49 protein-coding genes and 2 pseudogenes are annotated in these 43386 nt (G+C 32.1%); 8 read left to right on the plus strand and 43 right to left on the minus strand.

What is annotated here, in order from left to right:
- From C3E90_RS12040 to C3E90_RS12120, 17 genes and pseudogenes are all read right to left on the minus strand, one after another.
- Positions 1-696, minus strand: a pseudogene (locus tag C3E90_RS12040) (VirB4-like conjugal transfer ATPase, CD1110 family); the annotation flags it as partial.
- A complete protein-coding gene (locus tag C3E90_RS12045) occupies positions 599-1027 on the minus strand; it encodes a PrgI family protein (protein ID WP_236915920.1) in 429 nt (142 codons plus the stop codon). The gene C3E90_RS12045 and the pseudogene C3E90_RS12040, both read right to left, overlap by 98 nt.
- Positions 1028-1058: 31 nt before the next feature.
- Positions 1059-1463, minus strand: a complete 405-nt coding sequence (locus C3E90_RS12050) for a hypothetical protein (protein ID WP_236915921.1) — start codon at positions 1461-1463, stop codon at positions 1059-1061.
- A 20-nt stretch (positions 1464-1483) separates the two neighbouring features.
- On the minus strand, positions 1484-2353 hold the full coding sequence (locus C3E90_RS12055; RefSeq protein ID WP_236915922.1) for a VirB6/TrbL-like conjugal transfer protein, CD1112 family: 870 nt from the start codon (positions 2351-2353) through the stop codon (positions 1484-1486).
- A gap of 18 nt (positions 2354-2371) precedes the next feature.
- Positions 2372-2587: a Maff2 family mobile element protein gene (locus tag C3E90_RS12060; protein ID WP_236915923.1), complete on the minus strand. Its 216-nt coding sequence runs from the start codon at positions 2585-2587 to the stop codon at positions 2372-2374.
- Between the two features lies 1 nt (position 2588).
- Positions 2589-2909: a single-stranded DNA-binding protein gene (locus tag C3E90_RS12065; RefSeq protein ID WP_236915924.1), complete on the minus strand. Its 321-nt coding sequence runs from the start codon at positions 2907-2909 to the stop codon at positions 2589-2591.
- 146 nt (positions 2910-3055) lie between these two features.
- Positions 3056-4639, minus strand: a pseudogene (locus tag C3E90_RS12070) (VirD4-like conjugal transfer protein, CD1115 family); the annotation flags it as partial.
- A gap of 233 nt (positions 4640-4872) precedes the next feature.
- Complete coding sequence (locus tag C3E90_RS12075; RefSeq protein ID WP_236915926.1) at positions 4873-5409, minus strand: hypothetical protein; 537 nt, start codon at positions 5407-5409, stop codon at positions 4873-4875.
- Between the two features lie 17 nt (positions 5410-5426).
- On the minus strand, positions 5427-6149 hold the full coding sequence (locus tag C3E90_RS12080; RefSeq protein WP_236915927.1) for a BRO family protein: 723 nt from the start codon (positions 6147-6149) through the stop codon (positions 5427-5429).
- Entirely contained in the window at positions 6142-7008 is an 867-nt protein-coding gene (locus C3E90_RS12085; RefSeq protein WP_236915928.1) for an ATP-binding protein, read from the minus strand. The genes C3E90_RS12080 and C3E90_RS12085 overlap by 8 nt, the downstream gene beginning before the upstream one ends.
- 14 nt (positions 7009-7022) lie before the next feature.
- The gene (locus C3E90_RS12090) at positions 7023-7814 is read right to left on the minus strand and encodes a replication initiator protein A (RefSeq protein WP_236915929.1); all 792 of its coding nucleotides are present in this window, start codon (positions 7812-7814) and stop codon (positions 7023-7025) included.
- A 60-nt stretch (positions 7815-7874) separates the two neighbouring features.
- A complete protein-coding gene (locus tag C3E90_RS12095; RefSeq protein WP_236915930.1) occupies positions 7875-8369 on the minus strand; it encodes a PcfB family protein in 495 nt (164 codons plus the stop codon).
- Positions 8370-8486: 117 nt separating this feature from the next.
- Complete coding sequence (locus C3E90_RS12100) at positions 8487-8951, minus strand: putative immunity protein (protein WP_236915931.1); 465 nt, start codon at positions 8949-8951, stop codon at positions 8487-8489.
- A 124-nt stretch (positions 8952-9075) separates the two neighbouring features.
- On the minus strand, positions 9076-9882 hold the full coding sequence (locus C3E90_RS12105; RefSeq protein ID WP_216141080.1) for an alpha/beta fold hydrolase: 807 nt from the start codon (positions 9880-9882) through the stop codon (positions 9076-9078).
- A 176-nt stretch (positions 9883-10058) separates the two neighbouring features.
- The gene (locus C3E90_RS12110; RefSeq protein ID WP_216100711.1) at positions 10059-10589 is read right to left on the minus strand and encodes a hypothetical protein; all 531 of its coding nucleotides are present in this window, start codon (positions 10587-10589) and stop codon (positions 10059-10061) included.
- Positions 10590-10656: 67 nt separating this feature from the next.
- Positions 10657-10833 carry a hypothetical protein gene (locus tag C3E90_RS12115; RefSeq protein ID WP_216100762.1) on the minus strand — a complete coding sequence of 59 codons (177 nt, stop codon included), beginning with the start codon at positions 10831-10833 and terminating at the stop codon, positions 10657-10659.
- 180 nt (positions 10834-11013) lie between these two features.
- Positions 11014-11259, minus strand: coding sequence for a hypothetical protein (locus C3E90_RS12120; RefSeq protein WP_236915932.1), 246 nt, complete (start codon positions 11257-11259; stop codon positions 11014-11016).
- 240 nt (positions 11260-11499) lie between these two features.
- Between C3E90_RS12120 and C3E90_RS12125 the strand changes: the two genes are divergently transcribed.
- Together C3E90_RS12125 and C3E90_RS12130 are read left to right on the plus strand one after the other, a co-directional pair.
- The gene (locus C3E90_RS12125; protein ID WP_236915933.1) at positions 11500-12408 is read left to right on the plus strand and encodes a tyrosine-type recombinase/integrase; all 909 of its coding nucleotides are present in this window, start codon (positions 11500-11502) and stop codon (positions 12406-12408) included.
- Positions 12409-12818: 410 nt separating this feature from the next.
- A complete protein-coding gene (locus tag C3E90_RS12130; protein WP_236915934.1) occupies positions 12819-14795 on the plus strand; it encodes a hypothetical protein in 1977 nt (658 codons plus the stop codon).
- Positions 14796-15185: 390 nt separating this feature from the next.
- On the opposite strand, the gene C3E90_RS12135 is transcribed toward C3E90_RS12130, so the two are convergent.
- From C3E90_RS12135 to C3E90_RS12145, 3 genes are all read right to left on the minus strand, one after another.
- Entirely contained in the window at positions 15186-15389 is a 204-nt protein-coding gene (locus C3E90_RS12135) for a hypothetical protein (RefSeq protein WP_236915935.1), read from the minus strand.
- Between the two features lie 648 nt (positions 15390-16037).
- Entirely contained in the window at positions 16038-16829 is a 792-nt protein-coding gene (locus C3E90_RS12140; RefSeq protein ID WP_236915936.1) for an ImmA/IrrE family metallo-endopeptidase, read from the minus strand.
- A gap of 2 nt (positions 16830-16831) precedes the next feature.
- Positions 16832-17218 (minus strand): helix-turn-helix domain-containing protein, encoded by a 387-nt coding sequence (locus C3E90_RS12145; RefSeq protein ID WP_236915937.1) that lies wholly within the window; start codon positions 17216-17218, stop codon positions 16832-16834.
- A gap of 203 nt (positions 17219-17421) precedes the next feature.
- Here C3E90_RS12145 and C3E90_RS12150 point away from each other — a divergent pair, with 203 nt between their 5' ends.
- The gene (locus C3E90_RS12150) at positions 17422-17718 is read left to right on the plus strand and encodes a hypothetical protein (protein WP_236915938.1); all 297 of its coding nucleotides are present in this window, start codon (positions 17422-17424) and stop codon (positions 17716-17718) included.
- A gap of 64 nt (positions 17719-17782) precedes the next feature.
- On the opposite strand, the gene C3E90_RS12155 is transcribed toward C3E90_RS12150, so the two are convergent.
- The 13 genes from C3E90_RS12155 to C3E90_RS12210 form a co-directional block, all read right to left on the minus strand.
- A complete protein-coding gene (locus C3E90_RS12155; protein ID WP_236915939.1) occupies positions 17783-18049 on the minus strand; it encodes a hypothetical protein in 267 nt (88 codons plus the stop codon).
- A gap of 153 nt (positions 18050-18202) precedes the next feature.
- The gene (locus C3E90_RS12160) at positions 18203-18934 is read right to left on the minus strand and encodes a DUF1444 family protein (protein WP_236915940.1); all 732 of its coding nucleotides are present in this window, start codon (positions 18932-18934) and stop codon (positions 18203-18205) included.
- 183 nt (positions 18935-19117) lie between these two features.
- A complete protein-coding gene (locus tag C3E90_RS12165) occupies positions 19118-19630 on the minus strand; it encodes a DNA-deoxyinosine glycosylase (RefSeq protein WP_236915941.1) in 513 nt (170 codons plus the stop codon).
- A 29-nt stretch (positions 19631-19659) separates the two neighbouring features.
- Entirely contained in the window at positions 19660-20241 is a 582-nt protein-coding gene (locus C3E90_RS12170) for a DUF7686 domain-containing protein (RefSeq protein ID WP_236915942.1), read from the minus strand.
- Between the two features lie 41 nt (positions 20242-20282).
- The gene (locus C3E90_RS12175) at positions 20283-20525 is read right to left on the minus strand and encodes a hypothetical protein (RefSeq protein ID WP_236915943.1); all 243 of its coding nucleotides are present in this window, start codon (positions 20523-20525) and stop codon (positions 20283-20285) included.
- Between the two features lie 277 nt (positions 20526-20802).
- Positions 20803-23790, minus strand: coding sequence for a type I restriction endonuclease subunit R (locus tag C3E90_RS12180; protein WP_236915944.1), 2988 nt, complete (start codon positions 23788-23790; stop codon positions 20803-20805).
- A 15-nt stretch (positions 23791-23805) separates the two neighbouring features.
- On the minus strand, positions 23806-25641 hold the full coding sequence (locus C3E90_RS12185) for a DUF262 domain-containing protein (protein WP_236915945.1): 1836 nt from the start codon (positions 25639-25641) through the stop codon (positions 23806-23808).
- Positions 25642-25657: 16 nt separating this feature from the next.
- On the minus strand, positions 25658-26929 hold the full coding sequence (locus C3E90_RS12190) for a restriction endonuclease subunit S (RefSeq protein ID WP_236915946.1): 1272 nt from the start codon (positions 26927-26929) through the stop codon (positions 25658-25660).
- Complete coding sequence (locus tag C3E90_RS12195) at positions 26922-28943, minus strand: type I restriction-modification system subunit M (RefSeq protein ID WP_236915947.1); 2022 nt, start codon at positions 28941-28943, stop codon at positions 26922-26924. Before C3E90_RS12195 ends, C3E90_RS12190 begins: the two co-directional genes overlap by 8 nt.
- 197 nt (positions 28944-29140) lie before the next feature.
- Positions 29141-30871, minus strand: coding sequence for a hypothetical protein (locus tag C3E90_RS12200; RefSeq protein ID WP_236915948.1), 1731 nt, complete (start codon positions 30869-30871; stop codon positions 29141-29143).
- Between the two features lie 217 nt (positions 30872-31088).
- Positions 31089-31916 carry a hypothetical protein gene (locus tag C3E90_RS12205; protein WP_236915949.1) on the minus strand — a complete coding sequence of 276 codons (828 nt, stop codon included), beginning with the start codon at positions 31914-31916 and terminating at the stop codon, positions 31089-31091.
- Between the two features lie 440 nt (positions 31917-32356).
- Entirely contained in the window at positions 32357-32491 is a 135-nt protein-coding gene (locus tag C3E90_RS13380; RefSeq protein WP_272879142.1) for a hypothetical protein, read from the minus strand.
- Positions 32492-32997: 506 nt separating this feature from the next.
- Positions 32998-33885: a diguanylate cyclase gene (locus tag C3E90_RS12210; protein WP_236915950.1), complete on the minus strand. Its 888-nt coding sequence runs from the start codon at positions 33883-33885 to the stop codon at positions 32998-33000.
- Positions 33886-33993: 108 nt separating this feature from the next.
- Here C3E90_RS12210 and C3E90_RS12215 point away from each other — a divergent pair, with 108 nt between their 5' ends.
- Entirely contained in the window at positions 33994-34239 is a 246-nt protein-coding gene (locus C3E90_RS12215) for a helix-turn-helix domain-containing protein (RefSeq protein WP_052221636.1), read from the plus strand.
- 232 nt (positions 34240-34471) lie between these two features.
- Here the strand turns inward: C3E90_RS12215 and C3E90_RS12220 are convergent, their stop codons facing one another.
- On the minus strand, positions 34472-34762 hold the full coding sequence (locus C3E90_RS12220; protein WP_236915951.1) for a stage V sporulation protein S: 291 nt from the start codon (positions 34760-34762) through the stop codon (positions 34472-34474).
- A gap of 153 nt (positions 34763-34915) precedes the next feature.
- Between C3E90_RS12220 and C3E90_RS12225 the strand changes: the two genes are divergently transcribed.
- The 3 genes from C3E90_RS12225 (at position 34916) to C3E90_RS12230 (ending at position 35821) form a co-directional block, all read left to right on the plus strand.
- Positions 34916-35260: a hypothetical protein gene (locus C3E90_RS12225; RefSeq protein WP_236915952.1), complete on the plus strand. Its 345-nt coding sequence runs from the start codon at positions 34916-34918 to the stop codon at positions 35258-35260.
- A 58-nt stretch (positions 35261-35318) separates the two neighbouring features.
- A complete protein-coding gene (locus C3E90_RS13385) occupies positions 35319-35450 on the plus strand; it encodes a hypothetical protein (protein ID WP_272879143.1) in 132 nt (43 codons plus the stop codon).
- A gap of 83 nt (positions 35451-35533) precedes the next feature.
- Positions 35534-35821 (plus strand): hypothetical protein, encoded by a 288-nt coding sequence (locus tag C3E90_RS12230; RefSeq protein ID WP_236915953.1) that lies wholly within the window; start codon positions 35534-35536, stop codon positions 35819-35821.
- 552 nt (positions 35822-36373) lie between these two features.
- Here C3E90_RS12230 and C3E90_RS12235 read toward each other — a convergent pair.
- From C3E90_RS12235 to C3E90_RS12245, 3 genes are all read right to left on the minus strand, one after another.
- The gene (locus tag C3E90_RS12235) at positions 36374-37192 is read right to left on the minus strand and encodes a hypothetical protein (RefSeq protein ID WP_236915954.1); all 819 of its coding nucleotides are present in this window, start codon (positions 37190-37192) and stop codon (positions 36374-36376) included.
- 183 nt (positions 37193-37375) lie between these two features.
- A complete protein-coding gene (locus C3E90_RS12240; RefSeq protein ID WP_236915955.1) occupies positions 37376-37657 on the minus strand; it encodes a hypothetical protein in 282 nt (93 codons plus the stop codon).
- Positions 37658-37662: 5 nt separating this feature from the next.
- Positions 37663-38577: a ParM/StbA family protein gene (locus tag C3E90_RS12245; RefSeq protein WP_236915956.1), complete on the minus strand. Its 915-nt coding sequence runs from the start codon at positions 38575-38577 to the stop codon at positions 37663-37665.
- Positions 38578-39119: 542 nt separating this feature from the next.
- Between C3E90_RS12245 and C3E90_RS12250 the strand changes: the two genes are divergently transcribed.
- Positions 39120-39524 (plus strand): four helix bundle protein, encoded by a 405-nt coding sequence (locus C3E90_RS12250; RefSeq protein ID WP_236915957.1) that lies wholly within the window; start codon positions 39120-39122, stop codon positions 39522-39524.
- A 186-nt stretch (positions 39525-39710) separates the two neighbouring features.
- On the opposite strand, the gene C3E90_RS12255 is transcribed toward C3E90_RS12250, so the two are convergent.
- From C3E90_RS12255 to C3E90_RS12275, 6 genes are all read right to left on the minus strand, one after another.
- On the minus strand, positions 39711-39884 hold the full coding sequence (locus C3E90_RS12255) for a DUF6438 domain-containing protein (protein WP_236915958.1): 174 nt from the start codon (positions 39882-39884) through the stop codon (positions 39711-39713).
- 48 nt (positions 39885-39932) lie between these two features.
- Entirely contained in the window at positions 39933-40088 is a 156-nt protein-coding gene (locus C3E90_RS12260) for a hypothetical protein (protein ID WP_236915959.1), read from the minus strand.
- Between the two features lie 97 nt (positions 40089-40185).
- A complete protein-coding gene (locus tag C3E90_RS12265; RefSeq protein ID WP_236915960.1) occupies positions 40186-40698 on the minus strand; it encodes a GNAT family N-acetyltransferase in 513 nt (170 codons plus the stop codon).
- Between the two features lie 288 nt (positions 40699-40986).
- Entirely contained in the window at positions 40987-41226 is a 240-nt protein-coding gene (locus C3E90_RS12270; protein ID WP_236915961.1) for a hypothetical protein, read from the minus strand.
- Positions 41227-41412: 186 nt separating this feature from the next.
- Positions 41413-41571 (minus strand): DUF6438 domain-containing protein, encoded by a 159-nt coding sequence (locus C3E90_RS13390; protein ID WP_272879144.1) that lies wholly within the window; start codon positions 41569-41571, stop codon positions 41413-41415.
- Positions 41572-41692: 121 nt separating this feature from the next.
- Positions 41693-42358 carry a class I SAM-dependent methyltransferase gene (locus tag C3E90_RS12275; protein WP_236915962.1) on the minus strand — a complete coding sequence of 222 codons (666 nt, stop codon included), beginning with the start codon at positions 42356-42358 and terminating at the stop codon, positions 41693-41695.
- Positions 42359-43386 lie beyond the last annotated feature (1028 nt).

The following is a 43386-nucleotide window of genomic DNA, read 5'->3' on the forward strand; positions in this document are numbered from 1 at the left end:
GCTATTATCAGGATTTAGCATATCGTGAAGTAGTTTAAGTCTTTCAAGACCTACTAAGGTTTCAGCCCTTACCCCCATACTTTTTAAATTTGATAGGACGTCTATTTCTATCCTCTCAAGAACAGGTTTAGCTTGGTCATAGCTTTCTGATTTTGTATTAACAACAATATACTTTGATTTTCTAAGACCATTATTACCCTTTGAAAGCTGGTCCTTAAGCATTCCCCTAAATTCCTTTCTTATCTCATCAAAATCATCTCCCTTATCTGGTATTGTAATTGCATTTTCCATTTCCTTAATTCTTCCTACCTGGTTAACAAAGCTTAATTGAAGCTCTGTTGTCGAATCAAAGGAATTTAAAAAGCCTGCAAATTGATTAAAGATAAGATCCCTATCTTCTTCAAGTGCAAGCTGATAATTTATATCCTCATATTTTATAACTTTATTGTATTTTCCTTCACCGATATAACAAATTCCATTCCTATACATCTTTTTATAGGGAATGGTATCTTCTATGGTATATCTTTTCTTTTCCTTCTTTAAGAAATCAAGGATTGAAGAGCTTTTCTTCTGACTGGACTTAAGATTTCTCGTTTCCTTAGCTACTTTTTTTAGCTCTTTTTCCTTTTTTTGAAGCCTTTCTTCCTGTCTTTTTCTTTTTTCTAAATTTCTTTGCTGAATTTGATTTTTTCCCATTTATTCTTTGCTCCTCCTTCCTCATTTCTATAAACTTCTCCTTACTAACCCTAACCTTAGGTTGGTGTCTTTCATGTAGATATATATATTTTAGGTATTTCTCACATGTAAGACCATCCTTCTCATAAAAGACTACAAAGAAATTAGGGATAGTTAGTATAATCATTAAAAATACAGCTAGGTCATTACCAAGAATATTTCTTGTTTTTAGATATGTTGGAATACCAATAATACCTGCTACTCCAAACCCTATGAGCTGCCTTCTAGTCAGATTAAAAGCTACTTTTGTTTTAACATTGGTTAAATCTTTGGGTATCTGAACATAAGCCAATCTTTATCACCTCACTACTTCCTTAGCTTTTTTATTCTTCTTCATTTTCACCTGTGCTATCTTCTAATTCATCGGGGTTATTACTTAGTATTATTGAATCTTTACTTGCACCCTTTTTATTTTTCTTAAGCCTATTAAGTTCTTCAAGGTGGCTATAGATGGTCGCAATTTCATCTTCAATTTCGTAAAATCTTTCATCAAAGTCTTCATAATCCCCTATTCTCATTTTTATTAAGCTATTATGTGCCTTGGCAATTTCCTTCATAGACCTATTTAAACTCCAGGTTTTTTCTTCAAGGTCTTCTAAAAAATCTTCTGTATTATTAAGTCTTTCAGTAAGCACACCTAACTTCTTTCTATTTATAATTTCAGAAGCTAGAATACCTGCTCCTGTAAGTGCCAAACTTATTATTAATTTTTTCTTTTTTATTTCCAAATCTTTTCCTCCTCCATATTTTAATGAGCATTCATTATGCTCTTTGCAATTGTTCCACTCTTTAGCATCATAATTCCAAGAAGTACCGTATATCCAAGAACTCCGAATATGCTGGTATGAATATCTGTGGTTACATGAATTGTCTTTACAAGCACCGCATATATTCCAAGGCATATCATTAAGAGCAATCCCTGAAGCCCAAGTGCAAATAATCCCTTGATATAATTTGTTCCAATCTGACCCCATTCTTTATTTCCCATAGTTGCAAATGGAATTGCTGATACTGAGCTATATAAGCAAATTTCAATCATTCTTCCGTAAGTTATTACAGTAACTATGATTGATACCACCTGGATTGAAAGCTTCACAAGTGAAGTATCCATAGCTATCAGTATCAGATTCCATAAACTCTCATCCTTTAGATGTTCTACCATTGCGGCCACATCCATAGCATCAAGGGATGCACTTGTATTTATCACTCCCGCCGCCTTAGATACTAAATTCTGCGATACATCAAATACTGCCATCGAGAAGGTGAAAGCATTACTTACAAACCATACTGCTATCCACATCTTGATAATGTATTTAAAGAAATCAAATGTATCTGTATCAGAGTGCATATTGTTTTTCTCCATGACCATGTTTATAAGTTCTATGCACAAGACGGCGGTTATGATAATTCCCGCTATGGGAATAACTACAGTGTCGTTAATATTCTTTACAAAGCTAAATACTTCTGCATTCCAGCCACTTGGTGTTTTTCCGACTTCTGTAGCTACAAGACTTACATTCTCATTTATATCTAAGAACATTGCTTCAAGGTTTGCTTGGATAATTCCGATAAAAATCTCCTGAAAAAATTCAGTTATCTTGTCGAAAAGTCCAAACATATTTTATCTACCTCTTTCTTAATTAAGTGTATTTGCAAGTAATGGTATAAGCTTCATTCCAATAAGAACAATACCTCCACCTGCCATTAGTTGCTTGATTCCTTGTGACTTTGCTCCAGGATTATCATTTCCATAGCCCTCCATAAGGTTAATTACTCCCCATGCCCCTAAACCTGCACCAATTGCTGTAACTAAAGTTTGTAATACTGATATTCCCTCTGTAAAAAATGCCATATTATTTTTCCTCCTTATTTTCTTTTTCAATTTTATTCATATGCTTTACTATAAAATTCTTATATAGCTTGTCATTGTTTCTTCTTTCTTTGATATAACCAAAGACATGGACAAGATCCCCTGGCTTTAGTTCCTTTGCTACTTCTGACCATTCCCCATAAGCTGCACAATTTGTATAGTACCTTTTACCCTTCCTTTTTTCTACAAGGGAAAAGTTTGTTACATTTATGGTTTCGCCATCCCAGTCAAAAGAAGCTGTTTTTACCTCTCCCACTACATTAGCTGTTACATTTTTCATATCTCTTTCTTTTAAATCTGCCATATTCTAATCCTTGCCTCCTAATTTTCCTTTTTGAAATAAAAAAAGCGACTGGACTTGCTTCTTATCCAATCGCTATAAATTAAATTTATTAACTTGATTGCCTTCTTTTATTGAAGGACTTCTCACCTTAACTTCCATATTCTCACCTACAATCTTGTTATTATTGACTCCTTATTGAGCTTTGCCTTACCCTGCCTTTTCATATATTCTTCAACATCAAAGAAGTTCCTATCATCATAATCTTCTAGGAACTTATAATTTTTATGTTTTGTAATATCAAATTTTTCTGATAGGAAAGGTCTTACACCTCTTAGTTGCATAATGCACTTGCTTCCATCCATTACAAAAAGCTCATCCTTGGTCATAAGCTCCTTACCAGTCTTCTGATAGTTAAGCCCAAAGGACTTCTGATTACTCCTTGTTTCTGATGTGTTAAATAGGTCTATAGTTTCCTTGCCTAATGTTTCTGAAATCTCTTTTAAAGTACCATTCTCCTTTCCTCCTAAGAATAAGGTTGTATCACAGTTTCCTATTATAGTATCTGCATTATCCTTGTAAATTGCCTTTAGTTGTGATTGTGCCTGTAATACAATACAGGCACTTATTTCTCTTGAACGTATTGTAGCTATAAGTTTTTCAAATTTAGGAATCAAGCCTATATTTGCAAACTCATCTAGAAGACATCTAACATGAATTGGTAACCTTCCCCCATATACATCATCAGCCTTATCGCAGAGCAAGTTAAACATCTGGGAATACATGAGTGATACAACAAAGTTAAAGGTATCATCTGTATCTGAAATTATAACGAATAGGGCAGTCTTTCTATCTCCTAGGCTATCTAGTTCCATTTCATCTTCACTCATTAAATCCTTAAGTTCTTTAATGTCAAAAGGGGCTAACCTTGCACCACAGGATATTAAAATAGATTTTGCAGTTTTTCCAGCTGCCAACTTATATTTGCGATATTGCTTAAGAGCAAAATGATCTGAATCCTTTTCTTCTAAGGCATCAAACATATAATCTACTGCGTTTTTAAAGTTTTCATCTTCCTCTCTAACTTCACTAGCATCTATCATTGCTAGTAGAGTAGTAAAATTTTGTTCCTCTTTTGGTGTTTCATAAAATATATAGCCAATAAGGGCTGTATAATAAAGCCTTTCAGCTTTTACCCAAAAATCTTCTCCTGCCTTTTCTCCCTCTCCTTTAGTGTTAGCTATAATAGTCTGAACCAATTTTAGAATATCTTTTTCACTTCTAAGGTAGGCAAAGGGATTATATTTCATGCTTTTTTTAAAATTAATTGTATTTAATGTTTTTATCCTATAACCACTCACTTCTAACATCTTGCCACACTCATGAAGTAGACTTCCTTTAGGATCAGTTACTACATAGCTTGAATGTAATTGCATTAAATTAGGTTTTACAAAGAATCTTGTTTTTCCAGAGCCTGAACCTCCAATTACAAGTACATTTTTATTTCTTGCATATTTGGGATTTTTAGGTCTACTATTCATAGTAATTCTTTCAGTTTGAGTAAGAAGAAGGTTGTTCCTAAAATCATCATCCATGTATGGAGCAATATCTTTCGCATTACCCCATCTTGCAGATCCATATTCCTCTCCTTGTCTAAACTTCTTTGCATTTTTACTTTTACCATAAATAATAAGTTTGACTATTCCAGCTAAGACAAGACCTGCCAGTAAGTCTCTTGGATAGAAGCTTGGAACAAGGCTCATTGTTTCCAACTCCATGACTCCTTGGAATATACGATCAATTACATCACCCCCTACATATGAATTTACATGGTGAGAAAAAATATCTCCTAAATAGAAAAATGCAAGATAGGGTATGTTTCTTTTAATAAAAGCCCTCTTATCTTGCACATGAAATATATCCTTTATATCTTTTTTAATTTCTTTTATTACATTCAAAGCCTTCACCTCCCTAAGTTTGGAGATTTTTATCTTTCCTCACCTAATTCTTTTTTCTTATCGCCCTTCTTTCCTGGATAATTTCTATCTACCTTTTCTCTACATTGATTAAGAAGTTCAATAGTTGATTTCTTTTTCCTACCTAACTGCTTTTCTGAAAACTTTACTGGCTTTCCCCTAAGTATAAAATCAGATATGTTAAGGAAATTCCAATCTTCATCCCTTGGTATAATTTTAAAGATGGAATTAATAAAATGATCTTTTCCAGCCAACTTATAGGACTGTCCATAAACTGATAAGTTTAAAAATCCTTCATCATCAAGAAGAATATCTACTCCATTTTTAAAATCTGCATATTCTATCAGTTCATATATATCCCATAAATTTGTATCCATAACCTGGATTTCTTTATCTTTATGGGCTAGATCTATATATTTCTGGAGCACTACACAGTCATAATCTTCTAGTTCCATAAGCCTTTCCATTAGTTCATCTATTTCTTCACTATGTTTATTAAATTCAAATTCATTACAATCAATACAACTTTTCTCATTTAACATTAACATCTAAAGTTGCCTCCCTTCTAGATTTCTCCCATTTCTTTAAATAAGGAGTAGAAATAAGCTCTTCCCTCAGGTCTAACTACTGTATAAACTCCAGGTTGTCCATTGTACTTATTGATATAATCCTTAAGTTTAAAGTAAGTAGCTGAAGTTGAGTAAAATCTAAGTTTTCCCCTCTGGTTCCTATAAAGATATCCTCCATCTATAAGGATATTTATAAATCTATTTTGTGGAACACCTAGCTCTTTTGCTGTGTCCCTAAGACAAATGCAATCTCCTAAAGAAATAAATCTGTCAAAGAATTCTCCTTTAGGAATAAGACCCTCCAATTCTTTTGTCCTTGCTTCTATTTGTCTTAGGGCTACAAGATAACCCCTTGCAAGTAGTTCTTGGTCATTCATTTCTTCTTGCCCATCAAAATATCCACCATATTTCCTAATTGAAGGTAGAACCTCACTTGTTACCCAATATTTAAATCTCATGGCATCCTCAAGTTTACTTCCAAATATAAGTGCATACATTCCAGACTCATTTATTACTACTAAATTCCTTCCTTGACCTGATACGGTAAAACACCGTTTCAGCTTATCTTCTTCATATACATGGCTTGCAATGGCATCACTAGGCCTTTTATACCCTAACGCCTGGGCTATATCCATTCCTACAAACCATGGTTCATTATCTATTAGCATTGTTCTAACCTGTCCAAACTCTGGATTTTTAAATATCTTTATTTTATTCATTTCTTTCAACCCACCTTTCTCCTAAAAGTAAACCTCTAGTTTCTCTTAACTTCCTTTTTCCTAACTCAGTTCTGAGGTCTTTTCCTGCAATCTTAACAGGAATACACATCTCTCTAATTCTTGAATATATCCTCTCTTTATCAATATCATTACTTCCATTCATAATTACAGCTAGGGGAATATTTGTTGAAATGATTGTTGGTTTCTTTGATTCATACCTAGTGTTTATAATCTGATAAACCATTTCATTTACATATTCTGTATTTCTTTCAATCCCAAAGTCATCGAGAATAAGAAGTGATACGCTTGATAATTTTCTGTAATAATCATTCTTGTCAATATCAAATCCACCCTTCTCAATATCATTTATTATCTGTGGAATATTTCTCATCTTAACTCTTATTTGGTAGTCCTCTATAATTTTGTTTGCTATACAAGCTGCTAGGTAGGTCTTTCCTGTTCCTACATTTCCATGAAATATAAGTCCATTATTTTCCTTGGATAGCTCTTTAAAGTTCTTAACAAAATTCCTTGCTATAATTACTTCCTGTCTATCAGGAGCTATAAGCTTATCAAAAGTACAACTATTAAGATTTCTACTTGTTAGAAAGCACTCTTCTTTAAATCTTCTAATATGGTCCGCTTCTTCTTTTACCTTCCTTAAGCTTTCCTCTTCCCTATCGCATTTACATTGCCTACGAAATAGTATCTTTTTATTTCCTAAGTAATTAAGTGGATCTGAGTCTATCCTCTCTTCACATTCTCTACAGTAAACATGACCATCTTTCTCAAATGCCTTATCTAGATTAAAAGGAAACTGTACTCCATCAATTTCTATAGTTTTTATTTTATCTTCCATTTTCTCTACCTCTCTTAATTATTTAAGTTCCACTCGCTTTCATAATCTGAAGGATCTCCTGTATAAGCTTTTTCACCCTTAAGCTTTCCTTCTTTTTTATCTTTTAAGTACCAGCTCATAATAGTTGAAGCATGGTCTTTATATATCTTTCCTGTACTTTGCATATAGGCTGATAATCTTTCTATATAATCATTTAAGTTAGGTATCTTTTCTTCTAATAGCCTTTCATCTTCATCAGAAATAATTACATTTAAGAAGGTTCCTTTTTTATGGTTTTCACTAAAATCAATATAATTATTATCAATCTTATTATTCTCTATATAGTTAGGTTGTCTTTTTGACAAGTCTTGACTTATCTTTTTCGCCATTCTTGAATTGTCAAAATCACTATTCTTGAATTGTCCTTTTGACAAGTCTTGATTTTCCCTTTTGACAGGTCTAAACTGTTCATTTCTAAAAACACTCATAAAATCTTTAACATAAATTTTAGTCGGATTTCCTTGTCCAGCTCTTTTCTTTTTTATAAGGCCAATCTCTTCAAGATCCTTTATAAGCTTTACTGCTTTTTTTGTTCCACAAGCTAGTTGTCTAGCTGTTTCTTCTACAGTAAAGTAGATATAAACCCTTCCACTTTCATCTATCCAGTTATTCTTATAAGACAAAGTACTCCTTGATAAATACATGGAATAAAGCACCTTTGCGTCTATTGATAACCCCTTAAATTTGTCATCTTCTATAAGAACTATAGGTAAACGGATAAATCTAAAACTTTCAGCATCTCTTCCATAAAAATAGTCAAAATCCATTCACTTCACCTCTTCTCAATAAAAAAGACACCTAAGATTTCTCTTAAATGCCTACTCATTTTATCTCTCTTGTTGGTGATGTTTTTCCTTCACCTTATTTTTAACTACCGTATTTTTCACCCTCTCCTTAAATTTATTTAAAACTTCTCTTGTTGAATCTCTCTTGTTTTCCTTCTCTTCATATCTTTCTATGGCCTTTTTAAAGGCTAGATCCACTGCCTTTGTATCTTTTGCCTGGAAGAATACTGAATATAAGCCTGACTCCTTATTTTTCATTACAGAAAAATTTACTCCATATCGGTTAAGTTGGTTTTTAAGTTCCTTGACTTCACCCTTTTGTAAATCAATATTTTCCAGCTGACCTTTCTTTACCATATCCTTAAGTTTCCTTGAATTAGTTTTTCTTTTCTCACTAAGATAGTCTGCAAGTGGTTGGCTTTTTTCAGCAGCATCTTCTATAATCTTTTTCATAGCTTTTAAAATAGCCTTTGCTGAATACTGAGCCACTTTTATCTCAATATTTATAGCCTTATTATTAACTTCATCATTCACCATCTAGGTAACCTCCTTTCCGGGGGAAATAAAAAAAGCGGCCCAGACTTTTACATCTGAACCGCTATGTGACGTACTTTATAAAGAATGCGTCATAAGTTTATTAAAGTTATTATCTATTTATAATTTATGAAATTTTTTCAATTCGTTAAGCTGCCATCTTCTTTCTTTTGTTACAGCATCAAGATCATTGGGACTAATTAAATTTATTGTTTTTATACCATAATCCGATGCCACCATTGCATGTTCTCTCATATGTCCACTTCCAACTGCTTGACCAACTACCCTTAATGCTGTTTTTCTAATTTCCGAATCGCTTTCACGAGCAACCTTGTGAATTTTAAACCCCGCCTGCCTAACATCATGCATTCTTGCTTCACCTATTTGCCATAATTCATTTACTTTAAATCCATTAACTATTTCATCTACAAAATTATAATCTATGTCCACAATATCTAAAATGTGTTTTGCCATTATTAATGACCATTTTGCTAAATCTACTTGATCTGTCTTTTCATATAGTTCATCAATTTTCATTCTTAATTCACTATTATCTTTTATCTTTATTTTTACCTTCGTTGGCATATAAACCTCCTGAAACCATATCTCTTACTTCACATAAATCCACTGATACGCAATATATAAATGTTAAGACATAATTAAATCTTAAATTGTACTCATTATACTTCTATTTGTTATCGACCATTTACTATTCATTTAAAAAACTTAAAACTTGATGGTTAAAGTCCTTTGCTTCTTCATACGCCATATGTCCAAGTCCTTTAAAAATCACTAGCTTGCTAGTAGGTATTCTTTCAGCAATTTCCTCTGATGAATTTTTGCCTACTACTTTATCACTGTCACCACCTATTACTAAAGTTTTACACTTGATTTTATCTAATTCACTATAGGCATTATGCTGGATACAAGCATTTGCTTGATTAATAAATCTACTAAAATCTTTTGGTTTGCCAATTCTGCTAAGAATAGGATATAATAACCTATATTTTTTGATATTTTTATCACTATATGATTTTTCAATTGTATCAATAATTATGCCTTTATAGTCATTTGCTTCAGCCATTGCTATCCAACTGCCAATAACACTCTGTATTGTTTCATTTTGCCTAGATACTGTCACAGCTAAAACAAGCTTGTCGATTAATTCTGGATAGTCAATAGCAATGTATTGGGCAATCATTCCACCTTGTGAAACTCCCATTATAGAAGCTTTAGAAATTCCAAGCTTTTTTATCACTTCTACCTGATCTTTAGCCATGTCTTTTGTGGAATACACTTTCTCTAATTGGTTTTTTCTACTGAAGACATACACCTTATAGTCTTTTGCAAATTCCCTATACATTACAGCAAAGGTAGTTGCTTTACCTTTGACTGTTTTCACTCCATCACCCAAACCAGGAATCATAATTAGATTTTTTTGACCGTTTCCAAAAGAGATGTAATCCATATCGGTATCGCCTATTTTAATATTTCCATTTATCGCATTAAACAGCATACAAATATCCCCTTTTTCTATTCTTAGTTTTTACACAATATTATATAAATAATATTTCTATCAAGTTTCTGTTTATATGATCTTCCTTAAATAATGTATACGTCACATAAATATACCACTACGACATGAGATGCTGAATTATGTGCATTAGACATAGAGTTAAATATTTAAATTTATTACTCGGTATCAACACTTAATACAAGTGTTCCAAATGCAAAAGAAGACTTATCTATTTTACTCCTGATTAATAAGCAATGTATAAATTTTCCTTCAACCCGATAGTCATTATATATTTCTAGATCCTCATTTTTTTCAAACACAACTTCTGCATTTCCATTATCAACTAAAGTTATCGCAAAAGGTTCTACACTATAATCTGAAACAATATTTCCTCTTTCATCTACTATGTAATCATAAACTTCAAACTCAGTAGTTTCAAAATTCAGGGCTTCAATTTCAATTTTATTTCCAAAATCAATCATTGGCAAATCAATAAATCTTTTACCAACCATAACATCTTTTATCCCCTCTTCAATATCTTCTTTCTCTTTATTATTTCTATCCAAATAATGAATCACCTTTAATTCATTAGAATTATATGAAACTTTGATTACTGGCTCTTGAATCATCTTATTTTGGCAAGATGCTAAAACTAATAATATTAACAATAAACTAATCATAATAAATATAATCTTAAACTTTTTCACTGTGTTTCATCTCCTCAAATATAAATTCTCTTTGCTTCACATAAATCTAATATGAGGCATCCATAATCTACTTTTTATTAGAATCCAGTATTACACCTAGAATAAGTCCTAAACTTGGTCCAATAGTTATTCCAAAAAGTAATTTATCAAATATCATTCCTAGTATTATCCCAAATGCTGTACCAAATACTAGTCCCAGACCTATGGCATTTCCCTTATCTTCATTGTTATCATTGTTGGACATACAGACTGCCTCCCCTTAAACTTAATTACTATAACCAGAATTTATATACCGCTGAACTTAAATTTACAAATTCGTAACTAGCAATGATTTTAATATAAGTATACTAAATAATAATTAACTATTAAAGAACAAAATCTTTACTTCTCATGCACTGCTTACAACAATTAAATCCTAATTATTCTAAGCAATGCACGAAATATATTTAGTTAAAGTTCCTGAAACCCTTGATTTTATCATAAAAACTGCACCCATCACTATTATGACACGTTCCCCTGTGGGCATAGTAATAATTGCAGGATAATTGCTATTAGTAAAGTGCGATGCTATAGCATGTATTGCCCCGAGTTGAGATTCTCTTAAGCCTTTCTTCTCATCAGTTTCGTAAGGATATCGAACTGCATCGTAGTAATTTAAAAAATAACTCACCGTATCACCACCATTTTTTTGTTTATTTCACTTATATAAATTATAGGACAATTTTCATAATTTTTCCACAAAACTTGTCAACAAAATATAAGTTCTTTTTCCAGTTCCCTTTAAATCTAAATAAAAATTCCCATATAATCGTCCATTATCCCATAAAAAATTGTAAACAAAACTTTTACACTCTCTTGAAACCCTTATCCAATATATTTTATAGTATTAAAAACTATAGGAAGGATGTTGATGATGGAATATAATAAGGGATTAACTGAAAGCAATTTTTATCTTGATGAATTTGCTACTTATTTGATGAGCATAGACAAGTCTGATTCCACAATAAAAACTTATATCGAGCATGTGCAGGCATTTGCGAAATGGTTTGAAGAAACCAATGGCATAAATTTTGACCCTATTGTAGTAACTGAAATTGATATTAGAGATATGCGTTCATATCTACAGGGAACAAGGCATTTGAAAGAAACAACTATTAATTTAAGATTGGCCAGTCTGAAGAGTTACTTTGAATTTCTTGAAGGAGAAAAATATATAAAAAATAATCCTGCCAAAGCAATTAAAAAAATAAAGATTCAATCACCTGCTACACCCAAGTCTTTGGATGAACAGACCTACCGTGCCTTACGCCGTCATATATACCGTGGGGGTAACAAGGCTCATATTGCCATGTTTGAGATTTTTACAAGATGCGGGGTTAGAAATTTTGAACTCATAAATATCCGTATTACTGACATTGATATAACTGAACGAAAAGGAAACTTAAAAGTAATAGGAAAGCAAAATAAAGTGCGTCATATCCCCTTGCATAGGGATGTTCGGGATGCAATTAACAACTGGATGGAAATAAGAAAAAACGTTAAAACAGAATGTGATAATCTGTTCATATCCGAACGCAAGACCCCTTACACCAGGTCAGGAATTTGGAAGATTTTCAAAAAATACTGTGCACAAATAGGGATTACGGATGTAACTATTCATTCTTTTAGGCACTATTTTTGCAGAACACTTCTCAAAAATGGGGTTGATATTTCTATAGTTGCTCAACTTGCAGGTCATGCTTCTGGTTATGTTACGGCACAAGTATATACTATTCCAAGGCAAGAAGAATTGGAGGCAGCAATAGAAACATTAATTTAGGATTTAAAAAGCAGGCATCATTTGCCTGTTTTTTAAATCTATAATACTTCCTTCCTATTTTCTATTATCATATAGACTATTACTATTGCAAGAGGTATTACTGCTAGCCATCTATACCTGCTATTAAGCAGTCCTTTTCTACTTGCTTCATAATTTCTAAAAGGAGAAACAATAAGAACCTACACGCATAGTTAGGTTCTTATTGTTTCTCTTTTTTATAAAAAAGTCTATGTAAAAATTTGATTTCAATAGCACAACAAATATAATGCTAAAAAATAAACAATGGAGTCGCTAATCAAGACGGGAAACACCTTATTAAAAACGGAGAGTTATAAAAATACTACGGAAAATGCCTCAATGTAAACGGAAAACATAATATCTAGTGACTCCTCTGAAACGGAGGAGTTTTGATGAATTCAAGAATTAACTATGAAAATCGTAAAGCATTAGGCATAACAGATTTTGAATTTTTATCCCTATTTAAAAAGGAGAATGAAAAAATATACTTTAGGCTCATTCAGGAGGAAAAGCATATAGCAAAGAACTTTGACTGTCTTCTTACTTTAGATGAGGAGTTAGAATACCCTCTTATGCAAAAAATAATTCAAAAATATCAGAGACAAGGCTATGGAGTCTATTTTGTAGTAAACAGTGGTGGACAAAAAATAGATTCTATTAAAATAGTGAATGCACACTTTATTGATATGGATTTTGGAAAGGTTCCAAAAATTATTAACGGAGAACTCTTTAAAGATTCTGAAGGAAAGACTGTATATGAATATAGGAACAAAGAAGAAATAGAGAAATATAAAATTGCTTTTCTGAAGAAATTAGAAAATTTAAAACTAATTCCAAATGCCATTGTAGAAACTAAAAACGGCTTTCATGTGTATTGGCTGCTTGCCCCTGATAAGCCACAAAGTTTAGGCTCTTTTACCCCACTCCAAGAAAAACTTATTGATTATTTCGCTGCCTTTGAAGAAAGAAAAGAGCATGCTGATAGCAGTGTAAAGGATATAAACAGAGTTTTAAGACTAATAAATTATAAGCATTTAAAGAATCCCAAAGAACCATTTACTATAAAATGTATATACCTAAATACAGCAATAAAATATACTCAACACGATATTGCAAGTGCCATAGGTTGTAATATCATTGAGTTGATTAATAATACTAAAAGTCTTGAACTAAGACCCGCTGCTACGAGGGCTAAGACCAGCAACTTGCAAAAAGGAAACCACAAAGTTCATTCTACTCCAGTCTTACAGTATGAGGACTTGATTCCATTTTTAAAACAGCAGGATTTAATAAGTTATCTAGGTATTGATGCAAAGCCTAATGTAAACTTTAAATGCATATTCCATAACGACAACAACCCCAGTGCTTTCATAAAAAATGGCGGTGGATATTACAAGTATTTTTGTAATTCTCCTACTTGTATTTGCCATAATGCTAGGAAAGGCATGGATATTATTGATATAGTTAAAATTAGAGAAAACTGCGACACTTCAACTGCTATAAGAGAGTTAATTGAATATTTTCATATTAAATTAGAAGATTCAACTTGGATAAGCGAACAAAATAAAAAATTTGAAAATAACATTATGCTTTTAAGCCAACTTGATAAAAGGAAAGATGAATTTCCAAGCCTAAACCGTATCATTAGGTTTGGTTACCCTCTACTATTAGATATTCTTGAAATTGGTAAAGAAAATATTGTTAACCGTTTCTTTAATACAAATGGAGAAAGCATATTTTTCTTTTCTAATCGATATCTTGCAGGGAAAAGGAATAAAAGCGTCGTGAATACAAATAAATACATTAACTTATTTTGCACCTTAGGATTACTCAACAAAATCCCATATAGCCATGTAAATAAAAATTTAAGGGCAACTGCTATTCAAATTTCCAAAGATAATAGTCAAAACGGAATTTCTTTCTATACCATTCCTGATTATAATAAGGCTTTTAAAACAGCAGATGAAAGGGCATCCATCATGCTTCAATATAAATTTAGCATCATGGGTATGAGCAAAAAATATTTGGAAAACTGTTTTGGAGAAGAGTTTGCAAATAAAATCTATCATGTAAATGTGAAAGATACCGAGAAAAGCAAAAGCATAAGAGATGCCATAGAAGTATTCATACTGCAACAAATCAAAACCTATGGTTACTTCACCAAAGATATGGTTATGGATTATAAATTAAAAGTGGACAACCATTATATAAGGCGTGGAGCAAAAGAATATGAATTTAGGAAGGTTTTACCTGATGTCATTCAAAAATACGACCTGATATATGTGAAGACTAATAAAAACATTAATCAAAAACTAGGTATAGACACTAAGAAATATCTACTCATTCAAAATAGCCTATTAGACGAATAATTGCTAAGAAGAGAAACAATAAGAACCTAACTATGGGGTTGGTTCTTATTGTTTCTCTTTTTGATAAATTCATCGTACATGATTCCATAGCCTTAACGGAAGTTATTTCACCCGATTCCCATCGCTTATATGTTTTTTCAAAATTATCATCCATCTGTACACTATTAAAATATATTGCAAAATATAAATTCAACCTTTTGAAATGCTATTTAAATACCTTATTACGCAGTTTCAAAAAGTACACTTTTTGAAACTATGAAAAATATGCTATTTCCTTCTACACATGAACCAAATACAGGCAATGCCAGCAACGGTAACACAAAAAATCATGGCAAGCACCAAGTACATCACATTAATCTTCCCCCTAATAAAACAGAGATAAGGTTTCCCCTATCCCTGCTGTTTTATCATTTTCCACTCTCTTCTATTTTCTACTATCATATATCCTGTCACTATTGCAAATGGTATTACTGCTAGCCATCTATATTCGAAAAACATCTTTTGATATAAATAGTAAATCAAGAAAAATGTTGTAAATCCAACTGCTGTAGGTATTAATATATTAAAAATTATATTCATTTTCCTTTTCACCATAATCAACTCCTTTCCATTTTATAATAATTGTAGCGTGCATAGAAATATTTGTCAGGTCCCTTTTAATAAAATGTAATTTATTTGTAACAATCTTATTAATTTTTGTCTTTTCAGTTTACTTTGAATCCCTATATACATGAGCCTTTGGCCTTTTTAACTAATATACATATATAATAGGGATTTAGAAAATAAAGAATTATAGGTTAGTAAGAGGAATATGGTTTAATGGAATACTTTTGGTCTTAAATGATATCACCCCTAACCTTGATTTCGTCGTCTAAATTTTCTTTCAAAAAAATAAAAAGCACATTCTCCTTTAATAATGCCAGAATAAACCTGCCCGTATAAAGAGAATATGCTCTCCATCTGTGACACTAATGCTATTGTAGCGAATATACAGAAGAAAACTATTATATTGTAACAATTACCATTTTCATCCGACCTAATTCCTTTAACCCATATCCCTTATTACATATACCTTCCCCTATATGCCCAAATATTTTTTCCAACCATTTCTTTCAAATCTTATAAAGGCCTTTCCATATTGGTCTTCAAAGGTATCTCTAGTTGGACGAGTCAACTTATCATTAATTTGATTAAAAATATCTTCTGCCTCACTTTTTATTATATCACCAAATGTACCTCATTCTAATAATCCTCTTCTAGGGGATACTCATATCCGAATTGCTCTGGAGTCAGTCCGACAAATTCAAGACTATTTTTCATGTTCTTATATGAAATATTCCCTCGTTCGTAATTACTCTTTACAAATTCTATATATTCTGTAGGTACATACATTTCTTTTGATGGAATTATCAGTTCAATGCTATAGCCTTCCCGTTTGGTTAAAGATTGGAGTTGCTCCATGTTTTCCAGCGAACAGATATCTACAAGTTCCTCATATTTGTTAATAGAGCATAAATCAAGTTGGATAAGTCTTTTTAACATCGCCTTATAACTTACTTTAAAATAATTGTGCATTCTAACGATATGCCTTGGTAAAATACTGCATTTATCTACATTAACAATTTTATAAAATACCTCTTTTACATAGTCTTCAGGCATTAAAAATTCAGAAGCAAATACATTTGCTTTCATATCTTCTGCTTTATGCTTTTCATCATCTAAAAGAATCTTTTCTTCTTTCAGGATGTCAGCATTATAAATAAGATGATATAATTCATGGGCACCAGTATAACGTTCATGTCCCAAAGTAAAATTACTATTTAAATAGACAATAAACTGTTCCTCAAAATAAGTGCTAAACCCTGATAATTCATCTGTATCCAATGGCTTTCTTATCAAAAATGCAGCCTCCGATAAAATGTCAAATATATCAGAAAGCCCTTTTCTAGCGAACTTTATTCTCGTTTCTTCTGCTAAGTCTTTAATTTGCAGTCTGAAAGATTCTTCTGGGAGATTCAAATTATTCTTTGGCAATCTTAACACTCCTCCCATAGTGGCTTTCTCTCTTGTGGTTTAAACTCCCCAGCATATATTTTCTTTTGATAAATAAACACCTTTACCATATCCTGAAGTTTTTCTACTTCTTTAATCGTTTTCTCTGAAAAATTTTTCTTCCTGAATAATGTAACCAAATCATCATCATCATCTTCAAAAAGGATGTTTATATCTATATTCAGAACTTTGCATAGAGCATTTAACTCCACAGCCGATACAGTCCTGTTGCCGTTTTCTATTTTGCTTAATGTTTCTCTGCTCATATTAACATCTCTTTCAACAAGTCGTTCTACTACTTCAATCTGACTTAATCCCCTTGCTTCTCTAATAGCCTTTATTTTTAATCCAATAGGAATATCCTTTGCCATCTTCAAACCCTCCTTTGTAATATTATATTACATTATTGTTTGTCATGTGTCAATATTATATCCACTCATGTAACATTTTATTACTATAATATTGAGTTATACCATGAATTATTTTATTAATTTTAAAACTTTTACCTCAAATAATTTGATTTCCCGTGTACCTATGGCTATAATGCTTCAAATTTCGTGAAGGAGTGGTCATTATGATAAATCTAGAAGTTTTGAGATTGGAACTAAATTACCTGCAACAGGTTGTGAATAGGACATTAGGAAATAAGGATGCGAGGAAATTAGGTGAAGTAATCACAGCATTAGTCACTTGTTTTCTTAAGCCTACTACCTATGACTCCTTTTCCCTATCCCATCTCCAAGCAGTTGAGCAGTATCTAAATCAAATTCAGCAGGAAGTAGAACCTTGTGAGTACAAACTTCTGCTAAACAATATTCCTACCATAAGGAATTTTTTAGAGAAAATAAAATTTGAGATATCCAAATGCTAATAAAACAAGGCTTTGCAGGATATATAACCTTATCCCCAAAGCCTTTTCTTTTGTCCTAATTTTCCTATTTCCCTTGTCTCTTTTTTATAAATTCGTATAAATCCGTATTATCCATCTTTTCAAAAGTGATAGCCTTTTCAATATTAGTTAAAACTACCTGTTTGCTCTTGATTTCACCAATCAAAGTATACCGAAAGTCATCATTGTATGCAATAATAAAATCCCCTATTCCTTTATCTATTTCCATAGACTGTAACTGTTTCAGAATGCTATCCCTATTTAATTCATATTTATCAACCAATTCGGCACATTCAATTATTACCTTATTCATATTACCATATCTCCTTTCTCCTATATTGCTATGCTTAGTATATTATTAGAATTTACCATGTCTCAACTCATAATCTTTTAGTTGAATTGGAATAAATTCTTGCAATTCTTTAAACTATACTTAACCCTTATCCTTTTACTTCTTAATATACTGTTAAACAGATGCAATATCAAATTTTCCATCTTTATGCTGATACACTTTATTCGAAACCTTATTCGGGTCATTATCTATCATAATCAGTGATTCTATAATTTTTATATATTCAGGACGCAATTTGGCTACGATAAGTGTAGTTGATGAAGGAATTGCAAAGAGATACTCCTGGCCCACTTTCTTATATATCTGCTTCTGTAATGTAGTACTTAGTAATAAAGTGGAATTATAATCTGTAGAATACTTAAGGCAGAATATATCAAGCATCTTATCCAGTTTAACTAAAGGGTTTGTTATCTTATTTAAGTTTTCCCATGCCCTCTTTCTCACCTTTTCAAAATCTACATCATCGCTATTTAATACAAATCTGAACACTTCCCCTGCATCTGTAACATAAAGTGTATCTATATCTGCAAAGGCCTGTTCTCTGTAAAATTGAATATTATTTTCTCTTTCTCTAAAATCCCTGCTTTTAAGCATAGGATAAACATTCTTATAATCAATTTTAAATTTATATTGGCTCAAAATATCATTAAAAATTCTACTATATGATTTTAAAGTTTCCCTATAATCCTTTCTTGACTGATACTCCTTGTACATAGTATTGAATGGTATAGACATGCTCGTAGGACCAAACTTTACTACTAGATGGTTGCCCTCCATAATGACTTCAGAAAAACGTTTATTTAAATCCATGATTATCTTATTAGAAAAATCAGTAAATGAAAGCATTGCATACCTCCTAAACAATTATTTGAAATACAAAAAAGCATACTCTCTCACGTTTTATTCCAGTATATACTGGTCGTATAAGAGAATATGCTCTCCTTCTGTATACCTATATATTACGTTATATCATTAGTTAGTGCAACGTATTTATTTTAGATTTAAATAAGGTTCTATTACTATAAATGCTTACTGGCTATTATCAATGAATCCTAAATACGATAAAATAGCCTTCCACTGTTCTAACTTATCTTTGAATCGTATTGCATTTGCAAGGCTGGTAGATGGTAACCTATAAAATAATAAACCTTCTTTAAGACACATTTTTCCTATTACCAATTTTATAAATAATTCCTCTGCTTTACTCCCATTAAAAAATACCGTTTTTATGCCAGGATACTGGTTGAAAAAGGTTTCAAAATCATTAGAAACAGGATTAATTATTTTTGAATCACTGCTTCCTTCTCTATCACAACTTTTCAACACATCCCAAATAGCAATGTGTTGGTTCAATAAGAATGTCTTCCTATTCTCATAATCTTCTTCAACTTCTTTATTAAAAAGCCCATATATTATCTTCCAAAACTGATTTCGCTTATTTCCATAATATTGTTGTTTTTCAAGGGACATTACACTAGGCATAGTCCCCAAAATTAGTATTTTACAATTTTTATCAATAATTGGTTCAAAAGATGTAGTCATTTTTCCCCTCTCAAATCAAATACTATAATTTATTCTGTAGGTTCTATAATTTCTAATTTAAAATTCCATCCTTCGCAGGACGTCATCATTCTACCGATTCCTTCTAGGCTATATTCCTGTCCATCAATAATAAATTTTGGTGTTCTATCGTCGTATCTATCATCCCATTCAATACGCCCTTCTACTAGATTGTCTTTAAAAGAGATAAGTTCATGTCCTTGGAATACTTCTCTTTTTATGAACTTTTGTGATAATCCTTTCCTTATCTTTTTATAAAGCCTTCTCAAGGCATCATTTGAATCTTCTTCAAAATCCTGATGTACCCCAAAGGAATACCCTATTTTATCTACTCCTGTAAACTCTACTGCCTTCCAACAAATACCTGTTGGATGAATCTTCTTTCCTATTTGAAAGCAGTGGTCTATACCATCACAATCTTTAAAAGTTGCTTCATTTTCAAAATCCTTATAGTCTTCAACTCCAAGCATATCTGCCGTATACCCATTGTAGCAATCTTCGCATATCAATTGAGATGGCTCATCTTCTTTTATAGTTAAAACTACCATGCCGTACCCGCTAGAGTCTTTTTCACACCATTGACACCTTTCCATGCAAATTTTCTCCTTAAAAAAATCCTTCAATTATCTTTCTATCACTTCCACAAGCCCAATAATCTATGCTGCTGATTTCCTAGGATATCTGCATTCTTTTGCCCTTTTCTTCCCTTACCTACAAAAGGTGAAGGGGTACCATCCAACACAGAATGGTCAGAGGACTTTTTAATCCATTCGCTTGACAAAAATCCAATAATAGAACTATGGGAATTGCCGTACATACTAGTGATAATATCCCAATTAAATTCCTTAATAATGTTTTCTATAAAAAGAGAATTCATATATTATCATTCTTTTATATTTTTATATATAATAATCTCCCTCTCATTGATAAATTCTAGTAATAATAATCTTCTTTATATTTTCAAGAAGAATTTCATATGGGTACCACACTTCCGTATATGAAAACCTCATTTTTAAGTAACGGTAAAATGTCAGATTCAAGGCGTGAACTTTGAATATCGATATATGTAATCTTTTTTGATATTTTACATTCTTCCATAGCCACGCCCCTATCTATTAAAGTAATTTTGTACGGTTTTCCGTCTATATAATTAACTACGCCCTGTTGTTTAACTTCTCATAAGTCTCAACCAACATATACTCCATAAGGGCATTCTTGAACTGCTCATCATCCAAAACACGGGTAAAGAAGGATTGGTTCTGGTCCATCCTATCAATAACTTTATTGATAAAAACTTTCTCAAAAGCAAACCTAAAATCATCAATGGTATTTGTCTTAGCCTTTTGAACCAAATCCTCATCAGCGGCAAAATCCTCTTTAATCTGCTCTACGGATAACTGGTCGGCTTTTGTAAAGTCCGTTCCAAACCGATTATTAAGTCGCTGAATAATACTTGAAAGATAATCTTCCTGTTCTTCCTTTACCCCTGCTCCTGCAAATTTTACAGGTGTAACTGGTACATTTTCATCATCAGAAGTTAGAGAAATACTCCCTTCAAATGTCTTTTTTGCAGCATAATACTCCAAAGCAATTTCATCTGCTAGGTGAATAGTAGAACCTTTTTCCTTTGGCAGTTTTTTTAAGAGATATGTCAAGTATACATATAACCTATGGAGTTCAACATCTTCAAAAGGCGTGATTTGAAGGATGAAGGAATAAAGCCTTATGTATTTCGTTGCTTGGCTACTAAAATCCTCTTTATGCTGTTCATCCAACTTTTTAAACCTTTCTACGGCTATATCTATCAAGTGATTTAATATTACCCTGTCTTTAGAAGTCTTTTTGTCCTTTGGCTTAAAGTATATATGAATAAACCTATCCAATTCTTCTTTTAAATACACGCCAGAGGCATTTAGCATAGTTTCAATATCATAAAGAAGATTGGGTTCTGTCACTTCTTCTACGATAGTTGCCTGATAGTAGGGTTTGAAGGCTTCCTGAATATCCTCTGCCTTATTTACAAAGTCGAGGATAAAGGTATCATCTTTTCCCCCGCAGGTTCTGTTAAGTCTTGATAAAGTCTGTACTGCTTTAACTCCCGACAACTTTTTGTCTACATACATAGTATGTAAAAGGGGCTGGTCAAAGCCTGTCTGATACTTTTCCGCAACTAACAGCACTTGATATTCATCAGTGGCAAAGCGGTCTGGAAGTTCAGACTCCTTAAATTTGTTCATGCCACTTTCAGTATAATCTACTTTATCATCCTTTACGGTTCCTGAAAAGGCTACTAAGGTTTTCATATCTCTGTAGCCTTTCTTTTTGATATATTCATCAAAAGCATGCTTATAGCGTACAGCATGAAGCCTAGAACTGGTCACAACCATTGCCTTGGCTCTTCCCCCTATTTTATGTCTAGTTACGTTTCTAAAGTGTTCTACCATGATTTCAGTCTTTTGGGCGATGTTATGGGGATGAAGGCTTACATATCTTGTAAGTGCTTTTGTGGCCTTAGCCTTATCAAAAGCAGGGTCATCTTCTATTTTCTTTGCCAGTTTAAAGTAAGTTTCATAAGTTACATAGTTTTGAAGTACATCTAGTATGAATCCTTCTTCAATTGCCTGCCTCATAGAATATAAATGGAAGGGATGGGGTAGTCCATCTTCACCTATAGTTCCAAACATCTCAAGGGTCTTTGCTTTAGGTGTTGCCGTAAAGGCAAAGAAACTGATATTAGGCTGTTTTCCCCTTTTTTTTATGACCTTTAATATCTCTTCATCTGGGTCGTACTCTTTGCCTTCTAAATCTTCATCTAGTTTTGCTGCTTCTTCAAGACTACTTACTGATAGCACTTCCCTTAAAGAAGCCATATTCTCTCCTGCACTGCTGGAATGGGCTTCATCGATAATTACTGCATATTTATAATTTTCTAATTCCCCAACCTTTTCAATAATAAAGGGGAATTTTTGCAGGGTAGAAATAATAATTCTTGTCCCACCCTTAATGGCATCGGCCAATTGATTCGAGTCTTTATCTATTTTTTCAACAACCCCATGTTTATGCTCTAATTGATAAATGCTGTCCTGTAGTTGCCTATCCAAAACCCTTCTATCGGTAATAACAATAACAGAATCAAATACAGGATTATCCTCATCATCATGAAGGTTAGCAAGTCTATGGGCAAGCCAAGAAATAGAGTAGGTTTTTCCGGACCCTGCACTGTGCTGTACAAGATAATTTGTTCCTACTCCCTTCTCCTTTGCATTGGCTTCCATTTTTCTTACTGCATCCAATTGGTGATATCTTGGAAATATGATGGTTTCTGAGGTATATATATTACCATCTATATCTTTCTTTTCTTGGGTCTCTATAAATACAAACTTCTTTAGTATATCCATCAGGCTATCCTTTTGAAGTATCTCTTCCCAAAGGTAAGCAGTTTTAAGGCCATCAGGATTATCAGGATTTCCCTTTCCTCCATCACACCCTTTATTAAAAGGTAAGAAGAAAGTCTTGTCCCCAGAAAGCCTTGTAGCCATATAGACTTCCCCGGTATCTACTGCAAAGAATACAATGGCTCTTTTCTTAAACTGGAATAATAGTTCATTGGGGCTTCTATCTTTCCTGTACTGTATAATTGCATCTTCATAAGTTTGACCAGTGAAAGGATTTTTAAGTTCAAGTACAACAACTGGAAGTCCATTGATACAAACGAGCATATCAATGCTGTTTTCGTTTTTAGTGCTGTATCGCACTTGTCTAGTAACAGATATGCAATTCTTTTCATAAAGTTTAACTGTTTTCTCATTTAATTTGCTGGCAGGCTTAAAGTAGGCAAGGTCTAAGTATACACCATAATCTTTAATCCCATGCCTTAATACATCAATCATGCCACGATTATTAAGTTCCCGATTTAATCGGTTTAACACCTTAAATTGATACTGGTCTTTATAGATTTCTTTCAATCGCTCCATTTTCTTGGGCTGAGTATCCTCTAAGAAGTCAAATAGGATTTTTGTGTCAAGGGCAAACTCTTTGTTATAGTCGTTAGCATTACCCTTCACATATCCAGATTTTAAAAGATGTTCTTCAACATATTCTTCAAAGCCCTTTTCTGTAAGTTCCACTGGAGTTTTAGCCATTTTCCTCACTCCTTACTAACTATTTGCTAATACATCAATTTTATTTACATCCCATATCTTCTTACATATCTCTTTATAAAGAGATTGCCTTTCAATAAATTCTACCTTATTAAATAGAACATATGGCTTAAAAGGTAACTGTGTATTATTCATAAACCGCAAAAATAACGGATTATTTTGATAACAGTTCTGATTTAAAGTTCGAGCCAATAGGTTTTCACTGTCATACTTGATTACCTTTTTACTGTATTCCATGTCCTGCAAACTTCTGTTTTTATCTTTAGGAAGTATTAATAGTCCCCCGAATCTATTTCTAAAGTCCTTAAACTCTTCTTCTGTTGAAAAATCAACTTGATGATTTCCTTGGGTGTAATCATCAGCCCAAATATGCTCTATATCGTAGGGGTTTTTTTGTTCTCTATTTACATAGTCGGCAAAATTGCTATTGATACCGCTTTGCTCCTCTAAATAATAGGTCATTCTCGAGAGAATATGGAGCATATACCTTCTTGTAAACTGATTTAAATATAAACCATCAATTCCATCAAGAGTATATCCCATATCACTTATGTAATCTTTTAATAATGCTGCCAACTCCTGTATATCCTTATTACGTATCATTTTTGTAATATTGAATACTGTATATTTAATAGAAGAATAATCTACCGTCTTAAAATTAAAAATCCTGATAGAGATAAACTGGTCAATAAAACAGGAAACCATTTTAATTTTTTTATTAATAACATCCTGTGTATCGTCACTTTTTATAGCAGATAATATAATTTGGTACTGCAGCGTAAACCCTCTATCTGCATTATAAAATACATGCTCATAATCCTTATTAAACTTACGGGAGTATTCCTTTAAGCGAACGTAAATATCAGCATACATGTTGAAATTTTTAAGGACAAAATTTTCAAAATCTGCACTGCTGTTTAAGCCCACAGTAGATTTATTTTCTCGAACCCATTTGTGAAATGTTGTTCCGATAATATCAAAGTCTTTATTTTCTGCCTCTTTCTTACCTTCTCTGATAGTTTCTGCATATTGAGCCCTTAACCAGTTCTTTATGAAGTCTGCGTCTCCATCCTTTTCAATTTCTTTTAACTGTATGACTTTATTTTTCCATAAGTCATTTGCTTTATTTCTGATAGTATTATCATCCATCTCCGAAAGAAGGTATCCCTTTAACATTTCCGTAGGAGTAAGCCTTAGTCCCCTATCATTCATGGTTACAAAAACCTTATGGGCATCCTGCTCCGAATCAGTCCTTATCTGCACTAAAGATACATTATCGATTAGCCATTCGATAAATACTGGAAGAGGACTTTCTTTTAATTCATCAGGAAAAATCCGTTCAATATCTTTATACCTATTGTAAAGGTTAAGAACACTTTCTGATTGCTCATTGGTAGTATCATAATCCCCTGTCTCAAACAGAGATGCTAAGCATCCTTCCCTTTCAGGTACATTGATACAAAAGGTCTTTTGGCCATACATTTCAGAGTAAATCAGATTATCAATGTTTACTTTAGGCGAAGAATTCTGCTGTTTTTGAAGATTGTTTAGGTAAATGAGAAGCAGCGTTAATGATGATAACCTCTGCTGTCCATCTATAATTGCATTATCATTTGTAAGGATAATGGGACCTAAAAAGTAATCCCCATAATTCCTTACATTCATCTGCCTATCCCCATCTTTATAGAACTCATTAAACTCGTTGGTTAAGTCTTCTATCAATTCTTCAATCTGCTTAGTTTCCCAATTATATTCTCTTTGGTAATACTGAACCGTATATTTATTATTTAACAGATTGCGAATATTCCCCGCATGGGCTGTTATCTTATTCATTCATTAATCACCTCGCTCATATTCTCAAATTCCCTACATCAATTTTACCTGTTACTGCTTCAGAGATAAGGGATTGGCGATATTCTTTGAGTTTTTGGATTTGTGTACTTATATCAGATATTAAATCATCTATATTATTTGTCAGTTTAATCAAATATTCAACAATCTCTTCTTGCTCCTTAATATTAGGCAAAGGAACTTTTAAATTGCCAATAAAATCCCAACTTGCACGTGGCATTTTTACTCCATATGTTGATGAATTAACTACATCAATAAATATCGGCGACAGCATAAATAAGTATAAGTACTCTGGCAACATATTAGAAGCAGTTCTTAACACAAGAAGTTCCGATGTGCATCTCCCATTAAAATCTGCAACAATACATTTGGCCAGATAAGGTCTTAATTTCCCAAATAATACATCGCCCTTTCTAAAAATATTCGCTGTCTCTCCAACTGCTTGTTGTTCATCGTTGTTATTCGTTAATAACTTTCCAGTTTTCGACTCAATACTTTCCAGCCCTACATAAGTTTTATCATTGTCACTATCGCTTGCTTTTACATTTCTTATATTTGATAAATATTTTATTCTTCGTATATCCCAATGCTCTGGTATATCACCTATCCACTCAATCCCTGAATCCTTCATCCTAACACTTGGATTAAGTCCTTTGGTAACGGTTTCACTAATAATCGCTTGCCGCTTTTCCTGTAATAGTTCAATTAATTTTTCCTTATCAGCAATTAAACCATCTATTTCAGTGGTTTTTTGGTCAAGGAAATTGGCAATGGCGATTTGTTCCTTTTTAGGAGGTAAAATTGATAGTAAATTATTAACATCTGTAACTGTAACTGCTTCGAATGTACTACCTTTAGATTTAATAAAAAGTTCTTCTAGGCTAACATTCATGCTATACCATAAATACCTTACTTGAACTTTATTTGCCGTAACTGCACAAAGTCCTCTTCCTATGCCATATACTCTATCAGATATATTCATTGCTCCAACAGGAGCCCTTACAGAAAGAAGTATATCATTGATTTTTGAAAATTTATTAGCAGTATTACAATACATTTTAGGTATCGGATGCAAACTAGTAAATTCTGCATTTCCTTGTAAAAATGGCAATCCTATTTCATCAAGACTACACTCTTCTGATTTGGGAGATTGACCCATTGTAATGTTAGATATATGCTTTAATTTTTTAACCTCCCAATGCTCAGGTATCTCCCCTATCCACTCAACTCCTGAATCCTTATACCTCTCATATCTCCTATACTTACTCATCCCCCATCACCTTCTTCAACCTTGCCTGAATACTCTCCTCAAGTTCCTTAATCTCCTTTGCTATCTCTTCGGAAGGTCTTAGAGGCTCATATTTATAAAAGTGCCTTGTAAACGGTATCTCATATCCAACTTTAGTCTTACTTTCGTCTATCCAGGCATCAGGAACATGAGGTTTTACTTCCCGTTCAAAGTATTCATGAATATCCTCTTTCAACGGTACATTCTCAGTATCTCTTAAGTCTGAATCTGGTTCTGGATTACCCTTATTGTCTACACAAATGTCTGCTGTTTCATCCTTTTCAGATAAGGCAGATAATATAGCCTTTAATAGAGGGCTGTTCAAATTAATATTTGCTGCTTTAAAAGTCTTTTTAAGTACCTTGGTAAAGGTATCCCTATTTTTATAAAGAACATTAGCATCCATTGTTTGTAAGGTGTCTATTATTTGCCTTTGAGTTTTCTTGCCTTCCTCTATTTCTTTAAGCCCTGCTTGGCCTTTCTTCCTGGATTCAGCAAGTTTCTTAAAAGCCGTTTCATTGTATAAATTATTAATCCTCTCTTCAGTTACTTGGAAGTTAAGCCTTAAGGGTCTCTCCACTACTATTTTTTGATAACCAAAATCTTCATTATCAAAAATCTTGCAGTATTCGTTTTCTTTAAAATCCCCATATATCCTCGTAATTTCTTTTATCTGTTCCTCACTGATTTCATTTCTTTTATTTCCAAGACTCTTCCTCATCTTCTGATAGAAGTCTACTGCATTGACCAATTGTATTTTCCCTGCCCTTACAGGACCTTTCATTAGGTCATTGTTCTTACGGTTGGTTACTATCCAAATATAAGTAGAAATGCCGGTGTTATAAAATAACTGGTCGGGCAGTGCAATAATCCCTTCCAGCATATCATTTTCAATTATCCAGCGTCTGATTTCCGATTCTCCTGAACCTGCATCCCCTGTAAATAATGGTGAACCGTTAAAGATAATGGCAATACGGCTGCCTTTTTCATCTTGCCTCATTTTAGACATTAGGTGCTGTAAAAATAAAAGAGAACCATCAGATATTCTGGGAAGACCCGCACCAAATCTACCATCAAACCCGTCTTTCTCATATTCTTCACGAATAAACTTCTCTGCTTTTTTCCATTCCACGCCAAAGGGCGGATTAGTAAGCATGTACCTAAAAGTTGTACCCCTGTGTCCATCCTCCGTAAAACTGTCTCCTAAGATGATATTATCTGCATTTTGTCCTTTTATAAGCATATCGGATTTGCAGATACTAAAGGATTGGGGATTTATCTCCTGCCCAAATAATTCTACTTGTATTCCAGGATTTAATTCTTTCAAATGCTGTTCTGTAACTGAAAGCATGCCTCCTGTCCCTGCACAGCAGTCATAAACAGTTGTAACAAGTCCTGGTTGAGTCAGTTCCTCATTATCTTCGTTTAGGAGAATATTTACCATGAGCCTTATAACCTCACGAGGGGTGTAGTGGTCTCCTGCCTCTCCATGTTCAGAAAATCTTCTTATCAGTTCTTCAAATATGTATCCCATTTCTGTGTTGCTTACTGCATCGGGATGCAAATCTATTTTATTAAATTCAGATATCACAAGATAAAGCAGGTCATTATCATTAAGTTTTGTAATCTGCTTATCAAAATCAAAATACTCTATGATTTCCCTAGCATTCTTAGAAAAACCATTAATATAATTCCTTAAATTATTTGAGATATTATCTGGCTCTGCTAATAACTTTTCAAAATCATATTTGCTGGTATTATTGAATTCCTGACTTGAAATCCTATTTAAAACAGGGTCTACGTTTTGGAGCCCTGACTTCTTTAATGCTTCATACTTTTTAAGTACTTCCTCTTTAGTGGCTGCAAGAACACAGTCAAACCTCCTTAATACGGCCATAGGTAAGACTACATCCCCGTATTGTTCTTTTTTATAGGGACCTCTTAAAAGTTCTGCTATACTCCATATAAAGTTAATTTTATCTTGAAAATTAATCAAATCTATCACTCCTATGAATTTCCCAATTTGGGTATATTAAATTCAGCATTAATATCTACATACCAAATTATATCATCTATACTTTAATATTCTATATCTTTTTAGGTTTTCATTTGCAATTTGCATACTGCATCTTATATAGGGTGCAATGCTGTATATAAAGAAACATGCCAAAGGTATATATAATTAGTCCTTTATTATGCAATAATAGGATTTCTCAAAGACAATGCCATATAAAATAGTTCATCTAAATACAGCATCAATTTTAATGAATTTATTTCAGTATCATAGTTAACAGCCTGTCCATGAAATATTTTGTGTCTGCTAAAATCATGTACTCCATCTGGTTTTTCGGGATTAAATCTGACATAGAATGAATCCATACAATTAAAAGCATAACTAACAATAAATCCATCTAGTTCCTTTGCTTTCTCTTTAAAATTGTCATACAAGATACCAAATTTAAATGCCGTTACATCATAATTTCCCCTCATAAAGTCTCGAATGATGCCTTCAATCATTAGCGCCCATACTGGAACTGATAGGGAATACATTTCTAATTTATGAGCATAGAAAGCATCTTTAACCTTCTTTTCCCATTTATTAAAATACCCTAATTCATTCCATTCGTTTATTATCTCTTCAAGTTCTTTGTATTCACCAGATTTATAATAGTCAGATATTATTTTATCTACATCTTTCTGCTTTAGAGTTTCTTTATTTTTATAGATATAGTTAATTATTTCTATGGGAAGGGAACTAATAAACCACCATCCAAATTGGAGCATGGTTTTTGCCTTTTTATTTAAATTGTCGCTAATATTTTTTCTTGCAAACAGAATTTGCTGTGTCTCCAATAAAAACGGCCTTATATTGCCAATGATATCCTGCTGAACATTTGCAAAATTAAATAACTTGTCATGATGTGTGAAGTTAAGTATTTTGTTTAATTCTGCTCCAAATACTTGCATATGACTCTGAATGCCACTATTCATGACATTTCTAAGTGTTTCTTGACTTTCTAATGCCATTTTAACATATTCCATGTTGATTGGCTGTAATATATCCCTTATTGCATTTATTTCAGAATAATAGTTTTTAATTGTTTCATTAACAATACTCGTTGCTGGTGCTAATATAGGCTGTATTTCTATTATCGATTTACTTATGTTCCTTTGTATTGGGTTAATAACTTCCATATATGTACCTATCATATTCCCCATCTTACTTGCAGTAGCCGCCAATTCCATCAACGCTGAATTACCTATAATGTTTTGATATATTGCCATATCAATCAAAGGAGGTCTTACTGTTTCTGTTATTCTACTTAGTTTTGATACTAACTCTATGCCTGGCAGTGAGTTTTTATAGTAGTCAGCAAAATCTAATTTAGGCTTTAATTGCTCTGCTACTTTTTTCATGTGTTCTCTATACTTTTCTGTTTCTTTTTTATGTATCAAATAGAATTTTTTGAAGAAGTCATCTGTTTCTTCAGATACCTCTTCGGCAAATCCTTTTAAATAGTCTGAACTATTTATTATTTCTTTTCCTACTTTTTGCAAGTCATTATCTGATAAACCCTCTATGTCGTCTAAATCAAGAATAGGGAAGTCATCTTCCTGGTAAATAACTTTTTTATTATTGTTGATTATCTTCAAAACCATTGTGCAGAATGATTTTCTATAACTTTCTGTTTCTTCAAAGGCCTTTTCATAAGCGATTGCAGCATTCATGCTATAATAAACAGGTATTTTTAATTCTTTGCCCTTCCAATTTACATGTACTAGCCTTATCGCTCTTTTATGGGCTTCTATTATATCTTCTACATTTGTTATTTTCTTTACATCTCTATATTCTTTTTTCACAGATATCACCCTTTGTCCAAATACTGTTAATTCCATTTTACGACATATCTTTATAATCCTCAACAGAATTACAGCATTTTATCGACCATTAATTTGTTATAATAAAAGCACATCTCTTAAGGAGTGTGCTTTTATTTGGACTACTTATCAATTATCAGCAATAAATAATTTGTTATAGATGTTTTATTCAGTACATATTTTGTTTGCAGAAGGTGCATTTTACCTAATGCTGCCTTCTGCTTTTCTTTTACTAGGGGTCTTTTATTTTCTTTACTATATTTTAAATTAATTCATCTATACGCTTCATCAGTGTGTTTTTCCCTAGATAGTTTTCAATAAATATTACAGGAATCGGCGTATCTTCTTCATCATTTATTAAGTTCTTAATTGATGCATCATATCCTTGCTTTCTATACTCCTGAATTTCTGCTTCGATTGCATCAATGTTTGGTATGTTAATCGCTCCTGTATTAAGGACCTTATACTCAAGCCATTCTCTCGGAATAATTTCAAAACCTGGCAGTTCCCTCTGAGCCCTTTCGTATATATATAAAATATCTGCTTGACTTGTTGTATTGGAAAGGTTCTTTAAACTATTGCTTCCATATCCTTTTGTCCAAATTATCATTTCTTTGTTCCATTCAAACTTCTTCAAACAATAATCTTGCAATATATTTCCTTCGTCTTGCTTTAGTCTTGTTTGTCTATTTCTTTCCCATGATAATAATTCTTCAAATGTCATGGGTTTACTAAAGAACTTAATGACTAGATTCCCTGTACAGCATCTACATTCTTCATCATAATCGTAGTATTCTGTTGGTATGCCGGTAACTTCGAATTCACCCATTGAATTCATGAATTCTTTAATGCAGTAAAACCCTATATTATAGCAGTCTTTATCATATTTACATTCTTCCAAATATGCAATTTCATCATTGCCTACTACAACTTGAATACTTTGGAGCATGCCTTTGCTAACAACACTATACAGTTCCACCTCTCTGCCATCTTCAGATAGAAGATAATTGACTTTGATTAGTCTTTTACTTGTTCTATTCTTAACCGTCTTTTTATTTTCAGCACTAATTACCATTTCTAATTGTCTCATGGTTCATCTCTCCTTTTATTTTTAATATTAAATTCATATTTCCTTTTTTTATTATGCTGGAAGTGCTCCACTAGTGGAGCACCCAGTCATTCCTCACAAAATGTTTTCTAATCCACTTTTACAGTAAATTTATTATGCTTCTTCTAATTTATCTGCAAAATACTTCTCAATTACTTCATTGCAATCATTTTTTTCAAGCCATTCATATGCTTCCTCTGGTTCTAAAGGAATAATACCTTCGATCCCCCATCCACATCCATAACCTGACTCTCCATACTTTGATAAGGCACCACCTGAATATCATAGGAACATATTGCCTTTTTTGGTTATATATAATTCTTCATGCAAATAATTAAAGTCATCATTGCCAAGACTATTCCAGTATTTGCCCAATAATTCCGCCGTTTCTGTATTATAAACTTTACGATTAATTATTTTTTTCATATTTCATTTCTCCCTTGCTTTTTATATAATACTATTAACAAATTTATTTTTATAAATTTCCACTGTAAAAGGGGCATTCGGCAAAATGCCTCTTTTACTTCTTTGGTACTTGGTGCCCTAATCCTTACCATAGAATCATCTCCTTTTCCGACCCTCTATTATTGAACATAACACATGTTTTTAAAAAGTAAGGTGATTTGCAAGATTTTAAAAAACTTCTTTAATAATCCATATCTCGTTTTTCTCCCCTTCTATTTTTGAGCATAACACATGAAAAATAGGCAGAATGGATTTTTCATAGGTCTTTAGTCCTATTTTTATATATTTTTTAAAAAACTTTTTCCCTTTTCTTAATAACTGACACTATTTATGCTTAAATTTGGCATCAAAAAACTGTCTACTAAAAAAGTAGACAGTTTTTCAAGAAAAGGATGCTTGTTGAAACCACTATTAGATGGGCATACCTTATATATAATTGGGTATCCTTGTCAAGTTTATTTTTTTATATCCTTAGCCCTTTATCCTTAAAACCTTAACCCTATAATTATGTATATTAGTGGAGTTAGGGTAAAGGCTTAAGTTACAGGGGTTTTGATGGATTTTCATACCACAAAAAAGATAAGATAAATAAAACATATTACTTCTTTCCCAAATAATTTACAATAAGTTTATCTAACTTCTGACTTAGTTCTAATATCTCTGTACTAGTAAATATTTTGCTCTTTCCATCAATTTTTCTGTTTAGTTCATCTCTTATTTCTCTAATTTCCTTTGCTAAATTATTAACTTCATTATTCTGTCCTTTTTGTTCTTTCTTCTTTTCCTTTTCTCTATATAAATTTTTATCTGCCATTTTTATCATATCCTCCAAATCTACTAAACAATCAGTACAGGCTATTCCCGCACTGATTTGAATATTCATCCCTTGTTCTACTGCTAGTTTACGAATCTCTCTCCTAACTCTCTCTGTTACTCTTTTCGCTGCCTTTTTATGCTGATTAAAAAGCAAAATAATAAATTCGTCGCCCCCATACCTTATACCTAAATCCTCTTTTCTTATACTGTTTTTAATCGCCTGTCCTACTATTTCAATTGCCTTATCACCTACTAAATGCCCAAAAGTGTCATTAATTTCTTTTAAATTATCTATATCTATGAATATTAGGGAGAAATCTTTTTTGCTATAAAGATGATGATATATTGAACCATCGTTAATCTGTTGCCAATAGTTTCTATTGTATAATCCTGTAACTGAATCTGTTAATAACTTACTGCATTTATAGTTATTTGAATCAATGGTAATTACATAATACTTTTGGTTGGCAATAATAATTTTATTAATGGTCACCCAACGCTTGCCATAACTAAATTGAACATATGAACTTTCAGATAACCTATCAAAAATATGCAATTTTTTAAGGTAATTATAGGCTTCTCCATTATTAATGCTGCTGTACTGAATCTTATTTTCATGATTCAAAACAATTTGAATTATCTCCTCAGTTCCATGTCTTTCCTTATGCATTACAATTAGCCCCCAAATTTATAAGTTTGTTCTTTATTAGAACATATTATTGCACAACTTCGGATAAAATACAAGTGTTCCAATAAAGAACAAAAGGTGGTATGTTTGATGAAATTAATATTAGATTCCGAAGAACGCAATATTGCAGGCTCTAGAGTTAAAATTGCAAGGTTAAAAAATAATATGACGCAGCAGGAACTATCAGTAAAACTTGAGACATTAGCAGTTTATGTGGATAGAGCAAGTATTTCAAAACTCGAACAGAAGAAAAGGATTATAACCGATATTGAACTGGTAGCCTTATCTCAAGTATTAAATGTAAGCGTCAGTTGGCTCTTAGGTCAAGATAAATAAGTTTTGTTTCAATATACACCTATTCTTATGAATCTAACACTGATTCTTTCATCCACCTACCCCTATGCCATTAGCAGATATTTATTTGTGCCTTTATTTTTATCTTCTACCCCAAATTTATAACAAAAAAGCACACCCCCTTATACTTCTAGATGCAGTATAAGAAAGGTGTGCCCCTTTCGTCAATATGCCTTTACGTTACCACATCTTAATTGTAACTACAAGAACTATACTATTTCTTTTTTGCAATTATAGTCCAGCGTATGGCTGTCTTAGCGACAGCATCATTTTCATGGGTTACTGTGTCCACCTTTACATAAAAAGGTCTTATATAAAATTTGTAGCCCATCTTAACTAACCTTTCCGTAAACGAAATTAAAACTTTTACCGTCTGATAGCCGGCCTTCATGCCGATACAATCGATATTTACAGCCAAGTTTTGCTTTATCTCTTCTAATGCTGCATCTACAACAGCATTGATATTGCTGTCTCCCGCAACTTTAAGCACCTTTATATTATCCATGCCTTATATGCCTCCTTACCTATTTTGAAGGCATATTAAGGGTTGAATATGAGGCTTTTCAAGAATTTATTTTTTATTCTTAATTAGGCCTTTAAATTATTTTAAGTATCTTTGCATTCTAATACTTATTTATGTAATGAAGTAATTATCGAATTGTTCTATACTAATGCTGGAGTATATTCTATAGACCCCAGGGATATAGGAGATGAAATTGTAAAGGTTAAACTCCTTAAAAAATTAGGCCAGAACGCTGATTTAGATGTAAAAGAACTAAATCAGGTAAAAGATATTGCATCTATCACTGAACCTGAAATGAAAAATTCTAAGGACAATACAAGTAGTAGCAAAACTGAACTAGAAAATATAGAGCCTTTTACCCCTCTTCGTAATGAAGTAGTATCATGTGAAACAGATTCTTCCCAAAATCCTGAATACTACTTTATGAATATTTCAGATGCACAATTGTATTGGTTAAAGCAAAAGTTTGATAAAGTTTGATATGGATACAATTTAGGAAATCGATGAAAAGTCAACAATAGAAGATATTATTGACATAGTGGGTAAGATTATAAATGGTATTCCATTTGAACTTGATGAATATCTCTACCCTGAAAAATACACACCATCCACTTTAGTAGATGAAAATCCAAATCCTATTCTCATTGAACCTGAAGATATGCCCTTTTAAAACTTAATTTATAATAAAAATAGTTGACTTTTATATTTATCCTTTCCTATAATGCCTCAAACTTGGAAAGGAGATGATGTTTTATGAAAAATAAGCATCTTGAATCAGAAATTAAAACCCTATTAAGTAATGCCGAGAAAGTGTTGGGTAAAGACTCTATTCAATACCAGAATCTGGACTATTACTTTGATATTCTAGTAACCGTTTACGAATACAACTTTGATAGTGAAAAAGATTTACTATGTGAATTGAAGCAATTATTAAATAAACTCTCTGAAAAAATGTCAGAACTAGAACCACAACAGTTTGAAGAAAAATATCCAAGTATAATTCAAATGATTGATTCCTTGGATAAGTACTTATCTGAATAATTATCTTTCAAGGCTTTCCAGTAACAAAACTGGGAAGCCTTTCTTATATAGATTTTTAATAAGATAATGGGTAAGAAATTTTAATACCTTCAGTAACTACTGCCATATTATGTATTTCCTCATTCTAAATTCCCTATCTCCCTTTAACCCATAACCCTTCTTCACCATTCTAATTATGTTTTAGAATCACCTTTTTTCTTCTTTCCCCTTAAAACCATTTCTAGCCCTTGTTCCTTAATAAAAATGCATAAAACCTATCAAATTGCTCCGTTTCTGACGCAAAAAGATGCATTTCTAATAATTCATTCTTATTACTTCTCTATATAAGAGTAACGTTTCTAAAATCGAGTTTCGCCCCTTAAAATGCAAAATATTTTAATATAAAAACAAAACAGAGAAAATAAATTGCTACAGAGCAATAATCTCCTCTATTTTGCCCGCTTATTAACTACTTACTAAAATACCTGTATTTAAAGATATCATGTACCGTATTATTTGTAAACCTTAGTTCTTCATAGTTCCATACTTTTTATTCCAGTTCTTAAAAGTACTTTAATCTCCATACCTTTCATTCATAAATTTCTTATGTTCATTTTCCATCTTTTTGATACTTTTTATATTCCACATATCTGAAAGTCCAAAAGACTCAAGTGTTGCTTCAAATGTTGTTACTTTATATCCCTTTTCCCTTAGACTAGTAATATTGGAATAGGTCCTTCTTGAATAATCAAATATAATAGCAAATTTAGCAGTCTTAGCCTGTGACTTGAAATATTTCCCGTTGTTTTCTTCACATATCTTTGCCATTTGTTCTTCAACTTTCCTAAATTGTTCCCATGTACCTATAGCATCACACATTCCAGTTTTATTTGCAATAAAGCAGTTGTATATGTCTTCATCTATTGGGTCGTATTCAAAAGAATTATTAATATCTGCCTTAATAAATTCATCACGCTTCCTTCTATTTTCGATAAGCATATCATGCCGATAATTTGCTATAGACATAAACTTTTTATAGTCTTTAGGCAGAATCCAAAACTTGAAATCTGGTGTTGCTATTCTATAATAGAGATTATCACTGCTCATGCCTTCATCCCGAACATAGTATGCATCAAAGTATGTCTTTTCTCCATTTATTGTTATGTATTGGTTGTTAGCAGGAAACATAACTTCCGCTTTTTTAATGGTTTCGCCGCTTTCTCTAATACTTATAAAATCAATAATAAAGGCTTCATCACCTATTTTGTCTGGAGTCGAGCCAACTTTCTGTATTGATATTGCACCAACTTCTTCGGAAAATTCACTTTGATTCTTTTCTGGAAAATTTCTCTTTTTCTTTTTGCTAAACATGCTAAAAAGTTTTTTCAACATATTTATCTCTCCTATTTTCAATAATTAATATTAAAATAATTATAACATATCTGACTTTTAAAGTTACCAATTTTAACCTTGCTTGTAATAGTTCTCTTTTTAAAAATAGAAAAACGGCAGTTTAATAATCTGCCGTTCCATAGTAAACATCTTAAATATCAAGTCTATTTTAAAATTCTTCTCTTACAAGGTATTAAACATATCGAAAATCTCTCCTGGAAGTTTTTCTTGATTGTTTTCTATTTTGTTTAAATCCTTGCTGTCTATACCATATTCACGCAGGGCTTCTTTTACAACCTCTTTTACTGTTTCCCTATCAAAATCCTTATCCCTTTCCCCTATATAACTTAATACTGCCTTTATTACATAATCCGTTTTATATCTCTGTGTAGAGAGTATGTTATATACCTTAGCATCTTCCTCTCTATCCATAGAGAATGAAAGGTTTATTCGTTTTGTTGCCATTAAAATCACCTTCTTAATTCTTGCTCTAATAGGATTTTATAGCCCTTTGCATTAGCAAACTGGTCAAGGTTTTCTATATATTTTATCTTGTCCGATGACTCTATATATTTCCTCAACATCATACCCCCACCACCAACGATTATTGTTGGGTTCCTGAATTCAAAACCGTACTCCAAAATCTTTGTTAATAAGTTCTCTACATATTCCTCTGCTTTCATTTCTATCATTTTGCCGATATCTGCATCGAATAAAACTGGTTCTCTTCCTAAGATAATATCCTGTATCTGCTTTTCTGTTAGGTTTATATTCATCTTTAATAATTCCTGCTGTATACTTCCAAACAATGTAATTACACCGTTAGGTAGCGAATAGCAGGATGCAGTATTAATTATCCCGTTTTCTACTATGAAAAAATCTGTAGTATATCCACCAATATCAATAACGTTTGCTGCTGATACATTTTTATAGTCTTTGTAGATATTAATAAAGGCTGCATAACCTTGGGGATATACCCTACAATCAACAATATTAATCGCATAATCGCTTCCATTAAAACTAAACTTGATGTTGTCTCTTATAAAGTATTCTCTGAATTTATGTTTCATTTTACCGTAATGAACGATAGGAAGGCCCACACCTAAAAACCCCTTTATTTCACCTTGGATTCCTTGTTTATAAATTTCATCCGCAATTGCAGGTAGGGATAGAATAAAAGTATTATCATTTATAGTTTTATCAGTTTGAACACTTAGCCTACTGCTCCCTATAGTATAGAAATCACCTTTGTAAACCAATAAATTGCTCTTTGTAATCGGCTCAACATCAGATTTTGTAAATCCTGACTCACATACAAACCCTACATGGTTTTTTGTGCATTTATTGCCGTTATCTAATCCTATTAACATAATGTTGCTACTCATAACAACTCCTCCATTCATAAATAAAATTTAAGTTCCTCGTAGTTCTTTATAGTCGATGATTTTTTATAATTTCAAGTATTTCTGCAAAAAAATTGCTTACCCAGCAAACTAGGTAAGCATACAAAATAAAATAATACGGAGGTTATTTCATTAACATTGTAAAATGCCTTCATAAACGTAAACATATATTTTATAATAAATCATTCTCCACAAAGTCAAATCTAATTTCTACTTTTTTAACTTTTTCCTTATTTCCTTTTACCTAAATCCCTTTTATATATTATGTATTTAGTAAATCTCTTCAAGCCCTTTAATTTACGGCATTCGTAGAAGTTTTTAAGCGACAAAAACTAGTTTATGGTATATTAGGGAGAAGGTTTATTGGGTTAAGGAACAAGTATATGCACTATATTAACTTTTACTACAACGCCTTAACCCTTATACCTTCTTAGTGATTTCTTTACATAAATTCTAGCATTAAAATTTGACTTATCCCTGCCCTTCCGTATAATGTTAAAAATCAATTTGAAAAGATGAATTCTATGAGTGAAAATTTGTATATAAAAGATTTTAAAAGCCTGAAAGTATGGCAGAAGGCGAATGTTCTTGAGCAGGATATAAGGGAATTGGTTAAAGGATTTCCAAGTTGTGAGCAATATAGGCTTACAGACCAGTTAGTACGGGCTGTTAGGAGTATAGGGGCAAATCTTGCAGAAGGAAATACTCAGTTATTTATTAAAAAAGAAAAGGTCCATGCAAATGCTGCCCTTGGCAGTGCAGGAGAAGTAAGAAATCATCTTCTTACTTCTTTGCAGAATAATTATATTTCAAAAGAACAATATGAGATTCTGGATAATAAAACAACCGAGATTATCAAAATGCTTTATGGTTACATAAAAAGGTTGAAACTGGAGATAGGTAATGATTCGGATTTTAGTGACTCCTAATAATGGTACAACAAGGGTTAAGGTTTCAATTTGTACCTTAGCCCCTTATGCCTTATTCCTCCGTCTAGCCTTCCTATACGCATTTTTTTAGCCCTACAGGTAATGTTGCCCATTTTAAAATTAGTGCAATCAATAAGAAAAAATGCCTTGGAAGGCCGCTAATCCTCCAAAGCATTCTAAAAAATCCTAATAACTTACCCCTTCTACCTTTTTCTTTGATACCTTCCAATGATGCTCCCCGCTCTTATATACAAACATTTCTCCATGATAACTTACATTACCCTCATTATCTACTATTACACTATAAACAGGGCAAGTTCCATAGCACACTGTTCTTTGCAATTTTATGTATTCGAACATGATAATCCCCCTATTAGCCTTCATATTCATATACTTATTTACAAAACACTATATTCCATAGTGAATTAAGTGTTTATCCTCACTAATTGCATTAGATAACTTTTCAATAAGCAATTGAAGTTCCTGCGATTGATAACAACTGTTTGCCTTGGACCATTTGTTTTCTTCAAAAGAATCTATTATTCCAAAATCATGCTTAGCCAAACTATCACCCCCTGCAAATGTATATAACCTTTCTTAATACATATTTTGAGAATATTATTCACAACCTAAATTTGTTTTTTACATTTGCTACTCTATATTAATTAATTTCAATCCAATATCTTCTTGTTATTCTCTCAACACCATCAATCACATTTATAATTTTGTCTTGCAATAATCCAAAATTTTTTTCGATAACACGGGCAGAACCTAAATTATTATCATTACATGTAATTAAAACCTTGTTTAAGCCAACAACTTCTTTTGCATGCTTCAAGGCCAAAGAAAGCATAATTGTGCCATATCCTTTATTCCATTTTGAATATCGAATACCATATCCTATGTTACCACCGAAACATAACAAAGAGTCAGTTAATTCATGACGAATTGATACTTCTCCGATAAACTCATCATCTTCTACTAGCCATAAATATGTTGCTTTAACATAATTAAGCGGTAAATTTTTGCCTGTTTTAAAATTCTCAATTTTTTCAAAGATGTCATATTTTGATGCATCTAAAAATTGATAAGTATCAACTTTATACTCAGAAAATTCTTTTATAGCATCAATATAAGATGAATAATATTTTTTACATGGTACTATCAATTCCATTTATCTTACACCCCTTAAAATACAATATCCTTTACTTCACAAAATCCCACTGTTGCGCAAAATATAAACATTATATATTCATTGCTTTACAAACTGCTTTTGCTCTTTAAGGTAATTTCCTATTTCATCATTATGTAATTTACGAATTTGAGCATTAGGACTTTCGGTGTATTGTTCAGATATATAAACAGGCTTCTTATCCTTACATGATTTTTCTTTATTCTTTAATAGATAATTTATAAGTCTTTGGTGATTGTATTAATCTTATCTACTTCATCACTCTTAAAATTATCTATCGTACACATCAAAATGAAAATCTTTTGGTATAATTGAATGAATGCATTCAACCTCTTTTTTAGTCGAACATTCAGCGGCAAATTCACAACCATAATGTTCCGCTGAAAAAACATACTTATCCTCATCCATGAAAAAGATGCTAAACCATTTTATCTTGTCTTCCTCATCAAAAGGATTATGTATTAATTCAATTACAAATTCTTCTGTAATTTCTCCAGTGAAAACTTTCATGTTATCTATACCTGTATCAAGAATTCTTCCAAAAACTTCTGCTCTTTCAATGGCTGTTTCTTCATCAATCCAGCAGTCAATTCTAAAATGAGTACATTTTTTTAAAAAATAAGATGGTAATGGTCCCCAAAATTATAATTAGTTGGAACTAGCATTCCATTCTTAGTTTTACGTCCTTGTGATATCTCAAAATGTATAGAATACTTTTGCACTTGTTATCCCTCCATTACGCTTTATAATAATTTCCCCATTATAAATTACATTGCCCTCGTTATGTACTATTACACTATAAACGGGGCAAGTCCCGTAGCACATTATTCTTTTCAATCTAATATATTCAAACATGATAGCCCCCACAATTAGTGCACATAATAAAATACGACAGAACTGAATCTAAAGTTATGTTATATCATCCCTAAAAATTAGAATTTATCGAGCATGGTTCCACACCATAATCAATACATCATTATATTCTCTTAACAAGCCAAAACATTCTATTATATTGTTCATATTCGGGATAATAAATTTCTTCGTATTGTCTTATATCAAATTTTCTTTCAAAGAACTTTATCCATTCATCTGTTGTATTATTCCATAAAATCAATCCATCATCAAGTAAATTATCCTTTACAACCTTTATATTCCATTCTGATATTTGTTCTGTTGTTACGTATGGATTCACTTTAACTAAAACTTTACCATTTTCTTTTAAAACCCTCTCCACTTCATTCATTAGAACCTCTGCATCATCAGGATACAAATTATCTATAATATTAGATAAAATCACTGCATCAACCTCTGAATCATCTATATTCTTTAATTTATCAATTCCGCCTTGACTAAAATCAAATTCTCCTTGCGTCATTTGCTCTGCTCTTTTTTCTGCAACTTCAATTGCCTTTTCTGATAAATCAATTCCAATATTAAGTTTTGTTCCATTTATAGCACATAAAAATAGCATAGTGCCATTGCCACATCCAAAATCGAGAATTTTCTCTGTCCCATTACAAATCCACCTAATTCCTTTATCAAGGGTTTCATTTCCAGAGGTTGACTTCGTTGGAACGTTAGGTATTTCCTTTGAAAAAATATTATTCCATTCATTCACACATTTATCATACTTGTTATTCATGATTATCCCCCTTTAATTTTTAATCAACAAATTACTATTTATTGAGTTGTTTATATCGTTCATATGTTACATCTTTTTACTGCTATGATAAAACTTAAGAATATTGTTATATTCATATTTTACCAAACCATACCATATACCTTTATTTTACACTATATAGCCTGTAAAAGCACCTACTTCCTTACACCTTACCACTTTTTAACCAATTCCTCTAATACCCTCTTAACCCCTTCCACAACCAGTTTCCTATATTGATATAAATAATACAACTTTATTTTCATTTTGATAGAATTTTCCTTACAGAAAAAATAGGGCATGTTCTATAGGAAATGCAAATAAGGTCCTAATTTATTTGCCCTTTTATCCACATTCCCGTTATATTTTATATACTTTATCCCCATTCTTGTATCAAGAAATGTGGGTAAAACACCATCTAAGAACTTTATTTTCTTTTTGTAACTACTTTTCTGCAATGCAAGGACTTTTCTGTTTCTAGAATTTTTCGCAACATCATTTTTAGAAACAGAAAAAAAGGCCTATGTTGTATAGTAAAAGTAAATAAAGTACTTTCACGAATTACCTTTAATCTTCATATCCCTTTAGCCTTAAAACTTAACTAAACCCTGTATTCCCAATACTTCCCCTTATTCCTTATCCCTTCTAATACCACTACTTTATTTTCTTTTTACAACAACTAATTAACCCCTATATCCTGCCTAATTTATTTCCTATTTTCCTTACCCCTAAATCCTTAATCCTAACTATGTGTTCATCAAACAAACTCCTCACCTTTTTCAAATAAAGTTCTCTCACCAACACCCCTCAAGCCCTTGATACTACTGACTTGTTATTCTCTTCCAATTATCCATTTAATTCCTTAGTTCTTGAACCTGACCTTATAAAGTACTTATATTTCTTAAGAATCAGGGCAAAAAATGAAAATAAAGTTCTATTAGGATTGAGGAAATAATAGGATTTAGGAACTAGGGATAAGGGGAGATTTTGTCCATTTATTCTTCCATTTTCTT

This window comes from Clostridium sp. Cult2 (genome assembly GCF_021655075.1).
Lineage (GTDB): Bacteria > Bacillota > Clostridia > Tissierellales > Tepidimicrobiaceae > Schnuerera.

Coding starts and splice junctions, on each gene's coding strand:
- C3E90_RS12055 (WP_236915922.1), bottom strand. CDS start 2,353: ATGTTTGGACTTTTCGACAAGATAACTGAATTTTTTCAGGAGATTTTT.
- C3E90_RS12060 (WP_236915923.1), bottom strand. CDS start 2,587: ATGGCATTTTTTACAGAGGGAATATCAGTATTACAAACTTTAGTTACA.
- C3E90_RS12065 (WP_236915924.1), bottom strand. CDS start 2,909: ATGGCAGATTTAAAAGAAAGAGATATGAAAAATGTAACAGCTAATGTA.
- C3E90_RS12075 (WP_236915926.1), bottom strand. CDS start 5,409: ATGTTAATGTTAAATGAGAAAAGTTGTATTGATTGTAATGAATTTGAA.
- C3E90_RS12080 (WP_236915927.1), bottom strand. CDS start 6,149: ATGAATAAAATAAAGATATTTAAAAATCCAGAGTTTGGACAGGTTAGA.
- C3E90_RS12085 (WP_236915928.1), bottom strand. CDS start 7,008: ATGGAAGATAAAATAAAAACTATAGAAATTGATGGAGTACAGTTTCCT.
- C3E90_RS12090 (WP_236915929.1), bottom strand. CDS start 7,814: ATGGATTTTGACTATTTTTATGGAAGAGATGCTGAAAGTTTTAGATTT.
- C3E90_RS12095 (WP_236915930.1), bottom strand. CDS start 8,369: ATGGTGAATGATGAAGTTAATAATAAGGCTATAAATATTGAGATAAAA.
- C3E90_RS12100 (WP_236915931.1), bottom strand. CDS start 8,951: ATGCCAACGAAGGTAAAAATAAAGATAAAAGATAATAGTGAATTAAGA.
- C3E90_RS12105 (WP_216141080.1), bottom strand. CDS start 9,882: ATGCTGTTTAATGCGATAAATGGAAATATTAAAATAGGCGATACCGAT.
- C3E90_RS12115 (WP_216100762.1), bottom strand. CDS start 10,833: ATGTCCAACAATGATAACAATGAAGATAAGGGAAATGCCATAGGTCTG.
- C3E90_RS12125 (WP_236915933.1), top strand. CDS start 11,500: ATGATGGAATATAATAAGGGATTAACTGAAAGCAATTTTTATCTTGAT.
- C3E90_RS12130 (WP_236915934.1), top strand. CDS start 12,819: ATGAATTCAAGAATTAACTATGAAAATCGTAAAGCATTAGGCATAACA.
- C3E90_RS12135 (WP_236915935.1), bottom strand. CDS start 15,389: ATGGTGAAAAGGAAAATGAATATAATTTTTAATATATTAATACCTACA.
- C3E90_RS12145 (WP_236915937.1), bottom strand. CDS start 17,218: ATGGCAAAGGATATTCCTATTGGATTAAAAATAAAGGCTATTAGAGAA.
- C3E90_RS12150 (WP_236915938.1), top strand. CDS start 17,422: ATGATAAATCTAGAAGTTTTGAGATTGGAACTAAATTACCTGCAACAG.
- C3E90_RS12155 (WP_236915939.1), bottom strand. CDS start 18,049: ATGAATAAGGTAATAATTGAATGTGCCGAATTGGTTGATAAATATGAA.
- C3E90_RS12160 (WP_236915940.1), bottom strand. CDS start 18,934: ATGCTTTCATTTACTGATTTTTCTAATAAGATAATCATGGATTTAAAT.
- C3E90_RS12165 (WP_236915941.1), bottom strand. CDS start 19,630: ATGACTACATCTTTTGAACCAATTATTGATAAAAATTGTAAAATACTA.
- C3E90_RS12170 (WP_236915942.1), bottom strand. CDS start 20,241: ATGGAAAGGTGTCAATGGTGTGAAAAAGACTCTAGCGGGTACGGCATG.
- C3E90_RS12175 (WP_236915943.1), bottom strand. CDS start 20,525: ATGAATTCTCTTTTTATAGAAAACATTATTAAGGAATTTAATTGGGAT.
- C3E90_RS12180 (WP_236915944.1), bottom strand. CDS start 23,790: ATGGCTAAAACTCCAGTGGAACTTACAGAAAAGGGCTTTGAAGAATAT.
- C3E90_RS12185 (WP_236915945.1), bottom strand. CDS start 25,641: ATGAATAAGATAACAGCCCATGCGGGGAATATTCGCAATCTGTTAAAT.
- C3E90_RS12190 (WP_236915946.1), bottom strand. CDS start 26,929: ATGAGTAAGTATAGGAGATATGAGAGGTATAAGGATTCAGGAGTTGAG.
- C3E90_RS12205 (WP_236915949.1), bottom strand. CDS start 31,916: ATGAGACAATTAGAAATGGTAATTAGTGCTGAAAATAAAAAGACGGTT.
- C3E90_RS13380 (WP_272879142.1), bottom strand. CDS start 32,491: ATGGTAAGGATTAGGGCACCAAGTACCAAAGAAGTAAAAGAGGCATTT.
- C3E90_RS12210 (WP_236915950.1), bottom strand. CDS start 33,885: ATGCATAAGGAAAGACATGGAACTGAGGAGATAATTCAAATTGTTTTG.
- C3E90_RS12215 (WP_052221636.1), top strand. CDS start 33,994: ATGAAATTAATATTAGATTCCGAAGAACGCAATATTGCAGGCTCTAGA.
- C3E90_RS12220 (WP_236915951.1), bottom strand. CDS start 34,762: ATGGATAATATAAAGGTGCTTAAAGTTGCGGGAGACAGCAATATCAAT.
- C3E90_RS12230 (WP_236915953.1), top strand. CDS start 35,534: ATGAAAAATAAGCATCTTGAATCAGAAATTAAAACCCTATTAAGTAAT.
- C3E90_RS12235 (WP_236915954.1), bottom strand. CDS start 37,192: ATGTTGAAAAAACTTTTTAGCATGTTTAGCAAAAAGAAAAAGAGAAAT.
- C3E90_RS12240 (WP_236915955.1), bottom strand. CDS start 37,657: ATGGCAACAAAACGAATAAACCTTTCATTCTCTATGGATAGAGAGGAA.
- C3E90_RS12245 (WP_236915956.1), bottom strand. CDS start 38,577: ATGAGTAGCAACATTATGTTAATAGGATTAGATAACGGCAATAAATGC.
- C3E90_RS12250 (WP_236915957.1), top strand. CDS start 39,120: ATGAGTGAAAATTTGTATATAAAAGATTTTAAAAGCCTGAAAGTATGG.
- C3E90_RS12255 (WP_236915958.1), bottom strand. CDS start 39,884: ATGTTCGAATACATAAAATTGCAAAGAACAGTGTGCTATGGAACTTGC.
- C3E90_RS12265 (WP_236915960.1), bottom strand. CDS start 40,698: ATGGAATTGATAGTACCATGTAAAAAATATTATTCATCTTATATTGAT.
- C3E90_RS12270 (WP_236915961.1), bottom strand. CDS start 41,226: ATGAAAGTTTTCACTGGAGAAATTACAGAAGAATTTGTAATTGAATTA.
- C3E90_RS13390 (WP_272879144.1), bottom strand. CDS start 41,571: ATGTTTGAATATATTAGATTGAAAAGAATAATGTGCTACGGGACTTGC.
- C3E90_RS12275 (WP_236915962.1), bottom strand. CDS start 42,358: ATGAATAACAAGTATGATAAATGTGTGAATGAATGGAATAATATTTTT.